This is a genomic window from Haloarchaeobius baliensis (assembly GCF_052060055.1).
GTDB classification, from domain to species: domain Archaea; phylum Halobacteriota; class Halobacteria; order Halobacteriales; family Natrialbaceae; genus Haloarchaeobius; species Haloarchaeobius baliensis.
In genome coordinates, this window is record NZ_JBPPFR010000004.1 from 53,869 (window position 1) to 108,179 (window position 54,311).

Annotated in this window: 54 protein-coding genes and 1 tRNA gene (2 of these 55 only partly in view); 23 read left to right on the plus strand and 32 right to left on the minus strand. The window is 69.8% G+C overall.

Going from position 1 to position 54,311, the window contains the following annotated elements; all coding sequences use genetic code 11:
* Positions 1-334, plus strand: partial view of an NOG1 family protein gene (locus ACSG06_RS20600; RefSeq protein WP_440992167.1) — the 3' end only. Its footprint begins 635 nt before the window's first position; the window shows 334 of its 969 coding nt (coding positions 636-969); its start codon lies beyond the left edge, outside the window; its stop codon occupies positions 332-334.
* Here the strand turns inward: ACSG06_RS20600 and ACSG06_RS20605 are convergent.
* Positions 331-1,710, minus strand: coding sequence for a TIGR00341 family protein (locus ACSG06_RS20605; RefSeq protein WP_440992168.1), 1,380 nt, complete (start codon positions 1,708-1,710; stop codon positions 331-333). The genes ACSG06_RS20600 and ACSG06_RS20605 overlap by 4 nt on opposite strands.
* A gap of 201 nt (positions 1,711-1,911) precedes the next feature.
* A complete protein-coding gene (locus tag ACSG06_RS20610; RefSeq protein ID WP_440992169.1) occupies positions 1,912-2,187 on the minus strand; it encodes a hypothetical protein in 276 nt (91 codons plus the stop codon).
* Between the two features lie 91 nt (positions 2,188-2,278).
* Here ACSG06_RS20610 and engB point away from each other — a divergent pair, with 91 nt between their 5' ends.
* Together engB and ACSG06_RS20620 are read left to right on the plus strand one after the other, a co-directional pair.
* The gene (gene engB / locus ACSG06_RS20615) at positions 2,279-2,896 is read left to right on the plus strand and encodes a GTP-binding protein EngB (RefSeq protein ID WP_440992170.1); all 618 of its coding nucleotides are present in this window, start codon (positions 2,279-2,281) and stop codon (positions 2,894-2,896) included.
* A gap of 40 nt (positions 2,897-2,936) precedes the next feature.
* A complete protein-coding gene (locus ACSG06_RS20620) occupies positions 2,937-3,383 on the plus strand; it encodes an NUDIX domain-containing protein (RefSeq protein ID WP_440992171.1) in 447 nt (148 codons plus the stop codon).
* Positions 3,384-3,615: 232 nt separating this feature from the next.
* On the opposite strand, the gene ACSG06_RS20625 is transcribed toward ACSG06_RS20620, so the two are convergent.
* The gene (locus ACSG06_RS20625) at positions 3,616-4,875 is read right to left on the minus strand and encodes an eIF2B alpha/beta/delta subunit family protein (protein ID WP_440992172.1); all 1,260 of its coding nucleotides are present in this window, start codon (positions 4,873-4,875) and stop codon (positions 3,616-3,618) included.
* Positions 4,876-5,004: 129 nt separating this feature from the next.
* Here ACSG06_RS20625 and ACSG06_RS20630 point away from each other — a divergent pair, with 129 nt between their 5' ends.
* Together ACSG06_RS20630 and ACSG06_RS20635 are read left to right on the plus strand one after the other, a co-directional pair.
* Positions 5,005-5,766 carry a coenzyme F420-0:L-glutamate ligase gene (locus ACSG06_RS20630; RefSeq protein WP_440992173.1) on the plus strand — a complete coding sequence of 254 codons (762 nt, stop codon included), beginning with the start codon at positions 5,005-5,007 and terminating at the stop codon, positions 5,764-5,766.
* Positions 5,759-6,727: a 5,10-methylenetetrahydromethanopterin reductase gene (locus tag ACSG06_RS20635; RefSeq protein WP_440992174.1), complete on the plus strand. Its 969-nt coding sequence runs from the start codon at positions 5,759-5,761 to the stop codon at positions 6,725-6,727. Before ACSG06_RS20630 ends, ACSG06_RS20635 begins: the two co-directional genes overlap by 8 nt.
* Here ACSG06_RS20635 and ACSG06_RS20640 read toward each other — a convergent pair.
* Positions 6,699-6,932, minus strand: a complete 234-nt coding sequence (locus ACSG06_RS20640; protein ID WP_440992175.1) for a DUF8024 family protein — start codon at positions 6,930-6,932, stop codon at positions 6,699-6,701. The genes ACSG06_RS20635 and ACSG06_RS20640 overlap by 29 nt on opposite strands.
* A gap of 72 nt (positions 6,933-7,004) precedes the next feature.
* Here ACSG06_RS20640 and ACSG06_RS20645 point away from each other — a divergent pair, with 72 nt between their 5' ends.
* The 5 genes from ACSG06_RS20645 (at position 7,005) to yciH (ending at position 12,130) form a co-directional block, all read left to right on the plus strand.
* Positions 7,005-7,268, plus strand: a complete 264-nt coding sequence (locus ACSG06_RS20645) for a DUF7573 domain-containing protein (protein WP_440992176.1) — start codon at positions 7,005-7,007, stop codon at positions 7,266-7,268.
* 202 nt (positions 7,269-7,470) lie between these two features.
* Positions 7,471-8,463 (plus strand): AAA family ATPase, encoded by a 993-nt coding sequence (locus ACSG06_RS20650; protein WP_440992177.1) that lies wholly within the window; start codon positions 7,471-7,473, stop codon positions 8,461-8,463.
* Positions 8,460-9,467 (plus strand): DUF58 domain-containing protein, encoded by a 1,008-nt coding sequence (locus ACSG06_RS20655; RefSeq protein WP_440992178.1) that lies wholly within the window; start codon positions 8,460-8,462, stop codon positions 9,465-9,467. The genes ACSG06_RS20650 and ACSG06_RS20655 overlap by 4 nt, the downstream gene beginning before the upstream one ends.
* Positions 9,464-11,743 (plus strand): transglutaminase TgpA family protein, encoded by a 2,280-nt coding sequence (locus tag ACSG06_RS20660; RefSeq protein WP_440992179.1) that lies wholly within the window; start codon positions 9,464-9,466, stop codon positions 11,741-11,743. Before ACSG06_RS20655 ends, ACSG06_RS20660 begins: the two co-directional genes overlap by 4 nt.
* A gap of 93 nt (positions 11,744-11,836) precedes the next feature.
* Entirely contained in the window at positions 11,837-12,130 is a 294-nt protein-coding gene (gene yciH, locus ACSG06_RS20665; protein WP_089733931.1) for a stress response translation initiation inhibitor YciH, read from the plus strand.
* A gap of 46 nt (positions 12,131-12,176) precedes the next feature.
* Here the strand turns inward: yciH and ACSG06_RS20670 are convergent, their stop codons facing one another.
* The 8 genes from ACSG06_RS20670 to ACSG06_RS20705 all read right to left on the minus strand — a co-directional run bounded on the left by ACSG06_RS20670 (position 12,177) and on the right by ACSG06_RS20705 (position 17,565).
* Positions 12,177-12,533: a rhodanese-like domain-containing protein gene (locus ACSG06_RS20670; RefSeq protein ID WP_440992180.1), complete on the minus strand. Its 357-nt coding sequence runs from the start codon at positions 12,531-12,533 to the stop codon at positions 12,177-12,179.
* Between the two features lie 183 nt (positions 12,534-12,716).
* Positions 12,717-13,253, minus strand: a complete 537-nt coding sequence (locus tag ACSG06_RS20675) for an NUDIX hydrolase (RefSeq protein ID WP_440992181.1) — start codon at positions 13,251-13,253, stop codon at positions 12,717-12,719.
* Positions 13,246-13,623, minus strand: a complete 378-nt coding sequence (locus ACSG06_RS20680; protein WP_440992182.1) for a hypothetical protein — start codon at positions 13,621-13,623, stop codon at positions 13,246-13,248. The genes ACSG06_RS20675 and ACSG06_RS20680 overlap by 8 nt, the downstream gene beginning before the upstream one ends.
* Before the next feature lie 37 nt (positions 13,624-13,660).
* A complete protein-coding gene (locus ACSG06_RS20685) occupies positions 13,661-14,074 on the minus strand; it encodes a DUF5809 family protein (RefSeq protein ID WP_440992183.1) in 414 nt (137 codons plus the stop codon).
* Between the two features lie 24 nt (positions 14,075-14,098).
* Positions 14,099-14,518, minus strand: coding sequence for a DUF5810 domain-containing protein (locus ACSG06_RS20690; RefSeq protein WP_440992184.1), 420 nt, complete (start codon positions 14,516-14,518; stop codon positions 14,099-14,101).
* A gap of 41 nt (positions 14,519-14,559) precedes the next feature.
* A complete protein-coding gene (gene rimI / locus ACSG06_RS20695; protein ID WP_440992185.1) occupies positions 14,560-15,033 on the minus strand; it encodes a ribosomal protein S18-alanine N-acetyltransferase in 474 nt (157 codons plus the stop codon).
* Positions 15,030-15,518, minus strand: a complete 489-nt coding sequence (locus ACSG06_RS20700; RefSeq protein ID WP_440992186.1) for an HPP family protein — start codon at positions 15,516-15,518, stop codon at positions 15,030-15,032. Before ACSG06_RS20700 ends, rimI begins: the two co-directional genes overlap by 4 nt.
* Before the next feature lie 73 nt (positions 15,519-15,591).
* On the minus strand, positions 15,592-17,565 hold the full coding sequence (locus ACSG06_RS20705) for an aconitate hydratase (protein ID WP_440992187.1): 1,974 nt from the start codon (positions 17,563-17,565) through the stop codon (positions 15,592-15,594).
* Between the two features lie 197 nt (positions 17,566-17,762).
* On the opposite strand from ACSG06_RS20705, the gene ACSG06_RS20710 reads away from it, so the two are divergent.
* Both ACSG06_RS20710 and ACSG06_RS20715 read left to right on the plus strand, forming a co-directional pair.
* Positions 17,763-18,041 carry a hypothetical protein gene (locus ACSG06_RS20710; RefSeq protein WP_440992188.1) on the plus strand — a complete coding sequence of 93 codons (279 nt, stop codon included), beginning with the start codon at positions 17,763-17,765 and terminating at the stop codon, positions 18,039-18,041.
* A 52-nt stretch (positions 18,042-18,093) separates the two neighbouring features.
* Positions 18,094-18,573 (plus strand): deoxyuridine 5'-triphosphate nucleotidohydrolase, encoded by a 480-nt coding sequence (locus ACSG06_RS20715; RefSeq protein WP_440992189.1) that lies wholly within the window; start codon positions 18,094-18,096, stop codon positions 18,571-18,573.
* A 12-nt stretch (positions 18,574-18,585) separates the two neighbouring features.
* Here ACSG06_RS20715 and ACSG06_RS20720 read toward each other — a convergent pair whose 3' ends face one another.
* The 3 genes from ACSG06_RS20720 to ACSG06_RS20730 all read right to left on the minus strand — a co-directional run bounded on the left by ACSG06_RS20720 (position 18,586) and on the right by ACSG06_RS20730 (position 22,896).
* The gene (locus ACSG06_RS20720; protein WP_440992190.1) at positions 18,586-19,392 is read right to left on the minus strand and encodes a hypothetical protein; all 807 of its coding nucleotides are present in this window, start codon (positions 19,390-19,392) and stop codon (positions 18,586-18,588) included.
* Positions 19,393-19,481: 89 nt separating this feature from the next.
* A complete protein-coding gene (locus ACSG06_RS20725; RefSeq protein ID WP_440992191.1) occupies positions 19,482-19,817 on the minus strand; it encodes a CHY zinc finger protein in 336 nt (111 codons plus the stop codon).
* Positions 19,818-20,100: 283 nt separating this feature from the next.
* Entirely contained in the window at positions 20,101-22,896 is a 2,796-nt protein-coding gene (locus ACSG06_RS20730) for a S8 family serine peptidase (RefSeq protein WP_440992192.1), read from the minus strand.
* A 128-nt stretch (positions 22,897-23,024) separates the two neighbouring features.
* Here ACSG06_RS20730 and ACSG06_RS20735 point away from each other — a divergent pair, with 128 nt between their 5' ends.
* Entirely contained in the window at positions 23,025-24,692 is a 1,668-nt protein-coding gene (locus ACSG06_RS20735) for a winged helix-turn-helix transcriptional regulator (RefSeq protein ID WP_440992193.1), read from the plus strand.
* A 1-nt stretch (position 24,693) separates the two neighbouring features.
* Here ACSG06_RS20735 and ACSG06_RS20740 read toward each other — a convergent pair whose 3' ends face one another.
* Positions 24,694-25,347 (minus strand): helix-turn-helix domain-containing protein, encoded by a 654-nt coding sequence (locus tag ACSG06_RS20740; RefSeq protein ID WP_440992194.1) that lies wholly within the window; start codon positions 25,345-25,347, stop codon positions 24,694-24,696.
* Positions 25,348-25,662: 315 nt separating this feature from the next.
* On the opposite strand from ACSG06_RS20740, the gene ACSG06_RS20745 reads away from it, so the two are divergent.
* The gene (locus tag ACSG06_RS20745; RefSeq protein ID WP_440992195.1) at positions 25,663-27,108 is read left to right on the plus strand and encodes an MATE family efflux transporter; all 1,446 of its coding nucleotides are present in this window, start codon (positions 25,663-25,665) and stop codon (positions 27,106-27,108) included.
* 24 nt (positions 27,109-27,132) lie between these two features.
* Here the strand turns inward: ACSG06_RS20745 and ACSG06_RS20750 are convergent, their stop codons facing one another.
* Both ACSG06_RS20750 and heR read right to left on the minus strand, forming a co-directional pair.
* On the minus strand, positions 27,133-27,918 hold the full coding sequence (locus ACSG06_RS20750; protein ID WP_440992196.1) for an HpcH/HpaI aldolase family protein: 786 nt from the start codon (positions 27,916-27,918) through the stop codon (positions 27,133-27,135).
* 121 nt (positions 27,919-28,039) lie between these two features.
* Positions 28,040-28,819 carry a heliorhodopsin HeR gene (heR, locus tag ACSG06_RS20755; RefSeq protein ID WP_440992197.1) on the minus strand — a complete coding sequence of 260 codons (780 nt, stop codon included), beginning with the start codon at positions 28,817-28,819 and terminating at the stop codon, positions 28,040-28,042.
* Positions 28,820-29,037: 218 nt separating this feature from the next.
* Between heR and ACSG06_RS20760 the strand changes: the two genes are divergently transcribed.
* Positions 29,038-29,805 (plus strand): DUF429 domain-containing protein, encoded by a 768-nt coding sequence (locus ACSG06_RS20760; RefSeq protein ID WP_440992198.1) that lies wholly within the window; start codon positions 29,038-29,040, stop codon positions 29,803-29,805.
* Between the two features lie 208 nt (positions 29,806-30,013).
* Here the strand turns inward: ACSG06_RS20760 and ACSG06_RS20765 are convergent.
* The 6 genes from ACSG06_RS20765 to ACSG06_RS20790 all read right to left on the minus strand — a co-directional run bounded on the left by ACSG06_RS20765 (position 30,014) and on the right by ACSG06_RS20790 (position 39,284).
* Positions 30,014-30,086 (minus strand) — tRNA-Arg (locus tag ACSG06_RS20765).
* 45 nt (positions 30,087-30,131) lie between these two features.
* The gene (locus tag ACSG06_RS20770) at positions 30,132-31,604 is read right to left on the minus strand and encodes an MATE family efflux transporter (protein ID WP_440992199.1); all 1,473 of its coding nucleotides are present in this window, start codon (positions 31,602-31,604) and stop codon (positions 30,132-30,134) included.
* A gap of 27 nt (positions 31,605-31,631) precedes the next feature.
* Positions 31,632-34,136, minus strand: coding sequence for an efflux RND transporter permease subunit (locus ACSG06_RS20775; RefSeq protein WP_440992200.1), 2,505 nt, complete (start codon positions 34,134-34,136; stop codon positions 31,632-31,634).
* 2 nt (positions 34,137-34,138) lie between these two features.
* Positions 34,139-38,017 (minus strand): COG1361 S-layer family protein, encoded by a 3,879-nt coding sequence (locus ACSG06_RS20780; RefSeq protein ID WP_440992201.1) that lies wholly within the window; start codon positions 38,015-38,017, stop codon positions 34,139-34,141.
* A 200-nt stretch (positions 38,018-38,217) separates the two neighbouring features.
* Complete coding sequence (locus ACSG06_RS20785; RefSeq protein WP_440992202.1) at positions 38,218-38,799, minus strand: 2Fe-2S iron-sulfur cluster-binding protein; 582 nt, start codon at positions 38,797-38,799, stop codon at positions 38,218-38,220.
* 74 nt (positions 38,800-38,873) lie between these two features.
* Positions 38,874-39,284, minus strand: coding sequence for a ribbon-helix-helix domain-containing protein (locus ACSG06_RS20790; protein WP_440992203.1), 411 nt, complete (start codon positions 39,282-39,284; stop codon positions 38,874-38,876).
* 228 nt (positions 39,285-39,512) lie between these two features.
* On the opposite strand from ACSG06_RS20790, the gene ACSG06_RS20795 reads away from it, so the two are divergent.
* From ACSG06_RS20795 to ACSG06_RS20805, 3 genes are all read left to right on the plus strand, one after another.
* Positions 39,513-40,856, plus strand: a complete 1,344-nt coding sequence (locus ACSG06_RS20795) for an APC family permease (protein WP_440992204.1) — start codon at positions 39,513-39,515, stop codon at positions 40,854-40,856.
* 23 nt (positions 40,857-40,879) lie between these two features.
* Complete coding sequence (locus tag ACSG06_RS20800) at positions 40,880-42,067, plus strand: 3-hydroxyacyl-CoA dehydrogenase (protein WP_440992205.1); 1,188 nt, start codon at positions 40,880-40,882, stop codon at positions 42,065-42,067.
* Positions 42,068-42,165: 98 nt separating this feature from the next.
* Positions 42,166-42,372: a hypothetical protein gene (locus tag ACSG06_RS20805; RefSeq protein WP_440992206.1), complete on the plus strand. Its 207-nt coding sequence runs from the start codon at positions 42,166-42,168 to the stop codon at positions 42,370-42,372.
* A 58-nt stretch (positions 42,373-42,430) separates the two neighbouring features.
* Here ACSG06_RS20805 and ACSG06_RS20810 read toward each other — a convergent pair whose 3' ends face one another.
* The 6 genes from ACSG06_RS20810 to ACSG06_RS20835 form a co-directional block, all read right to left on the minus strand.
* Positions 42,431-42,805: a hypothetical protein gene (locus tag ACSG06_RS20810; protein ID WP_440992207.1), complete on the minus strand. Its 375-nt coding sequence runs from the start codon at positions 42,803-42,805 to the stop codon at positions 42,431-42,433.
* A gap of 157 nt (positions 42,806-42,962) precedes the next feature.
* The gene (locus ACSG06_RS20815) at positions 42,963-44,159 is read right to left on the minus strand and encodes a hypothetical protein (RefSeq protein WP_440992208.1); all 1,197 of its coding nucleotides are present in this window, start codon (positions 44,157-44,159) and stop codon (positions 42,963-42,965) included.
* Positions 44,160-44,311: 152 nt separating this feature from the next.
* Positions 44,312-45,964 (minus strand): thiamine pyrophosphate-binding protein, encoded by a 1,653-nt coding sequence (locus tag ACSG06_RS20820; RefSeq protein ID WP_440992209.1) that lies wholly within the window; start codon positions 45,962-45,964, stop codon positions 44,312-44,314.
* A gap of 215 nt (positions 45,965-46,179) precedes the next feature.
* Positions 46,180-47,091, minus strand: coding sequence for a phosphogluconate dehydrogenase (NAD(+)-dependent, decarboxylating) (gnd, locus tag ACSG06_RS20825; RefSeq protein WP_440992210.1), 912 nt, complete (start codon positions 47,089-47,091; stop codon positions 46,180-46,182).
* Between the two features lie 55 nt (positions 47,092-47,146).
* The gene (locus tag ACSG06_RS20830; protein ID WP_440992211.1) at positions 47,147-47,557 is read right to left on the minus strand and encodes a hypothetical protein; all 411 of its coding nucleotides are present in this window, start codon (positions 47,555-47,557) and stop codon (positions 47,147-47,149) included.
* Positions 47,558-47,729: 172 nt separating this feature from the next.
* Positions 47,730-47,906 carry a hypothetical protein gene (locus ACSG06_RS20835; RefSeq protein ID WP_440992212.1) on the minus strand — a complete coding sequence of 59 codons (177 nt, stop codon included), beginning with the start codon at positions 47,904-47,906 and terminating at the stop codon, positions 47,730-47,732.
* Positions 47,907-48,056: 150 nt separating this feature from the next.
* On the opposite strand from ACSG06_RS20835, the gene ACSG06_RS20840 reads away from it, so the two are divergent.
* From ACSG06_RS20840 to ACSG06_RS20850, 3 genes are all read left to right on the plus strand, one after another.
* Entirely contained in the window at positions 48,057-48,494 is a 438-nt protein-coding gene (locus ACSG06_RS20840) for a PaaI family thioesterase (RefSeq protein ID WP_440992213.1), read from the plus strand.
* 54 nt (positions 48,495-48,548) lie between these two features.
* Complete coding sequence (locus ACSG06_RS20845) at positions 48,549-48,902, plus strand: DUF6199 family natural product biosynthesis protein (RefSeq protein ID WP_440992214.1); 354 nt, start codon at positions 48,549-48,551, stop codon at positions 48,900-48,902.
* A gap of 76 nt (positions 48,903-48,978) precedes the next feature.
* Complete coding sequence (locus ACSG06_RS20850) at positions 48,979-49,191, plus strand: DUF7535 family protein (protein WP_440992215.1); 213 nt, start codon at positions 48,979-48,981, stop codon at positions 49,189-49,191.
* A gap of 15 nt (positions 49,192-49,206) precedes the next feature.
* Here ACSG06_RS20850 and kynU read toward each other — a convergent pair whose 3' ends face one another.
* Together kynU and ACSG06_RS20860 are read right to left on the minus strand one after the other, a co-directional pair.
* Complete coding sequence (gene kynU / locus ACSG06_RS20855) at positions 49,207-50,505, minus strand: kynureninase (RefSeq protein ID WP_440992216.1); 1,299 nt, start codon at positions 50,503-50,505, stop codon at positions 49,207-49,209.
* A 74-nt stretch (positions 50,506-50,579) separates the two neighbouring features.
* Positions 50,580-50,759, minus strand: a complete 180-nt coding sequence (locus ACSG06_RS20860; protein WP_440992217.1) for a hypothetical protein — start codon at positions 50,757-50,759, stop codon at positions 50,580-50,582.
* Between the two features lie 101 nt (positions 50,760-50,860).
* Between ACSG06_RS20860 and mutS the strand changes: the two genes are divergently transcribed.
* Complete coding sequence (mutS, locus tag ACSG06_RS20865; protein WP_440992218.1) at positions 50,861-53,500, plus strand: DNA mismatch repair protein MutS; 2,640 nt, start codon at positions 50,861-50,863, stop codon at positions 53,498-53,500.
* A 488-nt stretch (positions 53,501-53,988) separates the two neighbouring features.
* Positions 53,989-54,311: the 5' portion of a universal stress protein gene (locus tag ACSG06_RS20870; protein WP_440992219.1), read on the plus strand. It continues 106 nt past the right edge of the window; the window shows 323 of its 429 coding nt (coding positions 1-323); it begins with the start codon at positions 53,989-53,991; its stop codon lies off the right edge, out of view.

Consider the following 54,311-nt stretch of genomic DNA (forward strand, 5'->3'; position numbering starts at 1 on the left):
GCTGCTCGACCGGCCCGCCGACGAGCGCAACGACATCGAACAGCAGGCCGTCTCCGCGCTCACCCACCTCGGCGACTGCCTCCTGTTCATGGTCGACGCCAGCGGCGACTGCGGCTACCCGCTCGACGCACAGCTGGCGCTCCGCGACGCCGTCGCCGACGAGTTCGAGGACGTCCCGCTGCTCACCGTCTGCAACAAGAGCGACCGCTCGACCGACGTCGACGCCGACCTCTACATGAGCATCACCGAGGACGAGAACGTCGAGGGCGTCCTCGACGCCGCCGTCGATGCCGTCGACTACGAGCTGGAGCTGCCGTTCGAGGAGTCGAACTAAGCCGGCCGCGCGACGAGTCCGTTCTCGGGCCTGGACGTGACCGACGGGAGTGGCGTCGCCCGCTGGGACACCCCATCGTCCCGCGCCGACACCGTCACCGCGTCGACGTACCGCACCTCGACGACCAGCCCGTCGCCGTTCTGGAGCATGGTGGCGATCCGTTGCGGGAGCTCCGGATACGACTCCCCGGGCGGTCGCGCCACCGTGACGACGACCCGCTCCGGACGCGGGTCGAACGCCCGCTCGTACACGTTCTGCTCGTGGACGAGTTCGACGTCGACCAGCGTCGCCTCGGGGTACTCCTCGACGGTGTCCTCCACGCCGGCTATCATGTCGTCCTCGATGGCCGCGGTCGTGTAGGACATGTAGGTCACGCCGCCCAGAAACACCGAGAGCACCGCGATGGACGCGACGAGCACCGCGACGCGCTGGAGGGTCGCGGTGCGGGCCTCGTCGGTCCGGAACCACTGCTCGGGACGGTAGCCAGCGTACCAGAGCGTCGCGGTTCCCGCGAGATTGATGGAGAGCACGTTGACGAGCACCAGCACGCTCGCCCCGAGCACCACGAGCGGGAGCCCGTAGGCGATGCCGATGCCGATGACGGCCGTCGGCGGGATGAGCGCCACGGCGATCATGACGCCGACGAGCGACGCCGAGACGCCACTCCGGAGGGAGGTCGCACCGGCGACGCCCGCCCCGATGGCGACCGCGAGCGAGAGGAAATCAGGCAGCAGTCGCTCGCGGACCTGCCCGACGGTGGTCACGTCCATCGGCGGGATGAGGTGGACCTCCTTGAGCACCACCGCGAAACCGGCCGCGGCGAAGATGGCGACGAGGACACCGAGCAGCTGGAGGCGCGCACCGCGGGCGAACAGGTCGCGGTCGTCGAGCACGGTGCCGACGCTGGCCGCCATCGCCGGGCCGATGAGTGGCGCGATGACCATCGAGCCGACGACGACCGCCGCAGAGTCGAGCAGCACCCCGGCAGTGGCGATGACGGCGCTCACCACCGTCAGCAGGACGTAGGTCGGGAGTTCCGGCGCCATCTGCTCGGCCTGGGTCTTCAGCTCATCACGGGAGATGCGGCCGCTCGTCTCCTCGTCCGCTGCGTACTCCTCGCTGAGTCGCTCGAACTTCTGGGAGACGACCGTCTCGGCGTCGAGGACGACCGTGTAGGACTCCCGCTCGATGCCCGCCTCTCTGAGACGTTCGAGGATGGGTTCGACCGCCTCGGTGGGCAGCGGGAACGAGACGATCGCGGTGTACTCCCGGCCGCTCACCTCGTCCGTGAGCGCGTACTCGACGCCCGCATCGTCGAGCGCGTCGAGGACGGCCCGGCGCTTCCCGGCCGGAATCATGACCTGGACGAGTCGCACGTCCACTCCGACGCAGAACGAGCAGAAAAAGCCCGTGGGTCGGGGCATACCTGCAGCTCGAACCGTGGTAGGACGGAGTGGCGAACAGGCGACGCACGACTACCCACCGGACGATGCATCGCACACCCGCTCGGCGCCCGGTGGCTGCTCGGGAGGGCACACCGCCGTTGGCCGCCCCTTCCCTGATAAACCCGGAGACGGTCAGACCCACGACGCGACGTACCGCTTCCAGAACCGGAACAGGCCGCGGACCGCGGCGAACGCCTGTCCGTCCCGGTGGAATCGGTGCGTACTGTAGACCGTGATGGGGAGGCCGACGACGGCGCCGACGCCGACCACGACGAGCAGCACCCGGACCGACCACGGGACGACGATTCCGACCGTGACCAGCGAGAGCACGGCGAACGTCAGTGCGAACGAGAGCCCGTCGAGGAAGCCGAAGGCGAGGGCGGCGAGGTGGTCCACTACGGAGGCCATGCTCGTGGTGTCGAACGGGGGACACGTCACTCTGTTGGACCACCGCGACCAACGAGACACCCTTTTCCCCGTCGGGGCGGTACGGACGCCCATGTTCGAGAACCGTCCGAACTGTGCCCACGAGGTCGTCTTCGTCGGGCGGTCCAACGTCGGCAAGTCGACGCTGATGCGCGAGATAACGGGCCACTCGTTCGACACCGGTGGCAAGCCCGGCGTCACCCGCGAACCCAACCACTACGACTGGTCCAATCACGACTTCGTCGTCACGGACCTCCCCGGCTTCGGCTTCATGTCCGGCGTCGAGGCCGACCGCCGCGAGGCCATCAAGGACGACATCGTCGCCTACCTCGAGGAGTACGCCGACAACTTCCTCGCCGCCGTGCTCGTCGTCGACGGCAAGAGCGCCGTCGACATCATCGACCGTCACTCCGGCGGGGACGAGATACCGTACGACGTGGAGATGTTCCACTTCCTGCAGGAGCTCGGCGTCCCCACCGTCGTCGCCGTCAACAAGATGGACAAGGTCGACGACCGCGACGAGCGCCTCGACGAGCTCTGTGACCGTCTCGGTCTCTACCCACCGTGGCAGCAGTGGCAGGACGTCGTCGCCCCCATCACCGCGAAACAGGGCCGCATCAGCGCGCTGAACGAGGCCCTCCGCGACCACCTCCACGCACAGCACCACGACGAGCTCTTCCAGTACTTCTGAGCCGACGGGGCTAACTCCCTCCGTCGGAAAACCGGTCACGATGACAGCCGGTCCACGCCACGTCGTCAACGTCGAAACCGCCGTCTACCGCGACGGCGAGTACCTCCTCGTCGAACGCGCTGCCGACGAAGACCACGCGAGCGGACAGCTCGCGCTCGTCGGCGGCAGGGTCGAGCCCACGGTACAGGGCACCGGCGCGTTCGAGGACACCGCCCGCCGCGAGATCCGCGAAGAGGTCGACGTGGGCGTCACCGACCTCACCTACGTCCAGAGCAACGCGTTCACCACCGACACCGGCACCGACTGCCTGAACGTCGTGTTCCTGGCCCGCCACGACGAGGGCGAGCCGACCGTCGCCGAACCTGAAGAGGTCGCCGCCGTCCACTGGCTCGCGCCCGACGACGTCGAGCCCCACCCGGACTGCCCGGAGTGGACCGCCGCGTTCGTCGCCCTCGCTGAAGAGCGACGGCAGTCACTGGGCTGGTAGCGTCTCGCAGGATGGGGCGGCTCGGGTTGAGTGCCTCGTCACACGGGGCTCGGTGGGGGTAACCCTCGTCACCGCCGCCCGACCGGAGCTACGCCGACCGACGGTTTCTCACTTGCGACTCGGACCGACGGTTGAAGTACGAGAACGCGACCAGCACCGGCATCACCTGAGAGCAGCCCACGACGGTCAGGGCGGGAGTGCGACGAGCCCTCGTGTGTCGCCGAGTCGCCTGTCAATCACGCCAGTCGGCGAGTGCCGACAGTTCGTCCGCCACGGCGTCGACATCGCCGGGGGCGAGCTCGCCGCGCTCGGTGACGAACGCGTCGACGAGGTGGGCGGGGGTCTCGTCGAAGAGCGGGTTGAACATCGAGAGCGGCGCGTCGCCGTCGTACACCGCCGAGCGACGGCTGCTCTCGACGTTGACCGAGGGTTCGGTGTGGATCTTGTCTGTCGAGGCGACGACGTAGCAGGGCACCTCCTCGTGTGCGGCGGCGACGGCCGCCGTCCGCGTGCCGACCTTGTTGACGGCCGTGCCGTCGGGGAGGATGGTGTCGGCCCCGACGACGACCGCGTCGACCTCGCCGGTGACGATGGCCTGCGCGACGGCGGCGTCGGGCAGGAGCGTGACCGGGCCGTCGTCGACGAGCGCCTCGGCGACGCCGACGCCCTCGCCGCCGGGCTCGGAGGCGGCGACGAACACCTCTTCGGGGTCGCCCTCTGCGAAGGCTCGCAGGACGGTGCCGGACCGCGACAGCGTGAGGACCGTCCGGTCGCTGACGAGCGCGCCGGCCCGCACGGCGGCATCGGTGTCGGCGGTGACGGCGCGGTGGATACCGTCGATCGCCGCCTCACGGACCGACAAGGCGGTTCCGTCGGACTCGGCGAGGACCCGGTTGACGCGGTTCCGCAGGACCGCCATGCTGGGTCGCGAGCGGCAGAGCCGTCGCCCGAGGTCGGCGAGTTCGTCCCACGCGTCCGCGTCCGACTCGTCCTCGGCGACGAGCGTCGCGGCCCGGTCGCGCAGCACCTCGAGCGCCCGGATGGAGAGGTACGACGCGCCGTGTTCGTCGTCGGCGGTGACGCTCCGGACGGACGGTGCGACGCGTTCGTAGGTGGGCCACAGCTCCGGGACGACGTCGCGTTCGAACATCGCCGTCGGCGAGACCCACTCGGAGGCGTCGTGCTCCTCGCTGGTGGTGACCTCCCGGGTCGTCACGTCGAAGAGGAACGGGTGGACCACCCACGTGCGGTCGAGGTCCTCGTCGGTGAACCGGACGGGGTTCCCGGCCCTGACGAGCGTCCGCTCGGACTCGCCGATGCCAGTCTCCTCGTCGATCTCGGTCTCGACCTGTGACTCGGGGTCGCCCTCGGCATAGCCCGAGACGCCGCCCCAGCAGCCCTGGTACGTCCCGACAGCGTCGCTCCGCCGCAGCAACAGCACCTCGCCGTCGTGCCGCAGGAACGCCGTCACGACGTGCGTCTCCTCGCTCATAGGTCGATGAACGCAAGCCAACGGTGTGAGTGTTGCCATCGCGTTCGATTCGGGGGGCGGTGACAGCCGACACGGGCGGGCGTTTCCACCACCGGGGCGCTTTTGTCCGGGCCTCCGGAACGGACTGGTATGGAGCTACTGGCGGTGCCGGACGTGCCGGAGATACGCGAGGGCGACGACCTCGCGGCCCTGATCACGGACCGGTTCGATCTGCGTCCGGACGACGTGGTGGTGGTCGCGTCGACGGTCGTCTCGAAGGCGGAGGGACGGTTCGCCGACCTCGCGGACTTCCCCGACGGGCCGCGGGCTCGCGAGATCGCCGGGCGCCTGGCGGACCTCACGGGCGACGAGAAGGACCCCAGGTTCGCCCAGGCCGTCCTGGAGGAGTCGACGGAGCTGCTGATGGAGGCGCCGTTCCTGCTCACGGAGACGAAGTTCGGCCACGTCGGCGTCAACGCGGGCATCGACCGGTCGAACGTGCCGGGGCACGACCTGCTGTTGCTGCCGGAGCGGCCGAGCGAGAGCGCCGCCCGCATCCGGGAGGGACTGCCGCACGGGAACCCGGTCGTGGTCACGGACACCTCCGGGCGGCCGTTCCGACACGGGCAGGCCGCCGTCGCGGTCGGCTGGGACGGGATGCCGGGGAACCGCGACTGGCGCGGCGAACACGACCGCGACGGGCGGGAGCTCGGCGTGACGGTGCAGTGCGTCGTCGACGAGCTCGCCGGCGCGGCGAACCTCGTCGCGGGCGAGGGCGACGGCGGGAAGCCGGTCGTCGTCGTCCGGGACTGGGCGTTCGGCGACCACGACGGGCACGACTCGGTGTTCCGCGACGTCGACAGCGACTTCGTCAGGCAGGCGTTGCGGGGGTGGGAGTTCAACGATGCGTAGGTTCGGCATCGAGCTCACGCCGGAGCACCCGACGGAGGAGATCGTCGAGACGGCCCGTGCCGCCGAGGATGCGGGCTTCGACACGGCCTTCGTCTCCTCGCATCACTTCAACCGCGACCCGTTCGTCGTCGCCGACCGCATCGGCCGGGCGACCGCCCTGGACGTGGGACCGGGCGTGGTGAACCCCTACGAGACGCACCCGGTGTCGCTGGCAACCCGGATGGGAACGCTCGACGAGACGACCGACGGCCGGGCCGTGTTCGGTATCGGCGCGGGCGACCGCTCGGCGCTGTCGAACCTGGGCTACGAGCACGACCGGCCGCTCCGGCGCGTGCTGGAGGCGTTCAAGGTGGCACAGCGGCTCTGGGACGGCGAGCAGGTCGACCACGACGGGACGTTCACCGCCCGGAGCGCCGAGCTGAACTTCGACGTGGGCGAGATACCGGTGTACGTCGGCGCGCAGGGGCCGCACATGATCCGGATGGCGGCGAAGCACGCCGACGGCGTGCTGCTGAACGCCTCGCACCCGCGGGACTTCGAGTGGGCCGCCGACCGGGTCGCGGAGGGGCTGACGGAACGCCCCGACTCCCGTGGCGAGTTCGACTTCGCGGCGTTCGCGAGCGTCAGCGTCGCCGAGGACGAGGCCGCGGCGCGGGCCGCGGCACGACCGCCCGTGGCCTTTATCGCGGCGGGGGCCGCAGAGCCGGTGCTGGACCGGCACGACGTCGACCACGAGGCCGCCGCCAGAGTCGGCGAGCAGCTCTCGGCGGGCGCGTTCGACGCGGCGTTCGACGCGGTGACGGAGCGGATGCTGGACGCGTTCTGTATCGCGGGGACGCCGGAGCAGGTCGGCGCGCGGATAGCGGAGGTGTCGAGGTACGCGGACAGCTTCGTGGCCGGGAGCCCGCTGGGACCCGACCGGACGGGCGCGCCTACGCTCCTCGCGGCGGCTCTCGAGTGAGCGAGCGGGCGAATCCGCTGAGGAGGCCACCGGCTGCGAGGAGGCCGAACCCACCGGCTGCGACGCCGGTCAGCACGGCACCGACGACCAGCAGCGCGATGGAGAGCGGGTCGCCGTTGGCGACGACCTGCCCGAAGCCTTCGATGAGCTGCTCGACGTTCGCGACCGGGTCGGTCTGGAGTACGACCGTCTCGATGCTGAACATAGGCGAGGGTTCGAGCGGGAGTACTTGGTTCTGTCCGTTGCTCTCAAGAGTCTCACGCTCGTACGGGTGTTCATGACACGAGACGCCTCGTTGGGTGAGTTCGGAGTCGGCGAGGACGACGAGCAGTCGACGGTCGAGCCAGCCGAGTCGCCGACCGATGCCGACGGGGCGGCTGCCGGGTCCACGGCCGGTGGCGACCACGACGCACCCGACCCGATCCAGCCGACCTCGCGCTGGAGTGGCGAACCCCGACCGTGTGCAGACTGTGGCACCGATATCAAGCGCGCGTGGACCGACGACGGGCGACTGCTCTGTGCAGACTGCAAGGAGTGGTAACCCGCCAGTAACCTTTGAGAAGGAGTCGCACGGCAACGTTACAAGTGCGGGAACGCTACACAGTGACATACAGACCAGACGCGGTCGTCGGAGGCCGGATCACTAAAATCGCGACTATGGGCAACAAAAAAACTATCCCGTTACCTCACCCAGACGGAGGTAGTAGCCCTCCAGACGGATACGAGCGGTCGGAAGCACCACCATGACGGACGCCAACACTCCAGACGCTTCACACCAGCCGAGTCGACCAGAAACCACCACGGATGCGCTCTCCGTGGACGAGGCCGCACAGGTCAGCCGCGACGTCCTCGCCAACGTCGAGGACGTCATCGTCGGCCACCCGGACGAGATCGAGCACGTCTTCACCGCCGTCCTCGCCAGGGGACACGTCCTCCTGGAGGACGTCCCGGGCGTCGGGAAGACGATGCTCGCCCGCTCCATCGCGGCGTCCATCGACTGTTCGTTCAAGCGCGTCCAGTTCACCCCGGACCTCCTGCCCTCGGACATCACGGGAGTCAACGTGTTCAACCAGAAGACCCGCGAGTTCGAGTTCCAGGAGGGGCCGGTGTTCGCGAACATCGTCCTCGGCGACGAGATCAACCGCGCACCGCCGAAGACGCAGTCGGCCCTGCTCGAGGCGATGGAGGAGGAGCAGGTCACCGTCGACGGCATCACCCGACCGCTCCCGCAGCCTTTCACCGTCATCGCGACCCAGAACGCGGTCGAACCGAACCGCACCTACGAGCTCCCGCTCGCCGAGGTCGACCGCTTCATGAAGAAGCTCAACCTCGGCTACCCCTCCCAGGACGAGGAGGCAGAGATGCTCGCCAGGGTCGTCGGTGACCACCCCATCGACTCGCTCGAACCCGTCACCGACATCGAGACGGTGCGGCGCGCCCGGCGGACCGTCGCAGAGGTCACGGTGAAGGAGCCGGTGCGGAACTACGCGACCCGCATCTCGGAGTTCACCCGCGAGCACGCCAAGCTCGGCGTCTCCCCGCGTGGCACCATCGCACTCCTCCGTGCGGCACAGGCACGGGCGGTCCTGCGCGGTCGTGGCTACGTCATCCCCGACGACATCCAGGCCGAGGCGCCGCGCGTCCTGAGCCACCGCATCAGGCTCTCCGCGAGCGGCCCCCGCGACCAGGGCGTCCAGGTCGTCGAGGAGGCCATCGACACCGTCCCCGTCGAATGAGACTCACCAGACGCGGCATCGGCGCGGTCGTCCTCCTCGTCGTCACGATAGCGATGGCCGTGCAGTTCGGGTCGCGTCAGCTCGGTGCCATCGTCATCCCCGTCGCCGTCGCCTGTCTCGGTGCCGGCATCCAGATCGCGCTCACCGGCCGCCCCGAGGTCGAACGCGTCGTCCCGGACGCCGGCCACATCGGCGAGACCCGCCCCGTCCGGCTCCGTTTCGACGTCTCCTCGCCGGTCGCGGCACGCGTCGTCGACGAGACCCCCTCGGCCCTCGGGGCCACGGGAAACGACTTCGACACGACCGTCGGCGACTCCGTCCTCGAGTACGACGTCGAGTACCTCGCCCGCGGCGAGCACGAGCTCGGCCCGCTCACCGTCACGGTGACCGACGTGCTCGCGCTCGCCGAACGAAGCTACAGCTACAGCATGTACGACTCCGTCCTCGTCTACCCCCGCGTGTACACCCTCACCGGGTCGACCAGACACGACCTGAACCTCCTCCCCGAAGGCGGCTTCGACCACAACCGCGAGGAGTTCGACCGCCTCCGGGAGTACGACCGCGGCGACTCCCTGCGCGACGTGCACTGGAAGTCGAGCGCGAAGCGCCCCACCGACGACCTCGTCGTCAAGGAGTTCCTCGCCGAGACGGACCTCGGTGACGTCCGCATCGCCGCCGAGGCCGCCGACGGCTGGGACGACGACATGGCGGAGGCGGCCGCGAGCATCGCGCTCTACCTGCTCGACAACGGCATCGCCGTCGGCATCGCGACACCGAACGGCGAGCTCGAGGTCGCCGCCGGCGCGGACCAGCGCGAACGACTGCTCAGCCTGCTCGCGACGGTCGGCCCCGGCCAGGTGCCCGAGCACTACAGCGAGGAGGCCGACATCCGCATCACCGCGAGCGAGGGCACCGGCGTCAGCGTCCGGCTGCAGGACACCGAGGTGCCGTTCGAGCAGTTCCTCGACGACGAGGTCCCGTCCGGACGGGGGGTGGCGGCATGAGCGCGCCGACCGCCTACCGCGCACGGACCGAGAACGAGGTCGACGACGGCGTCGACTGGTTCCGGCTCTGTGCGCTCGCCGGCCTCGCCCTGATGACGGCGACCTGGGTCGCGGTGCTGTACGACCTCACGATCACCCTCGGTGGCTCGGTGCCCCTGCTGTTGCTGGTCACCGGCTCCATCGCGCTCGCGGCGGTGCTCTCGCGGCTCATCAGCGAGCGGGTCGCGGCGCTGCTCACCGCGGGACTGCTCGTCGTCTCCTACGGCTCGTACATCCTCTCGACGCCGAACGGTCTGGAGCTGCTCGTCCAGGCGTGGGACAAGATCATCGCCGACTCCATCTCGCTGCTGACCGGCCTGACCATCCTCCGCCTGCGGGAGGCACAGCTCTGGGTGCTCGGGTTCGCACCCGCACCAGCGTTCTTCTCGTGGTATCTCGCGTTCCGGCGGCGCTACGTCCTCTCGGCCGTCGTCGGCGGACTGGCGTTCCTCGTGCTGGTGCTGACCGGCGACGCCGCCACCGCCTTCAGCGGCGGCTGGCTCCAGCGCGGGATGCTGTTCGGCGCGACGCTGGGCGGCATCGCGATGATCGGGTTCGGCGAGCTCGAGCGTCACGGCGGCTCGCTCCTGCAGGCGGACGTGCTCGTCGTCCTCTTCACGCTCATGCTCATCGGGTCGGCGATCCAGCTCCCGTTCACGGGGACGGCGCTCCGGCTGGTCGGCGGCGGGCCGACGACCGTCGAGGGGAGCCTGACGAGCTCACCCGGTGAGACGGTCATCCAGGGCGACATCGAGCTCTCCCCGGAGGTTCGGTTCACCGTGACCGCCGACGACCCCGAGTACTGGCGCGTCGGCGTCTACGACCGCTTCACCGGCAGCTCGTGGCTCAGGACCGGTCAGTCGCGGGCGTACAGCGGCCAGCTCGATGCACCACCCGGCGAGACGGAGACCGTCTCACAGCTCGTCCGGATGCACGCGCGGACGAACGTGATGCCGGCGGCGAACCAGCCGGTGCGCGTCGAGGGCCAGGTCCGCGAGTACACCCAGGTGACCGGCCACGGCAGCCTCCAGTCCACCGTCACGTTCCAGCCGAACGACACCTACCGGGTCGTGAGCGAGGTGCCCGACGCCGACGAGGCGACGCTCCGGAGCGCCGGTACCGACTACCCGGCCGCGGTCAGGCAGGTGTACCTCGCCGACGACAAGCAGCCCGACTTCTCGAACGCGTTCGAGGAGCGGACCCAGGAGATCGTCGACGAGGCCGGCGCCGAGAACCCCTACGAGACTGCGGCCGCCATCGAGGAGTGGCTCGAGTCGAACCGGGAGTACTCGCTCGACGTGAACCGGCCCGACGGCAACGTCGCCGAGTCGTTCCTGTTCGAGATGGAGCAGGGGTACTGCGTCTACTACGCGACGACGATGACGATGATGCTCCGGGCCCAGGACATCCCGGCGCGGTACGTCGTCGGCTACACGCCCGGCCAGCAGGTCGACGAGAACCAGTGGGTCGTCCGCGGGCTCGACTCCCACGCGTGGGTCGAGGTGTACTTCCCCGACGTGGGCTGGGTCCGGTTCGACCCCACGCCCGGCGGTCCGCGGAGTGACGCCGAGGTCGCGAGCATCGAGGAGGCCAGACAGAGCGGCGACGGGCAGGTCGACATCGGCGACAGCGAGGACGCACCGCTGACGACCACGACCGCCATCCCGACCAACCGGCTGACCGGCAACGGCTCCGACCCGAACCGGACGTTCCGCGACCCGGACCTGCCCGGCGTCGGCTCCGACAACCTCGGTGGCGGCGTCAACGGAACGGGCGCGACGCCGGGTGCGACCGCCGGCGAGACCGAGGGTGGTGACGGCCCGGACGGCTTCACCCCCGAACAGCAGCGCTACGCCGCGTTCGGCCTCGTCGCGATGGTCGGGCTCGCCGCTGGCGCCCACCGCGCCGGTGCGACCCAGGCGGTCCAGCGTGCCGCGAAGCTCCGCTGGCAGGGGACGAGACGCGAGCCCGGTACCGACGTCGAGCGTGCCGTCGAGCGACTCGAGCTCATGCTCGAACGGCGCTACAGCCAGCGGAAGCCGAAGGAGTCGCCGTCGCAGTACGTCGAACGGCTCTCCGTCGCCGGCGTCGACAGGCGTGCCGACCGCGTGGTCGAACTCCACGAGAAGGCGGTGTACGGCCCCGGCGTGAGCCGGGCGGAGGCCGACGAGGCCATCGAGCTCGTCGACGCGATGGTCCGCTCGAACACGCCAATCCTCCGCCGGTTCGCGGAGTGACCGGACGGAGTCGGCGCCACCGCCGCGACGCCCGATTTGTTGCGCGCCCACCCGATAGTGTTTAATATGGCGAATTCGTAGGTCCAAGCTGTAATGTCGGAAGTCTGCTCGACGTGCGGACTGCCCGAGGAACTCTGCGTCTGCGAGGACGTTGCCAAGGGCGACACAGAGATAACCATCCGCATTGACGAGCGAAGATACGGTAAGGAAGTAACGGTGATCGAAGGGTTCGACGCGAAGGACGTCGACCTCGACAGCCTCTCGTCGGACCTCAAGTCGAAGTTCGCCTGTGGGGGTACCGTCGAGGACAACCACATCGAACTCCAGGGGAATCACTCGGGCCGCATCGAGGACTTCCTCCGCGAGCGCGGATTCAACGTCGCCTGACCCAACGGCTTCGCTTTCTCTCGGCGCCTCGCGTCGAGCGCCAGCTCTAGAACGGTGCGTCGCCAGCGGTGCCGCCGTCGCCGGCCGTCTCGGCGCGCTCCAGCTCCCACTCCCACGCGGTGAGCCCGCCGGCCATGCTCTCGACGGTGCCGTCGAACCCCTCGTAGGAGGCGATGAGCCGCGCGGCCTGCACGCTCGACTTGCCGTGCGGGCAGACCGTCACGACGTGGTCGTGGCCCGCGACGCGCTCGACCTCGGTCGGGAGCCGCTGGAACGGCAGGTTCGTCGAGCCGGGGATGTGCCCGCGCTCGAACGCCAGCTCGTTCCGGATGTCGACGACGAGCGGCTCGTCGTCGCCGTCCAGCCGCTCCTTTACCTCGTCGGGTCGGATCTCGCCGTCCATCGTCACGAAGGTACGTCCGGACGGAGGTAAGCCTGCTGGACTGCGAGGGTTCAAGTGAGAGAACGCGGCCAGCGTCGGCGATGCAGTGACGACCGCCCGCGTCGGCCACGGCGGGTGTGCGGCGCACCGGCGCGGGAGCAGTGAGCGCCGCCTGTCCGCCCCCAGAGCAGCGCCGGGCTGTCCCTACAGCAGGCCCTCCTCCTTCGCGAGCAGCACGCCCTCGACGGTCGCGTCGTTGGTCGGGGGCTCGCGTGCCCGGTCGAGCGCCTCGTCGACCGGGACGGTCCGGACGGTCAGGAACTCGTTGCTGTCGAGCTCGCGCTCTGTGGGCTCCAGCCCCTCCGCGAAGACGATGCCGCGGCGGTGCCGGAGCACGCCCGTCGAGCACCAGAACTCCTGGAGCAGCGAGACGCCAGCCGGGTCGAAGCCGGTCTCCTCCTGGAGCTCACGTGCACCGGCCGTGGTGAACGACTCGCCGTCCTCGACGATACCGGCCGGGAGCTCCAGCTGTGTCTCGCGGATGGCCGGCCGGTACTGTTCGACGAACAGCACCTGGTCGTCGACCACGGCGACGACGACGACCGCGTCGGGCAGCTCCGCCCAGTAGTAGCGCTTCTCGCTGCCGTCGGGCTGTGTCAGGAGGTCGTAGCCCCCGGTGTACCAGCCGGTCTCGTACTCGGCGACCGACTCCTGCAGCGTCCACTCGTCGGGATCACTCATCGGTCTCCCGTGCGAGTTCCAGGCGGTAAACCGTGCCGTTGTGCTGAACGTAGGCCACGTCGTCCTCGACCGCATCGGTGGAGCGCGTCCGGAGCGCGCCGAACTCGTCGAACGGCGAGTGCGTGAACGCACCCTTGATGCCGACGGGGCCCTCGTAGTAGCTGCCGGACCGGCCGTCCTCGAGCGCGGCGAACAGGTACGGGTACTGTCGCTCCGAGAAGTTCGTCACGTCGACGGTGGCGGGGTCGCTGTCGACCTCTGTCGCGGTCACGTAGTACGGGTCGCCGCTCGCGAGGAAGGAGGGCAACGCGCCGAGTGCCAGCAGGGCGAGGACCAGCCCGACCAGGATCAGCAGGTAGCGCTGTCGCATACGACGCGGTTAGGACGGGACGAGTAAGGGGGTTTCGTCAGAGCCGTTCGCGGTAGAGTCGCCCGAGCGCCTGCCGGCGGAGCGTGTCCACGGCGGCGTCCTCCTCCTCGGCGAAGGTGGCAGCGACCGCCTCGCCGGCGAAGGGAGCCACGTGCCAGGCGACGTTCGGCACCTGCTCGCTCCCCGTCTCGTGGATCTCGCCGTCGAATCCGGCTGCCCAGTCCTCGTACTCCTCGCGGGTGCCCACGTGGACGGCCAGCTCGGCCGCAAAGAGCACGTCGCGGGCCGTCTCGACGACGTCCGAGTCCACGCGGGACTGGTACTCCTCGCGGTCGAACTGCATCGACTTCGCGACCTCCTTCACGACGAGCTGTGCGGTCGGCCCGACGCCCTCGTACACCTCGCGGGCGGCCGCCTCGGTCTCCGGACGGAGCTCTCCGACGGTGTGCATACCTGGAGTGCAGAACGGGAACGGTTACTCGCTTTCGGTGTCGGACGCTGCGTCCGTCTCCTCGTCGTCCGATGCCTCCTCGCTGTCCTCGTGCATCCGCCGCGTCAGCTCGCGCGCCTCCTGCAGCACGTCCTCGTGGTCGCCGGTCGCTCGCCCGCTGGGACCACCGCGAACGCCCTCGGCGACCCTGTCCTCGAAGCTGCCGTGCTCGTGGTCGTGGCCGTCCGTCGTGTCCTCGAACACCTGGTCGAACTCCGTCTCCGGCACCGCCTCGGCGACGACCGGCGCGAGCGCCTCCGGGTTCGACGACTCCCACTCCGGAGCGTGCTCCGCGAGCCAGTCCTCGTGTTCGTCCCCGTGGAGCATCGCGGTGAACGCGAGGTGGTTCGCCAGATGTTCGGCGTCGGCGTGTGGCACCGAACAGACCGGACACTCGTATCCCATGGCCGACTGCAGGCGTTCGGCAGGAAAGGAACTTGCGTTTCTCAGAGGTCTCGGACCATCACGAGCGCGTCCTCGCCGTCGTCGTAGTACCGCGGCACGCGCCGGAGTGCCTCGAAGCCGAAGTCCTCGTACAGCGAGCGCGCGGGCTCGTTGCCGACGCGGACCTCCAGCTTGACGGAGGTGGCGTTCCGGGTCGCGAGCGTCGCGAGCGCGCGGGCGAGCAGCCGGCGGCCGATACCCTCCCCGCGGCGCGACTCGTGGACCGCGAGGTCCTTGATGTGCCCGAGGGCGCGCCCGTGGTTCGGGATGGTGTCGGCGACGACGTAGCCGGTCACCTTCCCCGCTTCCGTCGCGACGAGGAAGCCGGGCTCCTCGAGGAAGCGCTGGAATGCGTCGAACGGCCACGGCTGCGGGAACACGGCCTTCTCGATGCGGAAGACGGCGAGCAGGTCCGCGTGCTCGGCCTGCCGGATGTGGAGGTCGTCGTCCGCGGCGTCCCGGGTGACGGTCGTCACGGCCGGACAGTACGGCTGGCGCGATTATCAATCACGTGGGTGCCCGCCCGGAACGTTATGTACAGGAGACAGACACCGAGGACGATGACCGCCACGTCGAGGAGGGTGGCGAGCAGGCCGAGCGAGACGATGAGCGTGGTCGCACACGCTGGCGGGTGGACCGTCCGGGTCGCGCGCATCCCGACCGCGGTGGCAGCGACGGCGAGCACGCCGGCGAGCGCGATGCGGCCCTGTGCGGGCGCGAACGCCGCCGCCTCGGTCTGGACGACGAGCCCCGCGGCGACCGTCCGGTGGGCGAGCAGCCCCGCCAGTGCCCCGACGACGTGGCCACCGACGACGCGTCGCGGGCCGGGGTCCTGCCCGCTCGTGAGGACGAACGCGGTCGGACCGAGGCTCGGGAAGACGAACGCCGCCCCGGAGGCCCAGGCGACGACGGCCGGAACCCCGAGCAGTAGTCCCGCCAGCGCGTGCTTCAGCGAGCGCATCGGGCTCGCGTTGTCACTCCCTCGTGTTGAGCGCGTCGAAAGAACGAGGTCGGTGCTGCAGTGAGCTGCGAGTTCAGTCGTCCGCGGGCGCCGCGCCGGAGCCGCCCTGTGCGCGCTGCTTCGTCCACGGGAGCTTGCCGCCGACCGCGAGCATGTCGCGCTCGCGCTCGGACGCCTTGAGCGTCGCCGTGAACTCCCAGTCGTCGTTGACGCTGACGGTGAACTCCTCCTGGCCGGAGTCGACGCCATCGCGGATGTCGTCGACGACGGTGAGCTCGTCGCCCTGGTCGATCTTCGCGTACGTGTCCTCGTCGATGAGGAACGGCACGATGCCGAAGTTGAACAGGTTCGCGCGGTGGATGCGCGCGAAGCTCTGTGCGAAGACGGCGTCGATGCCGAGGAACATCGGGCACATGGCGGCGTGCTCACGCGAGGAGCCCTGGCCGTAGTTCTCGCCGGCGACGAGGACGCCACCGCCGGCCTCCTTCGCGCGCTCGGGGAACGTCTCGTCGATCCGGGTCAGGGTGAACTTCGCGTACTCCGGGATGTTCGACCGGTACATCAGGGCGTCCGCGTTCGCGGGCGTGATGTGGTCGGTCGTGATGTTGTCCTCCATCTTGAGGAGGTTCTCACCGGAGAGCTCGGCGTCGAGCTCGTCCTTCAGCGGGACGTCCTTGATGTTCGGGCCCTTGACGAGCTCGTCGTCGACGGCCTCGTCGGGTGCGATGAGGTCGGCCTTCGAGCCGTCGTACTGGTCGGGGAGCTCGAAGCCGGGTGCCTCGAGGTCGCCGAGCTCGTCGGCGAGGTCGCGCGGGTCGATGATCTCGCCCTTGAGCGCTGCGGCGGCGGCGACCTCCGGGGAGCAGAGGTAGACGGAGTCGTCGTCGATGCCGGAGCGGCCCTCGAAGTTGCGGTTGAACGTACGCAGGGAGACGGAGTCGCTGGCGGGGACGTGGCCGATGCCGATACAGGCACCACACGTCGCCTCGGAGAAGTTGACGCCGGCGGCCATCATCTCGGCGACCCAGCCGTCGCGGGCGAGCATCTCGGAGGCCTGCTTGCTGCCGGGCGCGACGATCATCTCGGTCTTCTTGTTGATCTCGCGGCCCTCGACCATCTTCGCGGCCGGGAGGATGTCCTCGTAGCCGCCGTTCGTACAGGAGCCGATCATGACCTGGCTGACCTCGACGCCCTCGACCTCGCGGACGGGGACGACGTTGTCGGGCATGGACGGCTCGGCGATGAGCGGTTCGAGGTCGGAGAGGTCGACGACGATCTCGTCGTCGTACTCGGCGTCCTCGTCCGGACCGATCTCGACGAACTCGTCCTCGCGGTCCTGCTTCGCGAGGTACTCCTTCGTCTTCTCGTCCGTCGGGAAGATGGAGGAGGTCGCGCCGAGTTCGGTGCCCATGTTGGTGATGGTGGTCCGCTCGGGCACGGAGAGGGTCTCGGCACCGGGGCCGGTGTACTCGAGCACCTTGCCGACGCCGCCTTTCACGGAGAGCCGGCGCAGCATCTCGAGGATGACGTCCTTCGCGGTCGCCCACTCGGGGAGCTCGCCCTCGAGGCGTACGTTGACGACCTCGGGCATCTCGATGTAGTACGGCGCACCGCCCATCGCGACGGTGACGTCGATGCCACCCGCGCCGATGGCGAGTTCACCGAGCCCGCCCGGGGTCGGCGTGTGGGAGTCCGACCCGAGCATCGTCTTGCCGGGTGCGGCGAAGTTCTCCTTGTGGACGTTGTGGCAGATACCGTTGCCGGGGCGAGAGAAGTGTGCCCCGTAGGTGCCGGCGGCCGACCGGAGGAAGCGGTGGTCGTCCGTGTTCTTGAAGTCGAACTGGTATGTCTGGTGGTCGCAGTACTGCGCGGCGATCTCCGTCTGGACCTCGTCCAGACCCATCGCCTCGAACTGCAGCCAGACCATCGTTCCCGTGGTGTCCTGGGTGAGGACCTGATCGATCTCGATACCGATCTCCTCGCCTGTTTCGAGTTCCCCCTCGACGAGGTGGTCATCGAGAATCTTCTCTGTAAGCGTCTGTCCCATAGCAAGGTGAAGTTCGGCCGTCCGCGACCATAAATCCCGCGTGTTTTGGATGGACGACCGTGCGGTTTTCGGGCCCATGGCTGTCGATTCGCGCAATCCTTGCCAACGTGCTCCACGGTCGGCACCCGGTGCGGCGGGACCACGCCACTCCGACCCCGCCGACAGTTTTTCTTCCGTTCTCTGTGAGCCTCGACGGGATGACCGACAGCACGAGCAGCGTCTCCGTCAGATGGTACCTGGCAGGGCTCGCGGTCTCGCTCCTGCTCGCCAGCGTCGTGTACGCCGTCGTCGTCCTCCCGCTCGTCTTCGGCGACGCGGCGCCGGTGCAGGATACGTCCCCCCCGGACGGGCAGATGCGGGTGGTCGACCGAGGGATGACCCTCCCGACGGTCGTCGGCATCGGGTTCGTGACGGTCGCTGCCGTCGCCCACGGCTGGCTCTACAAGCACTACCCACGGCTCCGCGAGCGACTGTGAGGTCGTCGCCCAAACTCGCAAGCTACATTCCGCTCGACTCGGACGCTCGCGTATGTACCGTTCCGGGCAGTTCGTCGCGGAGCACGTGTCGCCGACGACCGACGACCAGGTCCAGCCGAACGGCGTCGACCTCACCGTCGAGGCCGTGTTCGAACAGCGCGAGCCGGGGCGCATCCGGCGTGACGGCAAGGAGATCGGGGACCGACAGGAGCTCGAGTCCGAGCAGTACACCGACGAGGGGACGCCGACGTACTACCTCGAGGCCGGCACGTACGTCGCCCGGTACGGCGAGCGCATCGCCATCCCGTCGGGCCACGTCGGCTTCGTCTACCCGCGTTCGTCGCTGATGCGCAACTCGTGTATGTTGAACACGGCGGTCTGGGACGCCGGCTACGAGGGCCGTGGCGAGGGGCTGCTGCAGGTCCACCACGACGTCGAGCTCGCCGAGGGCGCGCGCATCGCCCAGCTGGTGCTCGCCGAGGCCGAGCACGTCGAGGAGTACGACGGCAGCTACCAGCGAGAGAACCTGTAGCGCGACCGGCGGTTACAGCGCGACGCTCGCGTCGGAGCTGTTCGAGCTGTTCGCCATCTCCCAGCACGGGCCGCTCTCCCGCTCGGGGTTCGCAGCCGCCGGGGGCAGCTCGATCTCGTGACTGGTATCGAAATCGGAGAACCGCATCGAGACGGAGAGGTCGACCTCCCGTCCGCTGGTGAAGTAGGTCGCGTTCATGTCCGACCGCAGGAGCCGTTTGGACTCGGTGTCGACGTACTGCGTGTAGGTCACGTCGTTGAACTCGACGTCGGACCCGGTGTCACCGAGCAGCCGCTGCACGGCCTCGTCGCTCGGCTCGACGACGATGACGTGGACGTCGTCCCCGTTGTACGTGTCGTTGTAGAGCGTCGCGCTGGAGCTGTTGAGCAGTTCGGTGAGGACGCTGACGTTCGTCGCCGAGCGCCACGGGCTCCGGGCGACGGTGGACTGCTCCCAGCTGCCCTCGAGGTTCAGACACTGCTGGTCGCCGAAGACGTAGGCGGTCGAGGCCTGTCTGGTCCGCGAGGAGTTCGTCCGCACGGTGGTGACGCTGTCGGTGACCATGCGCTGGGCGGCGACGTTCACCGTCCCGTTGGACTCGGTCACCTGCTCGTTGTCTCCGAACTCGATGGACGTCACCATCGAGAAGTTGTAGGAGTCGACGGTGGCCATCTCGTTGGCGACCTCGCTCCGGATCTCCTGTCCCTCGCCGCGGCTGTCGTCGGCCGGGGCACTGCCGCCGCCGAGGGCGGTGCAGCCGGCGAGCGCGACGAGGAGGGCGAGCGCGAGCGGGACGAGGACGTGGGTTCGTGTGGACATTGCGAGTCGGTCGTTGCGGCGAGGGTTGCGGCCACGTCGCTACAACCTTTTTGGTCCGTGTCCGTCGCCCGGACGGGGTCGGGACCGGGCTACTCGCCCGCGAAGTACAGCTGGTGGTGGGCCGCACAGCCAGGGTTGAACGCGCCGCCGCAGGCCGGGCAGGCGTCGGGCGAATCGAGGTACTCGCTCGCGGTCAGGCCCGCGCCGCAGCGACCACAGAGCGCCGCGACCTCCTCGAACCGGTCGCGGGGCCACGGCTCGCGGGCGTGGTCGGCGACGGCGTCGTGACACTCGAAGCAGGGGTAGAACCGCTCACAGCAGCCGAACCGAAGCGACAGCACGTCGTACTCGGCGTCGTAGTGGGTACAGCGTGTCTCGGCGTCGACGGCGACGCCGAAGACGTGGCGGTCAGCGATCCGTCGCACGAAGAGAGCGAGGGGCGGCGACGACACCTGTCTTGTGGTTCTCCGTGGTGGTGGCGTTGCCTCGTGGCGCACCGATGTGGCAGGGGGAGCGGTCGGCCGGCGGTGGGGCAGCACCGCCGGTGGTGTCGTGCCACCCCGTCAGACCCAGCAGTCCCTCGCCGCTATCGGGCCGACCGACCAGTCACCGCGTCGGTCGGATGCCGACTGGTCGCGGGTCATCGGGAGCCGGGACGGGGCGGATGAGGCGAGTGGGTCGGGGGCGGGCTGGTCCTGCGTCGCGTGGTCAGCTCTCCGCGCCGACGACCACGTCGGTCTCGCTGGTCCCGGTGACGGCGACCCAGCCGCGGGCCTCGCTCGGCTTCACCTCGGCCGGACCGAACGTGTAGCCCCTCGTGGTCTCCAGCCCGCTCGGGGCCTCGACGAAGTACTCGACGGTGGTCTCCGTGTCCGCGACCGCGTCGGTCTCGAAGGAGACGTACTGCACGCCGTCGCGCTCCTCGACGCTGGCCACGTCGTCGGAGTACTCGGTGAGCACGTCCCACTCCGCGGGGACGAGGTCGCGGAGCTGGCTGTCCGCGGAGGGGTTCACCGTCAGCTGGACGTGGTTGGTCTGGCCGCCGGTGAACGCCGAGCCGTCGTCCTCGCGGCTGCCGGCGACGAAGAAGCCGGCCTCGGTCGCCACGTCGAGCGTGCAGTGGGCCTGCACGTCGTAGCCGTTGACGACGCCGGGGACGTTCACCAGCTTGGCGACGACGAACAGGGTGTGCTCGTCGGCGTCCCGGGGGATGGCGACGGTCGCGCTCGCCTCGCCCTGGAGGCCCTGGGCGCGGGCGAGGACGTTCGGCTCGCCGTTCGAGGCGGGCGCCTCGGCGTCGTAGACGAACAGGTCGACGTGGGGCGAGCCGGCGGTCATGCCGACGTTGCCGCCGCCGTAGTGGTCGAAGGCGATGGAGACGTCGACCGTGCCGGGGCCGGCCTGCACGTAGCCGGCGACCGCGCGGGCGTCGTCCGGTCGGTTCAGCCCCATGACGGCGTCGACCGAGTCCGACAGCTCCCGGGTGACGGCGTCGACCGCGGCGTCGGGGTTGACCCGGCCGAAGCCCTCGTACGGGTCGCGGCCGCCGAAGTCGTACGTCGCGGGGTGGGCGCGGTGGTAGGGAGCGGCCGTGAGGGCCGTCTCGGAGGCCGTCGCCAGCAGGACCTGCTTGAGGCGGTAGACGTCCTCGATGTCCGTCTCGTCGGGAGCAGCCAGGGCGATTGACGCCGGGGCGTCCTCCTCCATCGCCTGTGCGACGAGGCCCGTGACGCCGGTCGTGAACGGCGTCGCCATCGAGGTGCCGGCCTTCCCGGTGTAGTCGCGGATCGCCGGCTGCTCGTCCTCGGGCGTGTCGGCCGCGCCGGTCTGGGCCGCGTTGACGAGGTCGTCGACGAGGCCACCGGGCGCGGAGACGTCGGGTTTCATGTAGACGCCGTCGTCGTCCTCGTCGATGCCGCCGATGCCGCCGGAGGAGTACGCCGAGAGGCCGTCGAGCGGTCCCGTCGCGGTGACGGAGATGCACTCGTCGGCGATGGCCGGCGAGCCGTTCCCGTTCGCGGGGGTCGCGGCGTTGCCGGCGGCCGCGCAGGTGAGCACGCCCGCCTCGGCGATGTCCTTGATGCCGCCGGGGATGGTGTCGAGGATGCCGCCGACGGAGCCCAGCGGGAGGCCGCCGGTGTACCCCCACGACATGTTCACGGCGCGCATGTTGAACATCGCCGCGAACGCGTCGGCGTGGGCGGCGAGCTGGCCGGTGGGGCCGGAGAGGCCCTGCAGGCCGACGAGGCTCTGGTCGGGCGCGACGCCGGTGTGGAGACCGCTGGGGGAGCCGGTCCGGTCGCCGTTCGTGGTTTCAGGGTCCTGGAACGCGCCGACGCTGACCGACTCGACCTTCCCGGTGGAGGCGACCTCGCCGCCGACGGGGCGGACGATCACCGTGTAGGTGCCCGTCGTCTCAGCGGGTGCCTCCACGACCGCGTTGTCCCCGAGCGAGGTGTCGCCGCCGACCTCGGCCGTGTCCAGCGAGGCACCGTCTGGGCCCTGCAGCAGCACCTCGATGGCGGTGCCGTAGGCGGAGCCGAACACGCCGGTGCCGGCCTCGGCCTCGACCTCGTACTGGCGGGTGTCGCCGAGCGCGAGCACCTCGCCGGGGGCCTCGGTCGTGACCGTCTCGGGGTCGATGGCGCTCCCTCGGCCGGTGCCGGCCATGATGGACGAGCAGTGGCTCCCGTGACCGTTCGGGTCGCGGGGTTCGTCGTAGCTCCCGTAGCGCGGGCCGGCGTCGAACCAGCCGACGGTCTTCGGGTCGTCGGCGCCCGAGCCCACCTCCTCGAAGACGACGCTCGGGTCGTCGGCGACGAACTCCCCCTGCAGGCGGTAGTACGATGCCGAGAGCTCGTACTCGCAGGTGACGTTCAACCACGTCTCGACGACGAAGCGGTAGCGCTCGCCGCCGGCGACGTAGTTCGTGATCTCCTCGGGCTGGGTTCCCTTCGTGGAGGCGGCGACGCGCTCCCACTCGCCGTCGACGCGTCGGTCGAGGTAGAGCTCGATGTCCTCGCCGTTGTCCTGGACGTCCTCGGGCGTCCACGTCATCGTCGCGTCGATGCCCTCGACGTTCGACGGGGTCTCGAACTCGTGGGTGTTCTGCGACGGGTTCGCGAACGTGCCGGGGCCGAGCGTGCCGGAGAACGACTCGCCCGCGTCGACCGGCACCTGCGCCTGCTCGTGCTTCGGGATGACGAGCTCGCCGTCGCGGACCGTCGCGCGGACGCCGTTCCAGGGGCCGAGGTCGGGGTGACGCGCCTCGACGCCGGAGTCGGTGAGTGCGACCGTTCGATCGGGACGCCCGCGGTAGCCGCGGTCCCAGACCTTGCTCGCCTCGCGGGCCCGCCAGTTGAAGAACGTCGGGTCGAGCTCGCTCGTCTCGGCGGCCGCGCTCCCGGCTCCGAGGCCGAGCAGCGCAGCGCCGGCGATGCCTGTCGTCTGCATGAACGTGCGTCGGGAGACGCCGTCGTCGCGATCCGTGGGGTCTGTGCTCATGGGTCGTCGTCCGAGAGGCTGGACGGGAGGGAAAAGGGGTTATTGACAAACCCGTCCAAACGTCCGCTGTGACCCCCCGTACCGATGGAAAAGAGCTTTATCGATGTCTCCGCAAGGTGTGCGGTGAGATGACACGCCAGGGTGGTGTCACCGCGGTCGCCCTCGCCGTACTCGTCGTCTGCCTCGCGCTGGTCACCAGCGTCGGGGCCGCCGGCACCGCTGCCCTCCCCGACAACAACACGACAGACTCGACGAGCGGGACGCTCGACGGCACCACCGACAGCGTCGACGACACCACCGACAACACGACCGATTCGACCACCGACGAGACGACGAACACGACCGACAGCGTCGACGACACCACCAACCAGACGACGGACACCTCCACCGACACCGTCGAGAACACCTCCACCGACACCGCCACCAACACCACCGACACGACCGACACCTCCACCGACACCGCCACCAACACCACCGACACGACCGACACCACGACCAACACCGTCACCAACACCACCGACACGACCGAAACCGTCACCAACACCACCGACACGACCGAAACCGTCACCAACACCACCGACACGACCGAAACCGTCACCAACACCACCGACACGACCGAAACCGTCACCAACACCACGACAGAGACGGTGGAGACGGCGACGGACTCGGTCGACGCCACGGCCACCGCGAGCACCACGGTCGCTGTCGGCGACGAGACGGTCACCGGTACGGCGACGGGTACCCTCGACGACGGGCTCTCGCTGACGGGGACAACCGCGACGAACGGCACCGTGAACAGCAGCCTGAACGGCTCCGTGACCGCCGACGGGGACGGGGTCACGGCCGACGGGAGCGTGGACGCGAACGGCAGCCTCGGCGGCGACGGGTCCCTCGCGACAGGCGGCGCGGTCGACTCGACGCTCGGCGACGAAGGCGGGTCGCACTCCGCGGCGACGGGCGAAGGTGCCGGCGTGAGCGACGGCGGGGCGACGGGGCCCAGTGACGCGCCGACCGACGGACCGGTCTCGGTGGCCGGGACGGCCGTCGACGCCGGCGCGGTCGGTGGCGTGATAACCGACGACCGCGCGGTCGAGGCCGGCTCCGGGAGCGACGACGCACCGCTCCTCTCGCTCCCGGGGCTGCCTGGGTACACCGCACTGCCGACCGATGGACTCGCGGCCGGCGGGGCGGGACTCGCCGGCGTGGCGGTCGTCGCCGGGGGCGCGGCCGCGACCCGGGGCAGTGCGACGCTCTACCGGCTCCGGGACGCGCTGGGCGAGTTCGACCCCATCGCGGTCCTGCTCCGGTACAGCCGCTACGACGACTCCGACCCGCTGGAGCACGAGGACCGCGCGACGGTGTACGAGGTCGTCGAGGACGCGCCGGGCGTCTACCTCTCCGCGCTCAGCGAGTCGACGGACGTGCCGCTCTCGACCGTGCGCCACCACGTCCGCATCCTCGAGGAGGAGAACGTCGTCACGAGCGCGAAGATCGACGGGAAGCGCCGGTACTTCCCGGTCGCGACAAGCGACGTCGCGCTCCACGCCGCGCTGGCGAACCCGTCCCGGGCGGCCGTCCTGGAGACGCTGGCCGAGCGCGGGGCCGCCCACAACGGGCTGGTCGCCGACGAGCTGGACCTCGACCCGAGCACCGTCTCCCACCACCTCGACCGGCTGGCGGACGACGGGCTGGTCGAGCGCGAACGCGACGGCCGTTCGGTCGTCAACTCGCTGACGCCGACGGCAGAAGCCGGGCTGGAGGGCACGAGGCCGGTCGCCGGGACCGCAGACGACTGAGCTACTCCTCGTCCAGATTGTCGGTGAGCGTCTCGCGGACGAGCGTCTCCATGCCACGGCGCAGTCGCTCGGAGGCGGCCTGTCCGGAGACGCCGACATCGTTGCCGAGCCCCCTGAGCGTCGTCTCCCGGGGGATGTCGAAGTAGCCGACCTCGACGGCGCGGGAGAGGATCTCCCGCTGGGCGGGCGTGAGGTCGGCGTCCGCGTTCGTCCGGCCGACCTGACCGCTGTGGATGGACTCCACGGTCACCGAGAGCTCCGCCTCGTCGCAGGCACGCCGGAACGAGCCGAACGCGTCGCGGTCGGGGAACAGCATCTCCATCGTCCACCCCGAGCGATCCCGGGTGGCGTCGATGAGGACACCGTGGAGGTCGATGGAACGGGCGTACAGGTCGACACAGGGGACACCCTCTGCGACGACCACACAGTACATCCGCTGGGACTGCTCGCTCGCGAGCACGGTGAACGCCTCGACGGTCGGGTCGAGCGCCAGTGCGTCCTCGAAGTCGTCGAAGGAGTCACCGCGTGCCCAGAAGACGACGCGCAGTGGGACACTCGGTGAGGAGTCGAGCTTCTCGATGTCGATCGTGACGTCGCTGTCCGCAGAGACGGCCCGGTCGAGGAGTGGAGAGTCGAGATGGAATTGGACGAACATTAGCGTAGCTACTCGAGGGAGTCAGCAGTGGAGATTCGCTGCAGTCGGACCACGGTTCCGTAGTCGAGAGGACATGACGTAGGTGTGACCACTACTACTCGCTGGAGGGCAGACGCACATATCAATGTTGCCTGAATATACAGGTTTCGCCTTGATTTAGACCGGGAACACGAGACCCGGGATAGTACATCAGAATTCTAATACTTGAACTTTCCAGACGTGTCCTTGCACAGAAGACGGGTCCTTGCACGGAGCACGGAACGTCGATTGCCGGTGAGACGCAACTCATTTGTTTCGGTTCGAAATAGCTACCCTGTGTACAGTCCGCCGAACCCCGTCCGGCTCTGCATCCTCTGGATCGGGCTCGCACTGGCCCGCGTCGGCCTCGTCTCCCGGGAGCACGTGCGCCGGACGACGGACCTCGCCTGGCCGCGCATCGTCACGGGGCTCGCGCGGATGTCGAAGAACGCGGTCGACGTGGCGATGGTCGGTGTGGCGGTCGGCCGGACCGCCATCGCCGGCGTCGGCTTCGCCTCGCCGTACTGGGGCGTCGCCTTCTCCCTCGGCGGCGGGTTCGCCGCGGGTACCATCGCCCTCGTCTCCCAGCGCTTCGGCGGCGAGGCGTTCGACGAGCTCGGCGACGCCATCCGGGCGAGCGCGCTCCTCGTCGTGGTCGTCACCGTGCCGGTCGCCGCCGTGTTCTGGTCGGTCCCCTACGAACTCGTCGACCTGCTGTCGAGCGAGCGCCGCCCGGTCGAGCTCGGCGGCGCGTACCTCAAGATACTCGCCCTCGGGGTGCCGTTCGCCGGCCTCAACCTCGTCGGGAGCCGCATCTACATCGGTCTCGACGACGCCTGGACGCCGATGGTCCTCCGGGCCGGCGGTGCCGCCGCGAACATCGGCCTCAACGCGGTGCTCATCTTCGGGGTCGGCCTCGGCGTCGAGGGTGCGGCGTGGGGCACCGTGCTCTCGAACGCGCTCATCACCTGCGTGTTCGCCGTCGCGCTGACCGCCGGACGGCTCCCCCTCCTCGGCGAGCTCCCGGTGCAGGTGTCGCCCACCGGCTCCTACGCCGTCCTCGCCGACCTCCGCGACCTCGTCCGCATCGGCCTCCCCGTCGTCGGCCGCAACCTCGTCTGGACCGTCGCCAAGTTCCCGATGCTCGCCATCGTCGGCCTGTTCGGCTCCACGGTCGTCGCCGCCTACGTCATCAGCCGACGCATCTGGGGGCTGATGAACACGCCCGGCTGGGGCTTCGGGCTCGCCGCCAGCAGCCTCGTCGGACAGGAGCTCGGCGCCGGCGACGAGGCCGAGGCGGAGGCCTACGCCCGCGACATCATCGCGTTCTCCGTCGCCACCTACGCCGTCGCCGCCGTCGTCGTCGCCGTCTTCGCCGACCCCATCGTCGCCTCGTTCGTCGGCGACCCCGGCGACACCGCCGTCCCGGTCGCCCGGGGGCTCGTCTACGCCGCCTGTGTCGCCGTCATCGCGGGCGGCGTCAAGGCCGCGACCGCCGGCCCACTCGACGCCAGCGGCGACACCCGTTGGCCGTTCTACAGTCAGGCAATCGGGATGTTCGGCGTCGCCATCCCGCTCGCGTACCTCGGCGCGGTGACACCGCTCGGCATCTGGGGCCTCTACCTCTCCTTCCTCGCCGAGACGACCGTGCCGGCGGCCATCAACTACTGGCGGTTCACCTCGGGCAAGTGGAAGGCGATCAGTCGCGAGTACCGCCCCGACCAGCCCGTCGCCGACGACTGAACCGAACCGGTCGCCCGCCGGGGCTCAGCCCCAGTCCTCGTCGTACGCCGCGAGCAGCCGCTCGTTCCCCGCCCGCAGGAAGCCGGCGTCGTAGCCCATGATGCCGAAGTCGAAGCCCATGCCCGCCCACGTCCCGAACCGGTCGGGGTCCGTGGCGAACACGCCGACCGGAATCCCCGCGTCCCCGGCGGCCCCGACGACCGCCTCGACGGCCTCCTCGAACATCACGGCCCCGTAGTCCAGCGGTACGTCGAGCGCCACGGAGAGGTCCGCTGGCCCGACGAACAGCGCGTCGATGCCCTCGACGGCGGCGATGTCGGCCGCCTGCTCGACCGCCGACAGGGTCTCAATCTGGACGATTCTGGTGATGGCGTCGTCCGCCCCGTCGAGGTACTCTGGCAGGTCCGCGCCGAAGCCCGAGGCCCTCGTGCCGGCCGTCCCGCGGATGCCCTCGGGCGGGTACGTCGAGGCCGCCACGACCGCCTCGGCGTCCGCGACGGTGTCTATCCTGGGCACCATCAGCCCGCCGACGCCCGCGTCGAGCGCCCGCTTGATCACCACCTCGTCGTTGCCCGGCACGCGGACCAGCGGGACGGTGTCGCCCGGGGCCGCGTCGATCGCCCGGACGAGGTCGCCCAGGTCAGAGACGTCCGTCGGTGCGTGCTCCATGTCCACGCAGACGAAGTCGTAGTCGTGTCTGGCCGTGAGCTCGGCGACCTCGCCGTGCGGGATGGAGACCCAGCCGCCCGTGACCTGCTCGCCCTGACGGAATCGGTCTTTCAGGTGTTCGAATCGCTGGAGGCGTTCCATGCCGGGCGCTTCGAAGAGCGGTGTGAAGGGTGTTTGGCTGGCGGTAGTCGCGATGGTCGCCACGGACAGGGTCCCCGACGGCGCGGGTGACAGCGGCCGCGAGGAGCGGCCCCGGTCGCCCTCAGACGGGGGCGTTGAGCGCCCCGAAGAACACCTGCCAGGCCAGCAGCGACTTCGCGACCAGACTGAGGACGATGTACGTCTTCTCGCCGAAGAGGTAGTCCTGCCACCGCCAGGTCTCCCGGTACTGCAGCACCATGTTGATGGCGAACAGGTTGAAGAACACGAACAGACTGCCGTAGATCGCCAGCACGAAGTCCGGCGGCCCACCGCCGTCGCTCCCGGCGATGGTGGCGAGGATGGTGATGGCGATGACGACCCAGGGCACGATGCCCGCGAACGTCCCGATGATGTACGCCGTCCAGTCGACACGCTCGGTGGTCTGGTTGTGCAGCTCCATCATCCACCCCATGAGGTTCATCACGGCGACCAGCGAGAACAGCGCCACGAGCGTCCCGAGGTCCCAGACGCCAGCCAGCATCGCGATGACGACGATCATCACCGAGGCGCTGACCGTGTACTCGTACCAGCGGTAGGGGTTCATCCCCCGTTCGAGGTACGACACGTAGGAGTCGTACAGCACCGTCGCGATGAGCAGGTGCGCCAGCGCCGAGAGCAGCAGGAACGCCGCGACGAGGTACGACAGCTGGATGGTCGTCCACGGTTCGAGGACGGGCTGGAGACGCTGGGCGTCCGCCTGGAACTCGAGACTCGTGATGGTGATGGTCCACTCGAGCGTGCTGCTCAGGTAGATCATCAGCGCGCCCTGTACGAAGTGCAGGACGGCCATCACCGCGTTGAACTGGCGGAGCCGGCGATACGTCTGGTCGGTAGTTGGCATCTATACTGGTAGGAGAGCGACAGTAATGAGGCTATGCATCCTGACCGACAGGAGCTGGCACACCTGCGCTCCGACCCCGACGCCGTCCCGAGACCACTCGACGCCACCCACCGGTCAGCTGCGTGTGACGATCCGGCTCGCCACTCTCGCCGTGACCGTCCTGAGAGACGAGGCGGCCAGAATCAAGAGTTAACACAGAGATTGGTGTATGCACCAGCATGACGAAGTACGTCGGTCTCGACTGGGCCTCGAAGGGGTGGTTCGGCGTCATTCTCCGGGACGACGGTGACTGGGAGACCGATCTGTTCCCATCCATCTGGAGCGTCTGGAAGTACCACAGCGACGCCACACGCATCCTCATCGACATCCCGATCGGTCTTCCGAGCGAGCAACAGCGAGCCTGCGACGTGAAGGCGAAGGAGAAGTTGGCGCACCAGCAACGGAGCGTGTTCTACACACCCGTTCGGGAGGCGGTCTACGAACAGAACCTCGACGAGGCGAAGGCGATGAACGAGGACGCTGCCGACTTCAGCATCCAGAACCAGGCGTGGGGCATCGTCCCCCGAATCCGCGAGGTCGACGAGTTCCTCGACATGAATCCCAGTGCCCGTGACCGACTGCACGAGACCCACCCCGAGGTCTGCTTCTACTCCCTGAACGGACGGAACCCGCTCGAGACCTCCAAGAGAACCGACGCGGGAATCCAGCAACGGACGGCACTCCTCGCGGACGAGAACCCGAACGCGACGGAGATCGTCGAGGAGTCCGTCGACCGGTACACGACCCCCGGCTATGCACCGATGGTGAGCGACGTGGACGACATCGTCGACGCACTGGTCGCAGCGACCACTGCACAGCGTCCACCCGAACGGCAACTGACGCTCCCCCGGTCAGTGCCGACCGACGAACGTGGCTTGCCCATGAAGATCGTCTACCCCTCGGATGCGAAGCAGACTCGCCTGTCGAACCTGAGCACTGGCGACTGACTGTTCGGTGGACGGACCCGACGGGACTCCCGCGAGCGAGCGCTAGCGAGCGAGTGGGAGTACGTCGGGGGAGTGACCGACGTGAAACGAGGGAACGGACCCGACGGGATTTGAACCTCGGTCGGACATGCTCGCTTCGCTGCGCGTGTCCTCCCTGATTCAAATCCCGCGGGTTGCGTTTTCACTGCTCACTTCGTTCGCAGCAAAACGGACCCGACGGGATTTGAACCCGCGACATCTTGGTCCGGAACCAAGCACTCTGTCCACTGAGCTACGGGCCCTCAGGTACGCATTGCCCATCCGATGCTATAACGGTTGTGAACCGCTCACTCCTCGCCGCCAGCTGGCGACGCGGACTCCCCGACCCCGCGCTCGATGTAGGCCTCCTTCCAGGTGCCGCGTGTGAACCAGAGCGCGGCGGCGATGCCGCCGACGATGTTGCCGAGCGCCATACCGATCCAGAAGCCCCGGGGGCCGAGCCCGTAGCCGGTGAACGTGGTGAACGGGATGGTGCCGACGAGCGGGATGGGGTCGAACGCGAGGACGCCGACGGTGGCGACGCGGCCGATCCAGAGTGCGACGAGGGAGAACGCGAGGGCGGTCTTGGTGTTGCCGGCGCCGCGGTAGGCGCCGAGGACGACCTGGAGGAGGCCGATGAACGCGAACTCGAAGGCGCGGATGCGGATGTACTCGGAGCTGAAGTCGATGGTGGCCCGGGCGTTCTCGATGTCCTCGCTGACGAACGCCTCGACGAGCGGGTCGGGGAAGGCGTACACGAGGACGGCGACGACGAGCAGGATGCCGGAGGCGGCGCCGGCGGCGAGGAGGACGGCACGTTCGGCGCGCTCGGGCTTCTCCGCGCCGAGGTTCTGGCCGACCATGGTGTTGGTGGCGCGGCCGAGGCCCATGGCGGGGAGGAAGATGAGCGAGGCGATGCGGTTGCCGAGGCCGTAGGCGGCGACGACGGGCGGCGCGAACAGGACGATCATCGCGGTCAGCGTGACCATCGCGAACGCGCTGGCGGACTGTTCGAGCGCGGTGGGGACGCCGAGGCGGACGATGTCTCTGATGACACCGAGGTCGGGTTTGAGGTGGGAGACGTCGACGTTGGGGCCGGCGTCGGTGAAGAAGAGGACGTAGACGCCGAAGATGGAGCCGATGCCGCGGGAGGCGACGGTGGCGATGGCGGCGCCCTGGATGCCGAGCTGGGGGACGGGGCCGACGCCGAAGATGAGGATGGGGTCGATGACGACGTTGATGGCGACGCTGACGAGCATCACCCGCATGGGGGTCTTGGTGTCGCCGTAGCCGCGCATCAGCGCCGAGAAGACGAAGAAGCCGAACATGAAGACGATGCCGAGGAAGAACACCTCCATGTAGTCGGCGGCGAGCGGGATGACGGCCTCCTTGGTCTCCTGCTGGCTGGGGAGCGCGGCGAGCATGTCTTCGGTGAGGAAGTAGCCGAGGATGCCGAGCCCGACGGCGAGCACGGAGACGAACGAGAGGGTCTGGCCGGCGACCCGTCCGGCGGAGGTGTCGCTGTCGGCGCCGGTGTACTGCGCGACGAGGATGCTGCCCGCGGCGGTGAAGCCGCCGGCGAGCGAGATGAGCAGGAAGATGAGGGGAAAGGCGAGGCTGATGGCGGCCAGCGCGTCGGTGTCGAACTGGCCGAGCCAGAACGTGTCGGCGATGTTGTACGTGACCTGGAGGAGCTGGAGGGCGACGATGGGCCAGGCGAGCCGGAACATCGGTCGCACCAGTCCGCCCTCCGTGATGCTGTCGGACGGCTGAGTGCTCACTGTACTTCGAAACGAAACAGGTCGGTTTCAATCTGTTGAATCAGGGTGGCGAACGTGAACGAAACCTGCCCGATCGGGGTGCAGGGCGGCGCCGCTGAGCCGCCCCCAGACGACGAGCGCGGAGGGCGTGACGACGATGGCGGTGAGGTAGGAGTAGAAGACGCTGAGCGCGGTGAGCAGCCCGAACTGGCCGAGGACGGGCGTGATGGCGAGGACGAGCACGCCCGTCCCGGCGGTCGTCGTGAGCATGCTGCCGGTGAGCGCGCCCCCGGTGCCCCGGACGGTGGCGTCGATGGCGGGCAGCACCGCCTCGCGCGCCTCGAACTCGTCGACGAACCGGTGGACGATGTGGGCCGAGTAGTCGATGCCGAGCCCGAGCGTGATGGAGAGGATGGTCGCGGTGAGCGCGTTGAACGGCACGCCGAAGAAGCGCATCGAGCCGGCGATGAGCCCGAGCGTCACCGCGATGGGGACGAGGTTGACCACGCCGAGCGACGGCCGACCGGCGAGCAGCTGGTAGACGACGACGAGGAAGACGGCGGTGAGGGCGAAGGCGATGGCGAGACTCCGGATGGCGGAGGCGAGGATGGTGTCGGCGATGTCCTGGAAGACGACCGTCGCGCCCGTCGCGGTCGCCTCGAACCGGAAGCGGTCGGCCTGCTCGCGGGCGTCGGCGGTCACCTCCGCCTGTTCGGCATCGGCCTCGACGGTGTAGACGACCCGGGTGCTCCGGAAGTCCTCGGTGATGAACCGGCGTGCCTGGTCGCCGGACTCGGAGTCGAGCAGCACCTCGTACACCCGCTCCAGGTTGCGTTCGGGGATGCCGTCGCCGTCGGGGTCGTTCCGGGCGACGAGCCGGCGGAACGAGTCCGAGCGCTCCTGATGTGCCCGGATGACGTCGAGGATGCTCTCCGAGCGGGCCTCCCTCCCTTCGGTGACGAACGAGTCGGGCGGGTCGCGGTTCGCGCGCTGGATGGCCTCAAGGGCGTCGTTCCGGCGCATCGGTCCCTCGACGTACAGCACGACGGTGTCGTCCTCGGCGGCGGCGAAGTTCGCCTCGAGGTAGTTCGTCGTCGCCGTCACCGTGTACTCGCCCGGCGCGAACGGCTCGGGGAGCTCGTCGAGGAACGCAGCCGTCTCCTCGGGCGGGAGGAAGTCCTCGTCGGAGAAGGAGGTGTCGACGCCGGTGCCGTAGTAGCCGGTACCCGCCGTCACCGCCGCGACGAGCAGGAGGAAGACGACGGGGGCGCGTCGGGCTACCTCGACGCCGACCGGGAGGATTGCCCCGAGCGCCGAGCCCTCCTGTGCGAGCGGGCGCTGGCTGAACTGCGGGATTGGCGTCCGGGCGACGATCCGGTCGGATAACACCTTCGCGGCCGGGAGGAACACCCCGAAGATGAGGAACGTGAACGTGATGCCGACCGCGGCGACGATGCCGAACTCGCGGATGGGCGCGAGCCCGCTGGTCGTGTTCGACGAGAAGCCGATGACCGTCGTCGCGGTGACGATGCCGAAGGCGACGAGGAGCTGGCGCGCCGCGACCCGCATCGACGTCTCGATGCCGGTGCCGGTGACCCGCTCCTCGCGGTAGCGGTTGATGGTGTGGATGCCGAAGTCGATGCCGACCGCGAGCAGCAGCGGCGGCACCGCGATGAGCAGCTGCGAGAAGGCGATGTCCGCCAGCCCGAGGAAGCCGATGGTCCAGACGAGCGCCATCGCCAGCGACACCAGCCCGAGCAGCAGGTCGACGAGGTCGCGGTAGGCGACGACGAGGAAGACGAGGATGAGCAGCACCGCCGCCGGGACGACGATGAGCAGGGAGTCGCCGATGATGGTCGAGAACTCCTCCGAGAGGATCCCCGCCCCGAAGACGATGACGTCGCCACCGCCTGCCTCGACGACGCGCTCGGTCCGGAGCTGGATGTCGGTCAGCGGGCTGGTCCCGCCCGCACCGGCCGTCTCCTCCAGTCCCGCCGGGAGACGGTGTCGGACGACCGAGATGGACGCCGACGCGCTGGCCGACTGCGCGTTGAAGTCCTCGCTCAGCGACGCCCGGAACCCGGGTGACTCGGCGGCCCGCCTGACCGCGCGGTCGATCTCGCGCTCGGTCGCGCCCTCGACGGCGCGAACCTCGGCCGCCAACCCCGTCGCGTCGGGGTCGAGCGTGCGGGCGACGGTTCGGGCCGGGCTGGCGATGGACGACACGCGGAGCGACTCGCGGTCCTCGATGCGTTCGAGCGTCCGCAGCATCCGCAGCAGCTCCTCGCGGGCGAGCACGTTCTGCGACCGGTGGATGAGCTGGGTGGTCCCCTCGTCGGGCTCGAACGCCGGCTGGAAGTCCCGGTTCACCCGGTCGAAGGCGACCTGGGCCGGGCTGTCCTCCGTGAACTGCTCCGTGCCCGCCTCCGTCGAGACGTTGCCGAGCCCCGCCGCGAACAGCAGCGTCACGAGGAGGAACGCCGCGACGACGGCTCCGGGTCGGTCGACCACGAGGTCGGCGACCCGGTCCGTGGCGGCGTCGACCCGCGACACCGTCAGTCGCCCCCGTCGCTCTCGTCCGCCCCATCGTTGCCCTCGTCAGCCCCATCGTCGCCCTCGTCCGCCCCATCGTCGCCCTCGTCCGCCCCATCGTCGCCCTCGTCCGCCCCATCGTCGCCCTCGTCAGCCCCATCGTCGCTCCCGCCCTCCATCTCCGTCCCGTCGTCGCCCGCATCCTCGGCGGACGCCGCCGCGTGGTCCTCGTCCCTCTTGCGCCGGCCCCAGAGGAACAGGCCGACCAGGAACAGCACCAGCAGGACGACCAGCATTATGGCCCACCACGGGAACCCGTCGCCAGGCGGCTGCACGACCGTGACCGGCACGGTGAGACTCCGGGAGAGCTCTGTCTCGCCGTCGGGCTTCTCGTACTGGAAGTCGATGGAGAGCGGGTAGTCCTTCGCGACCGCGTCGCCCGCCGCGGACACCCGGAACTGGAGCGCGACCGTCTCGTTCGGGGCGAGCTGGTCGACGAACGCCTGGTCGTCGGGCACCGACAGCGGCTCGTTCGCGAACAGCTTCGCGTTCACGTTCCGGACGACCTGGTCGCGGTTGTTCGTCACGAGCAGCGTCACCGTCCGGGTGCCGCCGGTGGGAACGGTCGCGTTGGCCGGCCTGACGAGGAACGCGTCGCGCTGTCCAGCGACGGGGACGGCCGCGACGAGCGGGTCGCTCCGTCTCGGCTCGTCGTCGGCGGTCTGGTACACCACCCGGACCGTGAGCCGGCGCGACGTGCTCTCGGCGTCGGCGACCACCGACGCCGGGATGCGGAACGTCGCGTTCTCGCCCGCCTCCAGCGTCCCGAGCGGGATCTCTGCCTCGTCGAGCACGACGGTCTCGCTCAGCGTCGACACCTGCACGGCGGCCTCGAAGGCGGTGCCGGGGCCGACGTTGCGCACGAGGCCGGTCACGTTGCCGTCCTCGCCGACGCGGAGCGTGCTCGTCACGTTCGCCAGCGCGAAGCCCTGCTCGTCGAGCGGTTCGACGCCGAAGGTCCGGGCCTCCGAGCGACGGTCGTCGCCGTCCTCGTCCTCGTAGTTCACCGAGACGGAGAGCGGGTACTCCTGGACGTCGGTCGCGTTCGTCGACGTGACGGTGAAGGCGACGGTGCGCTCCTCGTTCGGCGCCCAGTCGCCGACGAACCGGCTGCCGTTCGGCGCGCGCCCGACCAGCAGCTCGCCGCTTCTGGTCGCGAGGGTGACGACGGCGTCGCTGGCGGACTCGGCGTCGACGTTCGCCAGCGTGAGTTCGAGGGTGCCCTCCTCGCCGACCTGCACCCCGGAATCCACGTCCACGACCTCGAACGCCGGGACGCGCTCGTCCACGTCGAACTGCTCGGCGAGCGTGTCGCTCCGCCGTGGCTCGTTCTCGTCGGTCTGGTAGGAGACGACGAACGAGAGCTGTCGGGGGATCGCCTTCGCGTCGCGGGCGACCCGCACCGGCAGCTCGATGGTCGCGGACTCGCCCTCGTCGAGGTCGCCGACGGGGTACTGGCTCACCTGCGGGACGACGCCCGGGTCGTCGCTGGTCAGCCGGACGACGGCGTTCTCGACGTCGCGTGGCCCCTCGTTCGTCACCGTCGCGGTGACGGTCCCGTCGTCGCCGACCTGGAGGTTGGCGTCGGCGTCGGTCAGTTCGAACGCCTGCTCCTCGTCGGGCTCGACGCCGAAGCGGAACGGGTCGCTCCGTCGGCGGTCGCCGTCCGCGTCGTCGTACGAGACGGTCGCCACGAACGGGTACGGCTGCTCCTCGGTGGCGTTCGTCGAGGTGACCGTGAACTCGACGTCGCGTACCTCGTCGGGCTCCCAGTCGCCGACGAACCGACTCCCGTTCGGCAGCCGGCCGACGAGGACCTCGCCGCTGGCCGACCGGAGCGTCACCGTCGCGTCCTCGAGGGTGCGGTCCTGTCGGTTGCGCAGTTCGAGCGTCACCGTCCCCTGCTCGCCGACCTGCAGGTCGGAGTCCACGTCGACCAGCTCGAAGTCGTCCCGGAACTCGCGCACCTCGTAGGTGCCGAGCAGCGGTGCGCTCCGGCGCGGGTCGTCGTCCCGGTTGCGGTACTCGACGACGAAGCGGAGCTGGCGGTCGCCCGGCTTCACCGAGCGCGCGACCCGGACCGGCAGCTCGAACGCGGCCGACTCGCCCGGCCCGAGGTCGCCGAGGACGAACGACGCCTGCTGGGGGTCGATGCCCGGCGGCGGGTCCACGAGTCGGACGACGGCCCGTTCGGCCGTCTGTGGCCCGCGGTTGGTCACCTCGCCCTCGACGGTCCCGTCAGCCCCGACCCGCAGCGTGCCGCCCGTGTCGTCCAGCCGGAACCGCTGCTCGCTCCGCGGGCGGACGCCGATGCGGATGTCGTCGGCGACCTTCGACCTGCCAGATTCGTCCTCGTAGCGGACCGCGAGATCGATCGGATAGGGTTCGGTGATGGTGTCGTTCGTCGTCCGGACAGCGAACTCGACGGTGCGCTCCTCGCCCGCGTCCCAGTCGCCGACGAACCGCGTCGCGTTCAGGCTCCGGCCGAACAGGAGGTCGCGGTTCAGCGACGACGCCGAGACGACGGCGTCGGTGAGGTCCTCGTCGCCGGTGTTCTCGAGGGTGACCTGCACCGTCCCGCGCTCGCCGACCTGCACGCTGGTCTCCACGTCGGTCACTTCGAACACCGCCGCCTCGTCGTCGACCTCGACGGTCCCCGTGAGCCGCCGGCTCGCCAGCCGGTCGCCCTCGTCGTCGCGGTACACCACGACGAACGTCAGCTGGTACTCGCCGGGCTCGGCGTCGGGCGCGACGGTGACCGGGAACTCGAAGTCCTCGGTCTCGCCGTCGTCGAGGTCGCCGAGCACGAACTCCGTGCGGCGCGGTTGTATCGCGGGCTCGCTGCTCCGGATGCGGATGACCGCCTCCTCGGCGTCGTCGGGCCCGCGGTTCTCCACCTCGCCCGCCACGGTCCCGTCAGCCCCGACCCGCAGGTCGCCCTCGACGCCGCTGACCCGGAAGCGCTGCTCGCTGCGCGGCTGGACGCCGATCCGGAGCCCCCGGGCGACCCGGGACTCGCCGTCCTCGTTCCGGTACTCGAAGGCGAGGCTGACCGGGTACGGTTCGGTGACCGACTCGTTGCCCAGCGTCACCGAGAACTCGACGGTGCGCTCCTCCCCCTCGTCCCAGTCGCCGACGAACCGGCTGGCGTTCGGCGAGCGGCCGAACAGGAACTCGCGGTTCCGCGACGATGCCCGCACGACGGCGTCGGTGAGGTCCTCGTCGCCGACGTTCTCGATCGTCACCGCGAGCGTCCCCGTCGAGCCGACCTGCACGTCCGTCTCGATGTCCGTGACCTCGAACACCTCGGCGGCGTCGACGACGCCCGTGCCACCGTCCCCGCCATCGCAGCCATCGTCGTCGTCGCCACCGCCATCCCCACCGTCACCGCCGCCGCCACCGCCATCCCCACCGTCACCGCCGCACCCCCCACCGCCGACCGCGACGGTCAGCTGGAGCGTCTTCGTGTACTCCGTCCCCCCGGCGGTGTACGTCAACGTGAGCGTCAGCGAGAGCGACGTGCCGGCTCCGGGCGCGACGCTCGCCACGTCGAACGAGAACCCGTGGTCCGTGCCGCCGTCCCACGCAGCGAGGTGTTCCTCGTGGTCGTCGATGTCGGCTTCGGCCGCAGAGAGCGCCGCCGTCACGTCCTCGACGGCCCCACCGGTGTTCTCGACGATGACCGTGAGCTGCCCGCCGTCGGAGGCCGTGACGGCCCCCTCGACGCCCACCAGCTCGAAGCGACCGTCGGCCCCGGTGGCTGAGTGGTCGGCCAGTGTGACCGCCGACGCCGGCGTCGCGAGCACGACGAGGAGAACGAGCAGCGCGGCCCGGCGGTTCATCGGCCGAGAGTCACCTCTCCGGCCCGTTCGACCCGACGGCGAGGTTCACGCATCGACGTTGGGAGACACGCCGAAGCCGTCCTTTGTAGTGAAGCGTATACGGGACGGAAGCCCCGCGTTACTCGGTCAGGGAGCGCCTACGCGGTGCTGCCGTGACTGGTTCCCATCGCAACGAACGGAGAAGAGCGCGTGCCGACCGCCTACGGCGTCTCGTTGGTCTCGATGGTGAACTCGGCCCGCGGGTAGGCGACGCAGGTCAGGACGTAGCCGTCCTCGAGTTCGGGGTCGTCGAGCATCTCCTGGTTGTCGTGCTCGACGTAGTCGCGGGAGTCACCGCCGTCGGCGATGTGGCCCGCACAGGAGACACACTGCCCCTGTCGGCAGGCGTAGGGCAGGTCCCAGCCCTCGTCCTCGCCGGCCTCGAGCAGGGTCTCGTTGTTGGCGACCGAGATGGTCTCGCCCTCCTTCTTGTACTCGATGTCGAAGTGCTCGATCTCGTCCTCCGGGATGTCGGCCGGGCTCGTGGTCTCCTCTTCCTCCGCGCCCCCTTCGAGCTCCGCACCGGCGTCGCCGGCGCCCACCGCACCGACCGCGCCGCCGCCACCGATGGAGCGGTTCATCGGCTCGGGGAAGTCGGTCTCCGGGACGGTGCTGGCCCGATGTTCGAGGACCTCCTGCGAGATGTCCTCGTTGGGCTTCCACGACGTGCCACGCACGAGATGGAGCGTGACGGCGATGGCCGTCAAGGAGAGCCCGACAGCGATTCCCAGTTCGTTAGCCATATGCGAGACGGTTGGGAGTACTGGTTTAATTCAGTTGTGATTGCTCGCGCCCTGCGTGGCGTCGTCGGACGCTCTCAGTCCCGACCGTCGCGGTCGACGCCGTACTGGTGACAGTACAGTTCGAGCAGTTCCTCCAGCAGGAGCGCGTCGCGCGAACTCGTCGCGTAGTGGTGGTCGATGAAGTCCTCCGCGTCGTCCGGATTCCCCCGGACGACGAACCGCCGCACGGTCGCGACCGACTCGAAGAACGGGAGCCCCGACTCGTGATCCTCGGCGGACTCGATGATCTGGTCCTCCGGGAACACGTCCGCCTTGATGTCGTCGAAGTCGACGGTAGAGGGATCGTAGCTGTCCGAGAGCTGGTCCAGGATGTACTCCGACGCGAAGCGGTAGAACTCGGACTTGCTCTCGAAGACACCCTCCGCGACGAGGGACTCGATCTCCTCGACGGTCGACTCCGAGAACCGGACCGTGCTCTTTACCATACCCACTCATGTTAGCGAAGGGCTAATAAAATGACCGACCACCCACCACCGGCTTCCGCCCCCTGCGGCCTGCTGTGGCCCGCTCGGTGGGACCGGTGGCCGGTCCCCTGCCCCGGTCGTGGCGTCCACCGAGACTATTTGTGGCGGTGCCCTGATAGAGAAGGACATGCATACGGTGTCGGCACCACGGTTCCCGCCACAGCCACGGCACGCGGCCGGTGGGGTACGATGAGCGGCGAGGAGGACACCACCGTCGGGCTCTTCCAGGCCGTCGCCATCGAGGTCGGCCTCATCGTCGGCGCCGGCCTGTTCTCGCTGACGGGCGTGGCGACCACGCTCGCCGGCACTGGCGTCCCGCTGTCGTACGTGTTCACGTTCAGCGTCGTCTCGATGAGCCTCGTCCCGACCGCCGCACTGGCCGCTGCACGGCCGGTCACCGGCGGGAACTACTGGTACCCCAGCCGGCTCTGGTCGCCCGTCGTCGCCTTCCTCACCGCGTGGGGGCTCTCCATCAGCATGTTCGGCGGCGGGCTGCCGGTGTACGCGCTGAGCTTCGGGCGCTACGTCGACTCGCTCGTCGCCGTGGACCCGGTCGCGGTCGGCGTCGTCGTCCTGACCGCGTTCTACGTCGTCAACCTCGCCGGCATCGACGTCGCGGCAGGGGTGCAGGCGCTACTGTTCGTCTCGCTCGTCGCGAGCCTCGTCGTGTTCGTGGTCGTGGGCACGCCGGCGGTCGACGCGGCGAACTTCGAGCCGTTCCTCTCGACCGGCGTCGGCGGGATGCTGACGGGGGCTGGCGTGCTCTACTTCGTCTGTCTCGGCGCGAACTTCATCGTCGACCTCGGCGAGGACGTGCAGTCGGCGACGGTCACCATCCCGCAGTCGCTCGCGGTGAGCATCCCGCTCGTGTTCGTGCTCTACGTCGGCACCGCCCTCGTCGCAGTCGGCACCGTCGGCGCGGCCGGACCGGGCTCGATGGACGGCGCGACCCTCTCGGTGCCCGCCGAGGTCGCGCTCCCGCCCGCGCTCTCGGCGTTCTTCGTCGTCGGTGGCGCGCTCTTCGCCATCGCGACCAGCATCAACGCGGTGTTCATCATCGCCCCGAAGTACATGGTCGTGCTCGCCGACGACGGTTTCTTCCCGAGCGCCCTCGCCCGGACGAACGACCGCTTCGGGACGCCGCACTGGGGGTTGACGCTCGTGTTCGCGCTCTCGCTCGCGTCGCTGGTCAGCCCGCTGCCCGTCGCCGACCTCGGCTCGCTGCTCGGCTTCGGCGGCATCGTCCTCATCGTCCCGATGATGGTCGCCGCGGTGCGGTTCGTCCGCCGCCACCCCGACCGGTACGCCGCGACCCCCATCCCGGTCCCCCCGCGGCTCACGGTCGCGCTCGCCGTCGGGGCCGTCTGTGCGAACGCCGTGCTGCTCGTCCTGCTCGCGAGCCAGAGCCCCCTGCTCTTCGCCTCCTGGGCCGGCCTCACCCTCGTCGGCGGCGGCGCGTACCTGCTCGCCCGACGACGCTACCTCGCCGACCGTGGCACCGCGCTGCTGTCGGGGTTCGACGGGGAGTTTTAACCCCCGGACTCGTGCGGAGTGACATGACGAACGACACCACGGGCCACGCCATCGTGTGCGACCGGGCCGTCGGCGACGCCAGACCCGACGGCGGCACCCGCCGGACCGGCGTCGTCGGCGCGGGCGTGATGGGCCGGGACATCGCCGCCCTGCTGGCCAACGGCGGCCACGAGGTCGTCCTCGTCGACGTGGACCCCGACGCGCTGGCGGCTGCGGAAGCGTACCTCGAGAGCGACGCCGCCGGTGCCCTCGCCGACGCCGGACTCGCGGCGGACGACGTTGCAGACGCCCTCACCGACCGCATCGGCTACGCCACCGACCTCGATGCGCTCGCCGACTGCGGGTTCGTCGTCGAGGCCATCAGCGAGTCGCTCGCGGCGAAACGAGGACTGCTCGCCGAGCTCGAACGCGTCCTCGCCCCCGACGCCGTCGTCGGGACGAACACCTCCTCGCTCACCGCGAGCGCGGTCGCCGACGAGGCCGAGCATCCGGAACGCGTCGTCCTCTTCCACTTCGCCAACCCCGCCATCCCCCGCGACGTGGTCGAGATAAACGGCGAGGCAGCCAGCGAGGACGCCCTCGCGCTCGCCGGATCCGTCGCCCGCGACATGGGCAAGACGCCGTTCCGACTCGGGACCGAGCGCCGCGCCAACGGCCTGAGCCGGCTCTCTGCGGCCATCAAGTGCGCCGGCACGTGGGAGTTGCTCGACGCCGACGCGGCCGCCATCGAGGTCGGCGCGCAGAACATGGGCTTCCCTCGCGGGCCGCTGGCGTTCATCGACCTCATCGGTATCGACATCCACCTCGCCACCGTCGACAACCTCGCCGTCGAGTACGGCGGCCGGTTCGACCCACCAGAGTCGGTCCGCGAGCGCATGGAGAGCATGGTCGCTGACGGCCGCGCCGGCGCGAAGGACGGCGAGGGCTTCTTCGTCTGGCAGGACGGCGAGGCGGTGCTCCCCGACGTCGAGTCGCCCCACGACGTCCAGCCCATCGTCGCCGCGCTGGTGAACGAGGCCCATCGGATGGTGGGGGACGGCGTGGCCGACCGCGAGACGCTGAACGAGATTCTCAAGCGCGGGAGCGGCGGCGCCATCGGTCCGTTCGACATCGAGGGGATGGTCGGCGGCGACGTGCTCCGGGACGTGCTGGAATCGCGGTACGCGGAGACGGGGGCGGGCGTGTTCGAGCCCGCGGAGACGCTCGGCTGACGGCCATCCGTCACGTGCCCCCACGAAGACGGACACGGACCGGGAGCACAGCTACCAGCAGAGAGAACATTTATTGCTTCTGAAGGTAACGTCGGAGTATGAAGTACTGGCTCCACTGGCTCCTGACGCTCGGCATCATCGCGGCGAGTACGGCGTGTACCCTCTCGCTGGCCATGCAGCCCGGGGTCGCGCTCTGGTTCATGGCGCTCGCGGTCGGACTGTACCTGGTCGCGCGCGCCCTCCACCGCGACGACCGCTCGGCCACCGTCGAGCACGCCTCCGGGGGCACCCCCGCTCGCGCCTGAACGAGGACGCACCGTCTCCTTCTATCGGACGCTTCCGACGACCAGCGCCTCCGCCGGACTACCGGACGAAGGCCGAGAACGTGATCGAGTCCGCCTCGATGTCGGCGTGGACCCCCACCGCATCGTCCTCTCCATCGGACCACTCGTACGTGTCCTCGGGGCCGTCGTGGACGGCGAGTCGGACCTCGGCGTGGGCCCCGGTCACCACCTCCTCGTACGCCCTGGAACCGCCGCCATCGAGCGTGATGGTCTCGTCGACCAGCTCCGCGTCGCTGGACCGTCGTGTCACTCGAACGTCGACCGTCACCGGGTCAGACGTCTCGTTCGAGACGGTGAGGTCGGTCGTCCCAGCGGAGTTCACGCCGAGACAGCCCGAGAGACCGACTGTCGCGAGGGAGAGCGCACCGACGAACGCGCGTCTTCGGATCGGCATCGTCCGGGGAGCCTCGCCGTTCCGGCAAGTGTTTTCGGGTCCAGCACCGCCACCGGCCGGCGACACCCGGCGGGCGCTCGCCAGGGCCGACCGCTCCGTCGGACTATCGCAGTCGAATCCCCGGGCGGGCTCGGGTGAGCCACCCCGAGAAGTGGCCTCAGTCCGGCTGCCCGAGGTTGACGAGGACCGGCTCCAGGTCCCACGACTTCTTCAGCCCCGCACTGACGTACTCCCCGGCGGGGGTCTGTGCGACGCCGAACGCGACGCCGTTCTCCACCGGGGCGCGGCTCCACTGGCGCTCCCCGGTCGCGGTCGTCTTCAGCAGCCAGTACTCGTTCTCTCGGGAGTTGGCCCGGCCACCGAGGAAGAACCCGCCGTCGTCGGTCCGGGTGAGGGCGTAGAGCTGGTCGTCCTCGCCGCCGCCGTAGCTCCGGTACCAGTCGCCCTCCCCCTGCTCGGTGAGGTGCAGCAACAGCCCGTTGTACTGCTCTGTGCCGCCGGTACAGATCCGCCCGGCCAGCGCGTAGCCGGACTCCGTGCGGACGATGTCGTTCGCCTCGTCCCCGGCCGAGAGGTCGATCTCGTTGCGCCACCCGATGCTCCCGTCGTCGGTGAGTTTCACCACGAAGACGTTGCCCTCGTCGCACTCCGTGGGGCGATGGAGCGTGCCGGCGACCACGTAGCCGTCGTCGTGCGCCGGCACCACCGCCCGGAGGACGACGTGATGGTCCGTCCGGTCGGAGAGCCGCGTCCGCCAGCGTTCCTGACCGGACGGGGCGGTCCGGATGGCCACCTCGGACCCGAGCAGGAGGTAGCCGCCGTCCTCGGTCTGCAGGATTCCCTGGCCGCGGTCGGCGTCGTCGGTCTCGTAGCCGGTCGTCTCGGCGTTCTTCCCCTCGGCATCCGTCGTCACGAGCAGCGGCTGGTTGTCGCCGTCCTCGTATCGCTTGGTCGCGGCGACCGCGAAGCCGCCGTCGTCGGTCCGGACGAGCGCCTCGGCGTCGGTGTACGGCCACGCGCCGGCGGCGTCCTCGGCCTCGAACGTCCGGTTCCACTCGGTGTCGCCGGTCGCGGCGGACACCCTGAACAGCCAGGCGTCGTGGTCCACGGCGTCCGTGGCACCGACGGCGACGAGCCCGCCGTCGTCGGTCCCGACGATACCAGTGGCGTGGTCCCCCGGGTACATCTCCGTCCAGGGTGTGGCGGACTGCTCCCGGGAGCGCGAGTCGGAGCCGTCACCCGTTCCCCGCCCGCCGACCGTGTACGCGGCACCGCCGAGGGCGACCGTGCCGAGGGTGGCGCCAGCTGTTCTGAGGACCGTCCGTCTGTTCGCCGACCGTCTGTCGTCTGCCATGCTGGGTCACCTCGGCGACTCGCACTTCATTATACGACTGGTAAGCGCGGGACGGCTGCCCACCGTCCGTTCACCAGTGGGCAGACGTGGGTGTCGGTCGACAGGGTCCGACATCGGTCTCGCGGCGAACCGGGATGCGGTCCGGATGACCCCTAGTCCGCGATGACCGGCGGCACCGCCCCTGGGTCGACCTGCACGTCGAGCAGCGTCGGTCGGTCCCGGTCGAATGCGTCGGCCAGCTCGCCAGCGAGGTCCGCGGGGTCGGTGACGACCGACCCAGCACAGCCGAAGCCACGGGCGACGGCGGCGTAATCCGTCTCCGGTGCGAAGTCGGTCGAGACGTCGACGCCGTAGTTCATGAGCTGGCTGGCCTTCGAGGAGCCGAGCGACTGGTTGTTCCAGACGACCACGACGACCGGCAGGTCGTCCCGGACCGCGGTCTCCAGGTCGGCGATGTGGTAGCCGATGCCACCGTCACCGGACACCGCGACGACGGGGCGGTCGGGGTCGGCGGCCTGCGCGCCGATTGCCTGCGGGAGCGCGCAGTTGATGCCATCGCTCCCTCTCGCCTGGATGTAGCCGACCCCGGGCTCGCGCACCTCGTAGAACGCACCGGTGAAGAAGCCGGGGAACGACGTCGCCGAGACGAGCAGTCCGTCCGCTGGCATGGCGTTCTGTAGCTCGCTGACGATGCGGGCGGGGTCGATGGGCGTCCCGTCGCTCTCCAGCCGGCCGGCGTACTCCCCGCGCCAGCTCTCCCGGTCGGCCGCGACCTGCTCGATGCGCGCTGCCCGGGCCGCGAACTCGTCGGGCTCGACGGCGTCGCGCAGGGCCGCCACCGTCGCTCGGATGTCGGCCTGCACCGCCACGTCGGCGTCGTAGTTCCGCCCGAGCCAGTGCGGGTCGAGGTCGACGTGGGCTATGGTCGCGTCCTCGGGCACGAGCGACCAGCCGACCGTCGAGAGCTCGCCGAAGCGACAGCCCAGCCCGAAGACCGCGTCGGCACGCTCGACGAGGTCGTTCGCCACCTCGCAGAAGCCCCAGCGGCCGACCACGCCGGCGGCGTAGGGCTCGTCCTCGGCGACGATCCCCTTCCCGTTCATCGACGTGACGACGGGCGTGTTCGTCGCGTCGGCGAGGTCGCCCACAGCTCCCGCCGCGCCGGCCCGGAGCGCTCCCTCGCCCGCGACGATGACGGGGCGGTCGGCGCCGGCCAGCACGTCGACCATGGCCGTCACGTCCTCGGGCGATGGCGCGGGCCCGCCGTCGTCGAACCTGATTCCGACGGAGTCGCCCGGCCCCGACTCCGTGTCCTCGGCGAGCACGTCCTCGGGCAGGTTCACGTGCGTCGGGCCGGGGACGCCAGCGACCGCCTCGCGTGCGGCGGCACGAACCGCCTCCACGACCCGCTCGGGCGACTCGGGGTCGTAGCTCGCCGCGACGTGTGGCCCGAGGATGGCCTCGTTGTCGGCGTCCTGGATGGCCTCCCGGCCCCGGAACGCCCGGTCGTTGTCGCCGGTCAGCGCGAGCACCGGGCTCGACGCGCCGTCGGCCTCGGTCAGCCCGACGCCGGTGTACGCCGCGCCCGGGCCGCCGACGCCGTCGCAGACGCCCAGCGTGCCCGTCACGCGGGCGTAGCCGTCGGCCATCATCGCCGCGCTGGCCTCGCTCCGCGGGTGGACGTGCCTGATGTCGGCGTCGGCGAGCGCCGCGTAGTACGGCTCCATCTGTTCGCACGGGAAGCCGAAGACCGTCGAGACGCCGCTGGCTTCGAGCGTCGAAACGAGGTCCTCCGCCGCGGTCACCGTCGACCACCAGTCACGGGAGTTGCTGTCATACTACACGGCGCGCGGCGGTGCCAGAAAAGTGTACCTCCACCATCTATTTCACGACCATCTGTTTCCCGCTCGGGTTCTCGCTGCGCTCGAACCGCTCGCGGCAAAAACATGGATGAAAAAGGCCGCGGCTCACTCCGTTCGCCGCGGCGAAACGGCGGCCTGCGGCCGCCGTACGTTCGGCCTCACTCCTCCCGCGCGACCTCGTGCCGCCCGAACCCGTACCGGAGCCGGTTCGCGAGCCGACGCGAGAACCGCCCCGACTCGGGGGCGCGGGAGCCGAACCGCTCGGCGAGCGACTGGTAGATGAGCGGGACGGGCACCTCCTGTTCGAGTGCCTCCTGCACCGTCCAGGTGCCCGTGGAGCCGCCGGCGACGTGGTCCGCCACGTCGCCGAGCTCGTCCGCGTCGGTGCCCTCCTCGCGGAACGCCTCCTCGCAGAGTTCCAGCAGCCACGACCGGATGACAGCGCCGTTGTTCCAGGTGCGCGCGACGGACTCCAGGTCGAGGTCGTACCGGCCGTTCGCGAGCAGCTCGAAGCCCTCGCCGTAGGTCTGCATGAGGGCGTACTCGACGCCGTTGTGGACCATCTTCACGTAGTGGCCGGAGCCGGCGGGCCCCATGCGGTCGTGGCCCTCGGGCCCGGTCGCGACGGCGTCGAACACCGGCGTCAGCTCCTCGTAGGCCCACTGGGGGCCGCCGACCATCAGCGAGAAGCCGAGCTCCGCGCCGGCGGGCCCGCCGGAGGTGCCGCAGTCGAGGTACGCGGCGTCGGTCTCCTCGGCACGACGGACGGAGTCCTCGAAGTGGGAGTTGCCGCCGTCGACCACGATGTCGTCGTCGTCGAGTCGCGGTTCGAGGTCGGCGAGCGCGGCGTCGACCGGTTCACCCGCCGGGACCATCAGCCAGATGCGCTTCTCGTCGCCGAGTTCCGCGGCGAGGTCGGCGACGGAGTCGACGGGCGTCGCGCCCGCGTCGGCCGCCGCGGCGACCGCCTCGTCGTCGAGGTCGAAGGCGACCACGTCGTGTCCCGCGGCGAGTGTTCGGTCGACCACGATGCGGCCCATCCGCCCGAGGCCGAGTACGCCCAGTTGCATGGCTCAGGGTGCTCGGGCAGACACCGTAGGGGTTGTGATTGTCGGCCGGGTCGGGTCAGTCGTACACGCCGACGGCGAACCGGGAGAGGACGTAGCCGAGCACCGCAAGCGAGCCCGCGAAGATGACGATGTCGACCGCCGGTTCTCCCGCAACGACGGCGAGTGGGTCGCCCGGGCGTCGGACGAGCCCGGCGACGACGTCGCGGACGCCGTGCGTGGCGATCCACAGGGCCCCGGGCAGCCCCCACGGATGGCGGTGCAGGACGCCCCAGGCGATGGCGAGGAACAGCGGCACCCAGCCGGCGATGAAGATGGCGTTGAGCGTGTCCAGACCACCGCCACCGACGCGGACCAGCACCTGGTACAGCGGCGAGGCCGACACGGCGATGGCGTAGCAGGCGACCAGTCTGTGGCCGAGCGGCGCCGAGGAATCGAGGTGAGCCGACGCGTCGAGGAAGTGAGTCATAGCTGAAGCGGGATACCAGACGGAGGTAGCCCACACGATAGTAAAATTATTCCGATACGTAGGCAGTGGGATATTCGTCGGGAGAAGTCGAGCGGGCGCTACTGCCGGGTCCCGCCGCACGGCGCGGACGGTGCCGAGCATCGTGTGGGAAGCGAGCGGGTCCGTTTCGACATCACACTGCCTCCTCGACTGAGACGGCCACGGTGGACTGGATCCACGCCGTGGAGCGGCCTTCGTCGAACAGCAGGACCTCGCCGTCGCCGACGTCGATGGCGACGTACGGGCCGAAGTCGACGGCGTCGACTCCGACCGTGTCGTGTCCCCGATCTGGGTTCGGTGCAGCAGCCATTGTGTACCTCGCCACTACGTTGGTGCCCGAACACGATAACTGTTAGCACACCACAAAGTCGTGCGTCGTGACCGCACGACTCCGACACACTGAAGACACGTTTCTCGACGTTGGCAAAACGGTATGGTCGCCGCCGTGTAACCGGATTGCATGACCGTCAACGCGATCTTCGACGCGATGCCGTACGCGAAGCACCTCGGCATCGAGATGGAGGCGGCCGAGGACGGCTTCGCCAGGGGTCGCCTCGAGCTCGTCGAGGAACACTCCTCGGTCCCCGGGAAGATCGTCGCCCACGGTGGCGTCGTCCACTCCTTCGCCGACCACGTCGCCGGCGCGGCCGTCATCTCGCTGAACTTCACGCCGACACCCACCATCGACATCCGCATCGACCACCTCGCGCCGGCGACGGAGGACCTCGTCGCCGAGGCCGAGGTCGTCCGCAATGGCGGCGACATCGCCACCGTCGACTGCGAGGTGACCGACGTGACCGGGACCCGTGTCGCCACCGCCCGCGGCGTGTTCAAGACGGCCGGCGGCGACGGCGGCTCCGCCTGGGTCGACGACGCCGACGAGTTCGACGTGGACTGAGTTCCCCCACCAGCTTTGGTCGGGGTTTTTCTCGCTGGAGGTACAACTACTGGTATGCTCGGCTCCCCGAAACTACGGAAGGCTATCGCCGCCGCGACTGCCGCACAGGGTCTGCTCAGCCTCCTCTTCCCGAAGCGCATGGCCAAGCTCGGCTCGCGCCTCCTGCTCGGCATGAGCTACGAGAACACCGGCGAGCTCGAACCCCGCGACTGGTACGTCGACTCCACCCGCGCCTCCGGCCTCGGGATGCTCGTCGGTGGCCTGTTCGGCTACATCCTCGCCGACCGCGCCGACGACAAGGCAGCCGCCGCGGCAGCCGTCGAGGAGGCAGACGCTGAGGACGACACGGAGACGACGGACGACGAGAGCGACGACGACGGCCCCGTGATGGTCGACATCGACGAGTAGCCGGTTACCAGCTATCCCCCAGGTACGAGCCCTGAACGTACTGTTTTTGCCCGTACACGACGTAGAGGGTACTGCCATGTCAACCGCTATCAAGAGCACCCTCAGCGAGAGCAAGGGAATGCACCCGAACGCACCGATGAGCGCCATCGGGTTCACCATGGCGGCGCTGCTCGCGCTCATCTTGCTCCCGCTCGCACCCATCATCCTGGTCGCGTGGCTCGCCGTGAAGATCGCCGAGGCGGCGGGTGGCGAGTCGGAGGCGGAGAGCCGACGCCCTGGCGCGGTGTAGCCACGTCCTCCCGGACTACGTCACCCCGTCGGCCTCGCGTTCGTACCGCTCGTAGACCGCGTCTTCGGCGATCTGCACGAGGTCGTCGACCACGGACCAGACCTCCGCGAAGGTGACGTAGTACGGCGACGGCGCAACCCGGATCACGTTCGGTGGCCGATAGTCCACGACGATGCCGCGGTCGCGCAGCGCCTCGCTGATGCGGTACCCCTCGGGGTGTTCGAGCGCGACGTGGCCGCCCCGTCGGTCGGGTTCTCGCGGCGTCCCCACCTCGAACCCGTGCTCGGCGAGCCGTGCGTCGGTGAGGTGGACGAGGTACTCCGTCAGTGCGACCGACTTCTCCCGGAGCGCGTCGATACCCGCGTCCTCGACCACGTCGAGCGAGCCGTCGAGCGGCGCGGCGGCGAGCAGCGGCGGCGTGCCGACCTGCCACGCGCCGGCGTCCGGCGCCTGGTCGTACGTCGTCCGCATCTCGAACATCGTCCCCTTGTCGTTGCCCCACCAGCCCGCGAGCGCGGGCGGCGAGCCGAAGTGCTCCTCGCTGACGTACAGCCCCGCGATGGCGCCGGGGCCGCCGTTGAGGTACTTGTACGTGCACCAGACCGCGAAGTCGACGCCGTTCGCGTCGAACTCGTGTCGCACCGCGCCGATGCTGTGGGCCGCGTCGACGCCGAACAGCGCGCCGTGCTCGCGGGCGAGGTCGGCGATGGCCTCGACGTCGAGGAGCTGGCCCGACCGATACAGGACCGTCGGGAGGAAGACGATGTCGACGTCGTTCTCGGCGAGTGCGGCCTCGACATCCTCGACGGTCACGGTCCGCCCGTCGCTGCTCTCGGCGACGACGAGGTGCTCCGCGGGGTCGAGCCCCCGCTGGCGGAGCTGCGCCCGGATGGCGTAGTGGTCCGTCGGGAAGTCGAGGTCGTCCACGAGGATGGTCTCCGCGCCGTAGGCGTCCAGCATCGTCCCGACGAGTGTGTGGATGTTCACCGTCGTCGAGTTGCCGACGACCACTTCGGACTCCTTCGCGCCGACGAGCGGGGCGAGCCGGTCGCCGAGCCGCTCCGGGTAGTGGAACCAGTCCGGGTCGGCCTCGCCCCAGCCCCGGATGGCGAGGTCGCGCCACTCGTCGACGACCCGGGCGAGCGCCGCCTCGGCGTCCTTCGACATGAGCCCCAGCGAGTTCCCGTCCATGTAGCGGTCGCCGTCGGGGATGTAGAACCGGTCCCGGAGCGAGGCGAGCGGGTCCTGCTCGTCCAGTTCCTCGGCGAACGCGCGGTCCGTCGGCGGGTCTGCGGGGAGTTCCGGCGTCGGCATGTTGGCTGCGGATTCGGGCGGAATCGTGAACTAGCTTTGGTCAGCGGCGACGGTGCCGGCTGGGCCAGCGACGGTCAGAACCCCAACGACGCGACGGCGAAGGTGCCGAGAACGATCGCGACCGCCACCGCACCGCCCTGCAGGAGCGCCACGTCGACCGGGACGGCCAACAGCACCCCCAGACCGGTGGTGATGCCGAACGCGACGACGGCGTTGGCGAGTGCGCGGACGAGTCGGTTCGGGTCGCTGGCCATACCACCCGCTCCTCGCGGAGGTGGCTAAAGGGCTTCGGCAGTCGCCGCCCCGCGACGCCGAACCCGCAGGGTTTTACTCCGTCTCCCGACCACTACCTGCCATGACAGAGGCGACGGGCATCGTCGGGGAGTTCCTGGGGCTCAAGGAGGAGACGGCAGCCGACGTGCTCGCGATGCAGTGCGGTGACTTCTACGAGTTCTTCGCGGACGACGCCGAGCTGGTCGCCGACGAGCTGGACCTGAAGGTGAGCCAGAAGTCGAGCCACGGCTCGTCGTACCCGATGGCGGGCGTGCCCGTCGACGACCTCACGCCGTACCTCAAGGCGCTGGTCGAGCGCGGCTACACGGTCGCCGTCGCAGAGCAACACGAGGATGACGGCGACATCCACCGCGAGGTAGAGCGCGTGGTGACGCCCGGGACGCTGCTCGACGTGGCCGGCGTGGACGCACAGTACCTCGCCGCCGTCGTGCGGGAGGGCGAGGGTGAGCAGGCCAGCTTCGGGCTCGCGTTCGCCGACGTGACGACGGGCCGGTTCCACGTGACGACGGTCGACGGAACCGACGCCGCGCTCACCGAGCTCTACCGGTTCAGCCCCGTGGAGGTGCTGCCCGGCCCCGACGTGCGGGACGACGGCGATCTCTGCGACCGCATCGAGGAGCGCACCGGCGCGCGGCTCTCGCTGCCCGACGCCGAGTCGTTCGCCCCCGGGAAGGCGAACCACGTCGCCCGCGGGCAGTTCGGCGACGAGACGTTCGCGACGCTGGGCGTGGGCGAGCTCGGGGTGCGCGCCGCGGGCGCCGTCCTCGCCTACGTCGGCGAGACGGGGACGGGCGTGCTGGCGTCGATGACCCGCGTGCAGCCCTACCACGGCGGCGAGCACGTCGAACTGGACGCGACGACCCAGCGCAACCTCGAGCTCACGGAGACGATGCACGGCGACCGCTCGGGCAGCCTCTTCGCGACGGTCGACCACACCGTCACCAGCCCGGGCGGTCGACTGCTGAAGGAGTGGCTCCAGCGCCCGCGACGCGACCGCGACACCCTCGCGGAGCGACAGGCGAGCGTCGCCGCCTTCGCCGCCGGCGCGCTCGGCCGCGAGGAGGTCCGCGAGATTCTCGACGCGGCGTACGACCTCGAACGCCTGGCATCGCGGGCGGTCGGCGGCAGTGCGGACGCGACGGACCTGCTCCGGGTGCGGGATACGCTCGGCGTGCTCCCGGAACTCGTCGAGGCGGTCGATGCGTCGCCCCAGCTCGCGGACTCGCCGCTCCCGGACATCCTCTCGCGGCCCGACCGCGAGACCGCCGCCGACCTCCGCGCGGAGCTCGCGGACGCGCTCGTCGAGGAGCCGCCGAAAACGACGACGCAGGGCGGGCTGTTCCAGCCCGGCTACGACGACGAGCTCGACGAGCTTCGAGAACAGCACGAGGCCGCACAGGCGTACTTCGACGAGCTGGCGGACCGGGTGAAACGGGAGCACGGCCTCAGCCACGTCACCGTCGACCGGAACAAGACCGACGGCTACTACGTGCAGGTCGGAAAATCGGCCGCCGACGGCGTCCCCGAGCACTTCGAGCACGTGAAGACGCTGAAGAACTCGAAGCGCTTCCGGACCGACGAACTCGCCGCGAAGGAGCGCGAGCTGTTCCGGCTGGAGGAGCGACGCGGCGAGCTGGAGGCCCGGCTGTTCGCCGAACTCCGCGACCGGGTCGCCGCCCGCGCCGAGCTCCTGCAGGACGTGGGCCGCACCGTCGCCGAGGTGGACGTGCTCGCGAGCCTCGCGACCCACGCCGTCTCGAACGACTGGACCCGGCCCGAGCTGACCGAGGGGAGCGGGCTCGATGTCACGGCGGGTCGCCACCCCGTCGTCGAGCAGACCGTCGAGTTCGTCCCGAACGACTGCCACATGGACGACGAGCGCACGTTCACCGTCGTGACGGGGCCTAACATGAGCGGGAAGTCGACGTACATGCGCCAGACGGCGCTCATCGTCCTGCTCGCGCAGGTCGGCAGCTTCGTGCCCGCCCGGGAGGCCACGGTCGGCCTCGTCGACGGCATCTACACCCGGGTCGGCGCGCTGGACGAGCTCGCACAGGGCCGCTCCACCTTCATGGTCGAGATGCAGGAGCTCTCGAACATCCTCCACTCCGCCACCGAGGACTCGCTCGTCATCCTGGACGAAGTGGGGCGGGGGACCGCCACCTACGACGGCATCTCCATCGCCTGGGCCGCCGTCGAGTACCTGCACAACGAGATCCGCGCGAAGACCCTCTTCGCGACGCACTACCACGAGCTGACCGGGCTCGCGGAGCACCTCGAACGGGTGCAGAACGTCCACGTCGCGGCCGACGAGCGCGACGGCGACGTGACCTTCCTCCGCACCGTTCGGGAGGGCCCGACCGACCGCTCCTACGGCATCCACGTCGCCGACCTCGCCGGCGTCCCCGGCCCGGTCGTCGACCGCGCCCGCGACGTCCTCGACCGGCTCAGGCAGGAGAAGGCCATCGAGGCCCGCGGCAGCGGCGGCGACGGCGACGGCACGAAGCAGGTCGTCTTCGACCTCGACAGCGGGACGATGACCACCGCCGACGGCGGCCGAGAGCCGGCGCCCGACCCCGCACTCGACCCCGAGACCGAGGCCATCCTCGACGAACTGGACGACATCGACGTGGACCACACCTCCCCCGTCGAACTGATGCAGCGCGTGCAGGAGTGGCAGGAGCGGTTGCAGCGGGAGTGAACACCGGCGACGATATTCGACCATCCGGATGGCGCGCGGCTGTCTCGGAATCGCTTGCGATTCCGATGGCCAGTGAGAGCTTGCTCTCACCCTGGCGAGCGTGCCGGAGGCCGCGAGCCATCCGTGCGAGGGATGAGGAGCGCAGCGCCAGCGAGCACCGCAATCGGCTGGGGAGGCGTGAGGTGCGGTGCGGTCGCGGTGGGGCGGACTGAAAGGGACGAGGCGCTCGGCGAACCCGGACCCGACAAGCACCGCAGGTACGAGGAGCGCAGTCGGGTCCCGGGAGCCGAGCGCCTCGGGGCTTTCTGGCTGTTCGAGTTGCAAGCAGTTCCAACGACAGACGGGACTTTCTGGCTGTTGTCGAGACCAGCACGTCCCACGACTGCCGAACCATCCCGCGCGGTCAACCCGTCCCCCTGCGAACGCCAGTGCCACCCGACCATCAAGAGGTCCGCAGATTTATGCCGCCTGCCGGAAAATCCACGCGTATGTTCGACACCGTCGTCATCGCCACCGACGGCTCCGAGAGCGTGAAACGCGCGGTCTCGGTCGCCCTCGACCTGTCCGAGCGGTTCGACGCGACGGTCCACGCGCTGTACGTGATCGACGCGAGCGAGGTGGAGTCGTCGCCGGAGTCCGTGCGCGACCAGTTCCGCGAGGCCCTGGAGGAGAGCGCGGAGGAGGCGCTGGAGGACGTCGCCGCGGGCACGGACCTGCCGGTGCAGACCGCCATCCGCGAGGGCCGCCCCGCCGCGGAGATCTGTGCGTTCGCCCGCGAGGTCGACGCCGACGTGGTCGCGACCGGCACGCG

What these genes read in the sequence shown, in the direction of transcription:
- ACSG06_RS20700 (WP_440992186.1), bottom strand. Translation starts at nt 15,518, where the DNA reads ATGCGCTCGCTGAAGCACGCGCTGGCGGGACTACTGCTCGGGGTTCCG.
- ACSG06_RS20750 (WP_440992196.1), bottom strand. Translation starts at nt 27,918, where the DNA reads ATGGAACGCCTCCAGCGATTCGAACACCTGAAAGACCGATTCCGTCAG.
- ACSG06_RS20730 (WP_440992192.1), bottom strand. Translation starts at nt 22,896, where the DNA reads ATGAGCACAGACCCCACGGATCGCGACGACGGCGTCTCCCGACGCACG.
- ACSG06_RS20780 (WP_440992201.1), bottom strand. Translation starts at nt 38,017, where the DNA reads ATGAACCGCCGGGCCGCGCTGCTCGTTCTCCTCGTCGTGCTCGCGACG.
- ACSG06_RS20785 (WP_440992202.1), bottom strand. Translation starts at nt 38,799, where the DNA reads ATGGCTAACGAACTGGGAATCGCTGTCGGGCTCTCCTTGACGGCCATC.
- ACSG06_RS20635 (WP_440992174.1), top strand. Translation starts at nt 5,759, where the DNA reads ATGCGTAGGTTCGGCATCGAGCTCACGCCGGAGCACCCGACGGAGGAG.
- ACSG06_RS20800 (WP_440992205.1), top strand. Translation starts at nt 40,880, where the DNA reads ATGACGAACGACACCACGGGCCACGCCATCGTGTGCGACCGGGCCGTC.
- ACSG06_RS20690 (WP_440992184.1), bottom strand. Translation starts at nt 14,518, where the DNA reads ATGGGATACGAGTGTCCGGTCTGTTCGGTGCCACACGCCGACGCCGAA.
- ACSG06_RS20835 (WP_440992212.1), bottom strand. Translation starts at nt 47,906, where the DNA reads ATGGCTGCTGCACCGAACCCAGATCGGGGACACGACACGGTCGGAGTC.
- ACSG06_RS20710 (WP_440992188.1), top strand. Translation starts at nt 17,763, where the DNA reads ATGACCGACAGCACGAGCAGCGTCTCCGTCAGATGGTACCTGGCAGGG.
- ACSG06_RS20720 (WP_440992190.1), bottom strand. Translation starts at nt 19,392, where the DNA reads ATGTCCACACGAACCCACGTCCTCGTCCCGCTCGCGCTCGCCCTCCTC.
- mutS (WP_440992218.1), top strand. Translation starts at nt 50,861, where the DNA reads ATGACAGAGGCGACGGGCATCGTCGGGGAGTTCCTGGGGCTCAAGGAG.
- ACSG06_RS20795 (WP_440992204.1), top strand. Translation starts at nt 39,513, where the DNA reads ATGAGCGGCGAGGAGGACACCACCGTCGGGCTCTTCCAGGCCGTCGCC.
- ACSG06_RS20735 (WP_440992193.1), top strand. Translation starts at nt 23,025, where the DNA reads ATGACACGCCAGGGTGGTGTCACCGCGGTCGCCCTCGCCGTACTCGTC.
- heR (WP_440992197.1), bottom strand. Translation starts at nt 28,819, where the DNA reads ATGCCAACTACCGACCAGACGTATCGCCGGCTCCGCCAGTTCAACGCG.
- ACSG06_RS20630 (WP_440992173.1), top strand. Translation starts at nt 5,005, where the DNA reads ATGGAGCTACTGGCGGTGCCGGACGTGCCGGAGATACGCGAGGGCGAC.
- engB (WP_440992170.1), top strand. Translation starts at nt 2,279, where the DNA reads ATGTTCGAGAACCGTCCGAACTGTGCCCACGAGGTCGTCTTCGTCGGG.
- ACSG06_RS20845 (WP_440992214.1), top strand. Translation starts at nt 48,549, where the DNA reads ATGCTCGGCTCCCCGAAACTACGGAAGGCTATCGCCGCCGCGACTGCC.
- ACSG06_RS20815 (WP_440992208.1), bottom strand. Translation starts at nt 44,159, where the DNA reads ATGGCAGACGACAGACGGTCGGCGAACAGACGGACGGTCCTCAGAACA.
- ACSG06_RS20650 (WP_440992177.1), top strand. Translation starts at nt 7,471, where the DNA reads ATGACGGACGCCAACACTCCAGACGCTTCACACCAGCCGAGTCGACCA.
- ACSG06_RS20830 (WP_440992211.1), bottom strand. Translation starts at nt 47,557, where the DNA reads ATGACTCACTTCCTCGACGCGTCGGCTCACCTCGATTCCTCGGCGCCG.
- ACSG06_RS20640 (WP_440992175.1), bottom strand. Translation starts at nt 6,932, where the DNA reads ATGTTCAGCATCGAGACGGTCGTACTCCAGACCGACCCGGTCGCGAAC.
- ACSG06_RS20645 (WP_440992176.1), top strand. Translation starts at nt 7,005, where the DNA reads ATGACACGAGACGCCTCGTTGGGTGAGTTCGGAGTCGGCGAGGACGAC.
- kynU (WP_440992216.1), bottom strand. Translation starts at nt 50,505, where the DNA reads ATGCCGACGCCGGAACTCCCCGCAGACCCGCCGACGGACCGCGCGTTC.
- ACSG06_RS20670 (WP_440992180.1), bottom strand. Translation starts at nt 12,533, where the DNA reads ATGGACGGCGAGATCCGACCCGACGAGGTAAAGGAGCGGCTGGACGGC.
- ACSG06_RS20860 (WP_440992217.1), bottom strand. Translation starts at nt 50,759, where the DNA reads ATGGCCAGCGACCCGAACCGACTCGTCCGCGCACTCGCCAACGCCGTC.
- ACSG06_RS20705 (WP_440992187.1), bottom strand. Translation starts at nt 17,565, where the DNA reads ATGGGACAGACGCTTACAGAGAAGATTCTCGATGACCACCTCGTCGAG.
- ACSG06_RS20660 (WP_440992179.1), top strand. Translation starts at nt 9,464, where the DNA reads ATGAGCGCGCCGACCGCCTACCGCGCACGGACCGAGAACGAGGTCGAC.
- yciH (WP_089733931.1), top strand. Translation starts at nt 11,837, where the DNA reads ATGTCGGAAGTCTGCTCGACGTGCGGACTGCCCGAGGAACTCTGCGTC.
- ACSG06_RS20625 (WP_440992172.1), bottom strand. Translation starts at nt 4,875, where the DNA reads ATGAGCGAGGAGACGCACGTCGTGACGGCGTTCCTGCGGCACGACGGC.
- ACSG06_RS20610 (WP_440992169.1), bottom strand. Translation starts at nt 2,187, where the DNA reads ATGGCCTCCGTAGTGGACCACCTCGCCGCCCTCGCCTTCGGCTTCCTC.
- ACSG06_RS20675 (WP_440992181.1), bottom strand. Translation starts at nt 13,253, where the DNA reads ATGAGTGATCCCGACGAGTGGACGCTGCAGGAGTCGGTCGCCGAGTAC.
- ACSG06_RS20850 (WP_440992215.1), top strand. Translation starts at nt 48,979, where the DNA reads ATGTCAACCGCTATCAAGAGCACCCTCAGCGAGAGCAAGGGAATGCAC.
- ACSG06_RS20685 (WP_440992183.1), bottom strand. Translation starts at nt 14,074, where the DNA reads ATGCACACCGTCGGAGAGCTCCGTCCGGAGACCGAGGCGGCCGCCCGC.
- ACSG06_RS20620 (WP_440992171.1), top strand. Translation starts at nt 2,937, where the DNA reads ATGACAGCCGGTCCACGCCACGTCGTCAACGTCGAAACCGCCGTCTAC.
- ACSG06_RS20810 (WP_440992207.1), bottom strand. Translation starts at nt 42,805, where the DNA reads ATGCCGATCCGAAGACGCGCGTTCGTCGGTGCGCTCTCCCTCGCGACA.
- ACSG06_RS20805 (WP_440992206.1), top strand. Translation starts at nt 42,166, where the DNA reads ATGAAGTACTGGCTCCACTGGCTCCTGACGCTCGGCATCATCGCGGCG.
- ACSG06_RS20715 (WP_440992189.1), top strand. Translation starts at nt 18,094, where the DNA reads ATGTACCGTTCCGGGCAGTTCGTCGCGGAGCACGTGTCGCCGACGACC.
- ACSG06_RS20740 (WP_440992194.1), bottom strand. Translation starts at nt 25,347, where the DNA reads ATGTTCGTCCAATTCCATCTCGACTCTCCACTCCTCGACCGGGCCGTC.
- ACSG06_RS20760 (WP_440992198.1), top strand. Translation starts at nt 29,038, where the DNA reads ATGACGAAGTACGTCGGTCTCGACTGGGCCTCGAAGGGGTGGTTCGGC.
- ACSG06_RS20840 (WP_440992213.1), top strand. Translation starts at nt 48,057, where the DNA reads ATGACCGTCAACGCGATCTTCGACGCGATGCCGTACGCGAAGCACCTC.
- gnd (WP_440992210.1), bottom strand. Translation starts at nt 47,091, where the DNA reads ATGCAACTGGGCGTACTCGGCCTCGGGCGGATGGGCCGCATCGTGGTC.
- ACSG06_RS20790 (WP_440992203.1), bottom strand. Translation starts at nt 39,284, where the DNA reads ATGGTAAAGAGCACGGTCCGGTTCTCGGAGTCGACCGTCGAGGAGATC.
- ACSG06_RS20680 (WP_440992182.1), bottom strand. Translation starts at nt 13,623, where the DNA reads ATGCGACAGCGCTACCTGCTGATCCTGGTCGGGCTGGTCCTCGCCCTG.
- ACSG06_RS20655 (WP_440992178.1), top strand. Translation starts at nt 8,460, where the DNA reads ATGAGACTCACCAGACGCGGCATCGGCGCGGTCGTCCTCCTCGTCGTC.